The 46,337-nt window shown below is 72.3% G+C and carries 38 protein-coding genes; 25 read left to right on the top strand and 13 right to left on the bottom strand.

Annotated elements, in window-relative coordinates; all coding sequences use genetic code 11:
* Positions 1-59: 59 nt before the first annotated feature.
* Entirely contained in the window at positions 60-560 is a 501-nt protein-coding gene (locus ACW62_RS30275) for a cupin domain-containing protein (RefSeq protein WP_053207855.1), read from the bottom strand.
* 193 nt (positions 561-753) lie between these two features.
* Here ACW62_RS30275 and ACW62_RS30270 point away from each other — a divergent pair, with 193 nt between their 5' ends.
* The 8 genes from ACW62_RS30270 (at position 754) to ACW62_RS30235 (ending at position 10,565) form a co-directional block, all read left to right on the top strand.
* A complete protein-coding gene (locus ACW62_RS30270; RefSeq protein ID WP_240477457.1) occupies positions 754-2,394 on the top strand; it encodes a DEAD/DEAH box helicase in 1,641 nt (546 codons plus the stop codon).
* Positions 2,395-2,618: 224 nt separating this feature from the next.
* Positions 2,619-3,779, top strand: a complete 1,161-nt coding sequence (locus ACW62_RS30265) for an ROK family transcriptional regulator (RefSeq protein WP_053207854.1) — start codon at positions 2,619-2,621, stop codon at positions 3,777-3,779.
* Positions 3,780-3,847: 68 nt separating this feature from the next.
* Entirely contained in the window at positions 3,848-4,732 is an 885-nt protein-coding gene (locus ACW62_RS30260) for a carbohydrate ABC transporter permease (protein ID WP_420843629.1), read from the top strand.
* Positions 4,725-5,525, top strand: a complete 801-nt coding sequence (locus ACW62_RS30255) for a carbohydrate ABC transporter permease (protein WP_053207853.1) — start codon at positions 4,725-4,727, stop codon at positions 5,523-5,525. Before ACW62_RS30260 ends, ACW62_RS30255 begins: the two co-directional genes overlap by 8 nt.
* 11 nt (positions 5,526-5,536) lie before the next feature.
* Positions 5,537-6,784 (top strand): ABC transporter substrate-binding protein, encoded by a 1,248-nt coding sequence (locus ACW62_RS30250; protein WP_053207852.1) that lies wholly within the window; start codon positions 5,537-5,539, stop codon positions 6,782-6,784.
* The gene (locus tag ACW62_RS30245) at positions 6,781-7,896 is read left to right on the top strand and encodes a glycoside hydrolase family 15 protein (RefSeq protein WP_053207851.1); all 1,116 of its coding nucleotides are present in this window, start codon (positions 6,781-6,783) and stop codon (positions 7,894-7,896) included. Before ACW62_RS30250 ends, ACW62_RS30245 begins: the two co-directional genes overlap by 4 nt.
* Entirely contained in the window at positions 7,893-10,112 is a 2,220-nt protein-coding gene (locus tag ACW62_RS30240; RefSeq protein ID WP_053207850.1) for a glycoside hydrolase family 31 protein, read from the top strand. Before ACW62_RS30245 ends, ACW62_RS30240 begins: the two co-directional genes overlap by 4 nt.
* A 42-nt stretch (positions 10,113-10,154) precedes the next feature.
* Positions 10,155-10,565 carry a VOC family protein gene (locus tag ACW62_RS30235; protein WP_053207849.1) on the top strand — a complete coding sequence of 137 codons (411 nt, stop codon included), beginning with the start codon at positions 10,155-10,157 and terminating at the stop codon, positions 10,563-10,565.
* A gap of 49 nt (positions 10,566-10,614) precedes the next feature.
* Here ACW62_RS30235 and ACW62_RS30230 read toward each other — a convergent pair whose 3' ends face one another.
* On the bottom strand, positions 10,615-11,727 hold the full coding sequence (locus tag ACW62_RS30230; RefSeq protein ID WP_053207848.1) for a pectin acetylesterase-family hydrolase: 1,113 nt from the start codon (positions 11,725-11,727) through the stop codon (positions 10,615-10,617).
* Positions 11,728-11,842: 115 nt separating this feature from the next.
* Between ACW62_RS30230 and ACW62_RS30225 the strand changes: the two genes are divergently transcribed.
* From ACW62_RS30225 to ACW62_RS30210, 4 genes are all read left to right on the top strand, one after another.
* Positions 11,843-13,186, top strand: a complete 1,344-nt coding sequence (locus ACW62_RS30225; protein ID WP_053207858.1) for a sensor histidine kinase — start codon at positions 11,843-11,845, stop codon at positions 13,184-13,186.
* Positions 13,183-13,845 (top strand): response regulator, encoded by a 663-nt coding sequence (locus ACW62_RS30220; RefSeq protein ID WP_053207847.1) that lies wholly within the window; start codon positions 13,183-13,185, stop codon positions 13,843-13,845. The genes ACW62_RS30225 and ACW62_RS30220 overlap by 4 nt, the downstream gene beginning before the upstream one ends.
* 184 nt (positions 13,846-14,029) lie before the next feature.
* Complete coding sequence (locus ACW62_RS30215) at positions 14,030-14,740, top strand: hypothetical protein (protein WP_053207846.1); 711 nt, start codon at positions 14,030-14,032, stop codon at positions 14,738-14,740.
* On the top strand, positions 14,737-15,735 hold the full coding sequence (locus ACW62_RS30210) for a sulfite exporter TauE/SafE family protein (RefSeq protein WP_053207845.1): 999 nt from the start codon (positions 14,737-14,739) through the stop codon (positions 15,733-15,735). Before ACW62_RS30215 ends, ACW62_RS30210 begins: the two co-directional genes overlap by 4 nt.
* Before the next feature lie 4 nt (positions 15,736-15,739).
* Here ACW62_RS30210 and ACW62_RS30205 read toward each other — a convergent pair whose 3' ends face one another.
* Entirely contained in the window at positions 15,740-17,236 is a 1,497-nt protein-coding gene (locus ACW62_RS30205) for a DUF7059 domain-containing protein (protein ID WP_053207844.1), read from the bottom strand.
* A gap of 18 nt (positions 17,237-17,254) precedes the next feature.
* On the opposite strand from ACW62_RS30205, the gene ACW62_RS30200 reads away from it, so the two are divergent.
* From ACW62_RS30200 to ACW62_RS35475, 3 genes are all read left to right on the top strand, one after another.
* On the top strand, positions 17,255-18,181 hold the full coding sequence (locus ACW62_RS30200) for a phosphotransferase family protein (RefSeq protein ID WP_083460347.1): 927 nt from the start codon (positions 17,255-17,257) through the stop codon (positions 18,179-18,181).
* A gap of 36 nt (positions 18,182-18,217) precedes the next feature.
* The gene (locus ACW62_RS35480; RefSeq protein ID WP_205629701.1) at positions 18,218-18,430 is read left to right on the top strand and encodes a dihydrofolate reductase family protein; all 213 of its coding nucleotides are present in this window, start codon (positions 18,218-18,220) and stop codon (positions 18,428-18,430) included.
* A gap of 123 nt (positions 18,431-18,553) precedes the next feature.
* A complete protein-coding gene (locus ACW62_RS35475; RefSeq protein ID WP_205629700.1) occupies positions 18,554-18,823 on the top strand; it encodes a dihydrofolate reductase family protein in 270 nt (89 codons plus the stop codon).
* On the opposite strand, the gene ACW62_RS30190 is transcribed toward ACW62_RS35475, so the two are convergent.
* Complete coding sequence (locus ACW62_RS30190) at positions 18,820-19,470, bottom strand: LysE family translocator (RefSeq protein ID WP_053207842.1); 651 nt, start codon at positions 19,468-19,470, stop codon at positions 18,820-18,822. The genes ACW62_RS35475 and ACW62_RS30190 overlap by 4 nt on opposite strands.
* A 139-nt stretch (positions 19,471-19,609) precedes the next feature.
* On the opposite strand from ACW62_RS30190, the gene ACW62_RS30185 reads away from it, so the two are divergent.
* Positions 19,610-21,043 (top strand): MFS transporter, encoded by a 1,434-nt coding sequence (locus ACW62_RS30185; protein WP_053207857.1) that lies wholly within the window; start codon positions 19,610-19,612, stop codon positions 21,041-21,043.
* Positions 21,044-21,173: 130 nt separating this feature from the next.
* Here the strand turns inward: ACW62_RS30185 and ACW62_RS30180 are convergent, their stop codons facing one another.
* Together ACW62_RS30180 and ACW62_RS30175 are read right to left on the bottom strand one after the other, a co-directional pair.
* Positions 21,174-28,580 (bottom strand): HtaA domain-containing protein, encoded by a 7,407-nt coding sequence (locus tag ACW62_RS30180; protein ID WP_157575081.1) that lies wholly within the window; start codon positions 28,578-28,580, stop codon positions 21,174-21,176.
* On the bottom strand, positions 28,577-29,386 hold the full coding sequence (locus ACW62_RS30175) for a hypothetical protein (RefSeq protein ID WP_053207840.1): 810 nt from the start codon (positions 29,384-29,386) through the stop codon (positions 28,577-28,579). Before ACW62_RS30175 ends, ACW62_RS30180 begins: the two co-directional genes overlap by 4 nt.
* Before the next feature lie 183 nt (positions 29,387-29,569).
* Here ACW62_RS30175 and ACW62_RS30170 point away from each other — a divergent pair, with 183 nt between their 5' ends.
* The 5 genes from ACW62_RS30170 (at position 29,570) to ACW62_RS30150 (ending at position 34,566) form a co-directional block, all read left to right on the top strand.
* Positions 29,570-30,259 carry a biliverdin-producing heme oxygenase gene (locus ACW62_RS30170; protein ID WP_053207839.1) on the top strand — a complete coding sequence of 230 codons (690 nt, stop codon included), beginning with the start codon at positions 29,570-29,572 and terminating at the stop codon, positions 30,257-30,259.
* A gap of 190 nt (positions 30,260-30,449) precedes the next feature.
* Complete coding sequence (locus ACW62_RS30165; protein WP_205629698.1) at positions 30,450-31,445, top strand: heme/hemin ABC transporter substrate-binding protein; 996 nt, start codon at positions 30,450-30,452, stop codon at positions 31,443-31,445.
* Positions 31,442-32,602, top strand: coding sequence for a FecCD family ABC transporter permease (locus tag ACW62_RS30160; protein WP_083460345.1), 1,161 nt, complete (start codon positions 31,442-31,444; stop codon positions 32,600-32,602). The genes ACW62_RS30165 and ACW62_RS30160 overlap by 4 nt, the downstream gene beginning before the upstream one ends.
* Positions 32,599-33,444, top strand: coding sequence for a heme ABC transporter ATP-binding protein (locus ACW62_RS30155; RefSeq protein WP_053207837.1), 846 nt, complete (start codon positions 32,599-32,601; stop codon positions 33,442-33,444). The genes ACW62_RS30160 and ACW62_RS30155 overlap by 4 nt, the downstream gene beginning before the upstream one ends.
* 612 nt (positions 33,445-34,056) lie before the next feature.
* Positions 34,057-34,566: an RNA polymerase sigma factor gene (locus tag ACW62_RS30150; protein WP_169792158.1), complete on the top strand. Its 510-nt coding sequence runs from the start codon at positions 34,057-34,059 to the stop codon at positions 34,564-34,566.
* Between the two features lie 69 nt (positions 34,567-34,635).
* On the opposite strand, the gene ACW62_RS30145 is transcribed toward ACW62_RS30150, so the two are convergent.
* Entirely contained in the window at positions 34,636-35,046 is a 411-nt protein-coding gene (locus tag ACW62_RS30145) for a protein-tyrosine phosphatase family protein (protein WP_053207835.1), read from the bottom strand.
* Between the two features lie 69 nt (positions 35,047-35,115).
* Entirely contained in the window at positions 35,116-36,048 is a 933-nt protein-coding gene (locus ACW62_RS30140) for a DMT family transporter (RefSeq protein WP_053207834.1), read from the bottom strand.
* 68 nt (positions 36,049-36,116) lie between these two features.
* Here ACW62_RS30140 and ACW62_RS30135 point away from each other — a divergent pair, with 68 nt between their 5' ends.
* Positions 36,117-37,415: an aminotransferase-like domain-containing protein gene (locus tag ACW62_RS30135; RefSeq protein ID WP_053207833.1), complete on the top strand. Its 1,299-nt coding sequence runs from the start codon at positions 36,117-36,119 to the stop codon at positions 37,413-37,415.
* 152 nt (positions 37,416-37,567) lie between these two features.
* Here ACW62_RS30135 and ACW62_RS30130 read toward each other — a convergent pair whose 3' ends face one another.
* Complete coding sequence (locus ACW62_RS30130) at positions 37,568-39,826, bottom strand: sodium-translocating pyrophosphatase (protein WP_053207832.1); 2,259 nt, start codon at positions 39,824-39,826, stop codon at positions 37,568-37,570.
* A gap of 237 nt (positions 39,827-40,063) precedes the next feature.
* Positions 40,064-40,411, bottom strand: a complete 348-nt coding sequence (locus ACW62_RS30125) for an STAS domain-containing protein (protein WP_053207831.1) — start codon at positions 40,409-40,411, stop codon at positions 40,064-40,066.
* A gap of 89 nt (positions 40,412-40,500) precedes the next feature.
* Here ACW62_RS30125 and ACW62_RS30120 point away from each other — a divergent pair, with 89 nt between their 5' ends.
* From ACW62_RS30120 to ACW62_RS30110, 3 genes are all read left to right on the top strand, one after another.
* Entirely contained in the window at positions 40,501-42,918 is a 2,418-nt protein-coding gene (locus ACW62_RS30120) for a DEAD/DEAH box helicase (protein ID WP_053207830.1), read from the top strand.
* A gap of 68 nt (positions 42,919-42,986) precedes the next feature.
* On the top strand, positions 42,987-43,427 hold the full coding sequence (locus tag ACW62_RS30115) for a hypothetical protein (protein ID WP_053207829.1): 441 nt from the start codon (positions 42,987-42,989) through the stop codon (positions 43,425-43,427).
* 208 nt (positions 43,428-43,635) lie between these two features.
* Positions 43,636-44,505 (top strand): EamA family transporter, encoded by an 870-nt coding sequence (locus tag ACW62_RS30110; RefSeq protein WP_053207828.1) that lies wholly within the window; start codon positions 43,636-43,638, stop codon positions 44,503-44,505.
* Between the two features lie 231 nt (positions 44,506-44,736).
* On the opposite strand, the gene ACW62_RS30105 is transcribed toward ACW62_RS30110, so the two are convergent.
* From ACW62_RS30105 to ACW62_RS30095, 3 genes are read right to left on the bottom strand one after another with little or no spacing between them, the layout of a single operon-like run.
* Positions 44,737-45,102: an Rv3654c family TadE-like protein gene (locus ACW62_RS30105; protein WP_053207827.1), complete on the bottom strand. Its 366-nt coding sequence runs from the start codon at positions 45,100-45,102 to the stop codon at positions 44,737-44,739.
* The gene (locus ACW62_RS30100; RefSeq protein WP_276202983.1) at positions 45,102-45,434 is read right to left on the bottom strand and encodes a TadE family type IV pilus minor pilin; all 333 of its coding nucleotides are present in this window, start codon (positions 45,432-45,434) and stop codon (positions 45,102-45,104) included. Before ACW62_RS30100 ends, ACW62_RS30105 begins: the two co-directional genes overlap by 1 nt.
* A 41-nt stretch (positions 45,435-45,475) precedes the next feature.
* Positions 45,476-45,664, bottom strand: coding sequence for a DUF4244 domain-containing protein (locus ACW62_RS30095; RefSeq protein ID WP_053207825.1), 189 nt, complete (start codon positions 45,662-45,664; stop codon positions 45,476-45,478).
* Positions 45,665-46,337: the final 673 nt, after the last annotated feature.

Below are 46,337 nucleotides of genomic sequence, written 5' to 3'. Positions count from 1 at the left end.
ACAGGCACTTCCGTGCATCACACGCCACACACCACCCCGGCAGACGTGAAACCCCGAGGCTAGTCGACCCAGTGGTTGTCGTGGCGTAGGTAGAAGGCGGAGCGCTCCTCGTCGCTCAGCTCCAGCCCCTTCGACACCGCGGCCAGCGTCTCGAAGTAGTCCTCGCGCGGCGCGCCCGGCGTGAACATCAGCAGCATCGACGCCGGCTCGCCGAGGACGTTCTTGAAGCCGTGCACGCCACCCGGCGGGACGTGCAGGAAGTCGCCCGGGCCGGCCTCGGTCCAGCCGGTGCCGTCGTAGAGGCTGACCGCACCGGAGAGCACGTAGAACGACTCGGTGATGGTGCGGTGGAAGTGCGGGCCGGGGCCGGACTGGCCGGGGCCGAAGGTCCACCGGTAGAGCCCGAAGTCGCCGCCGGTGGTGGCGCCGGTGGCCAGGTAGTCGACCGTCACGCCGGACGCGTACGTCACCTCCGGCGGCTCGTCGGCGCGGCGCAACCGCACGTCGACCTCGCCGTTCGCACCGTCGTAGCGACTGGGCGGATAGGGCGCGAAACTCATCTCGTTCCTCCGATCGCAGCAGAACCCGGTTGGTGGCCGGGCACCCGATAAGGCACACTAGGCACCGACGGGACGACATGACACGTCCCCGAGGTCGAGTGCGTAGCGCCGATGCCGGCGCAGGTTCCCCCTTCCAATGAGCGGGCGCCCCCATCGTGACCGGCCACTCCCTCTACGTCCTGGAAGGACGTCTGTGCCCACCGACACCCGCACCTCGCGGGGCGACGGCGCTCGTCGCCGCCCCCGCAACCGGAACCGCCGCCCCGCTGTGGCGGCCACCACGCATCCCCAGGTCGCGTCCGACACCGCGGTCGCGCCGGCGCGACCCGCCGTCGCCGACGACCGGTCGTTCGCCGAGCTCGGCGTGCCCGCCGCCATCGTCGCGGCCCTCGCCGCCGAGGGCGTGACCAGCCCGTTCCCGATCCAGGCAGCCACCCTGCCCGACACCCTCGCCGGCAAGGACGTGCTCGGTCGCGGCCAGACGGGGTCGGGCAAGACCATCGCGTTCTCGGTCCCGACGGTCACCCGGCTGGTCGCCTCGCGCACCGGCCGCCAGGCCCGGCAGCCGCGCGCACTCGTCCTGGTGCCGACCCGCGAGCTCGCCAACCAGGTGGCCGCGACGATGGCTCCGCTGGCCGCGGCCACCGGCCTGCGCATCACCACCGTCTTCGGCGGCGTAGGGCAGGGCCCGCAGGTCAAGGCGCTCAGGAACGGCGTCGACGTCCTCATCGCCTGCCCCGGCCGGCTCGAGGATCTCATCGCGCAGCGCCATTGCGACCTCGGCGCCGTCGAGATCACCGTCCTGGACGAGGCCGACCACATGGCCGACCTCGGTTTCCTGCCCGCTGTGCGGCGGCTGCTCGACGCGACACCGCGCGGCGGCCAGCGGCTGCTGTTCTCGGCGACGCTCGACAACGGCGTCGACACCCTCGTGCGCCGCTACCTCACCAACCCGGTCCTGCACTCGACGGCACCGGCCGTCGCGCACGTCTCGACCATGGCCCACCACGTCCTGGCGGTCGAGGCGACCGACAAGGGCCAGGTGGTGCGCGAGCTCGCCTCGGGCCAGGGCCGCACGCTGCTGTTCGCCCGCACCAAGCACGGCGCCAAGAAGCTGGCGAAGGTGCTCACCGCGGCCGGCATCCCCGCCGTCGACCTGCACGGCAACCTCAGCCAGGGCGCACGGCAGCGCAACCTCGCCGCGTTCTCGGACGGGACGTCGCGCGTGCTGGTCGCCACCGACATCGCCGCCCGCGGCATCCACGTCGACGACATCGGCCTGGTCGTCCACGTCGACCCGCCGGCCGAGCACAAGGCGTACCTGCACCGGTCCGGCCGCACGGCCCGCGCCGGGGCCGGCGGCACCGTCGTCACGGTCATGACGCACGACCAGACCGGCGACGTACGGACGCTGACCCGCCAGGCCGGCATCACGCCGACGATCACCCGGGTCGGCCCGGGACACCCGGCGATCACCGAGCTCACCGGCCCGAAGGCGGACCTCGTCGCGCCGCCGCTGGCATCGCCCGCGGCTCCGGACCGGCGCCGCGCCGCCGCGGACGATTCCGCCGGAGACCGTGCGGGCGGCCGCCGACGCCGCAGCGGGCGCGGCGGGCGCGGCACTGCCGGTGGCTCGAACGGATCGAACGGCTCGGGCGCGGCGGGCGGTCGCACCGCCGGCCGCACCGGCCGCGAGCAGCAGGACCGCACCGCGAACACGTCCGGTGGACGCTCGCCGAACACCTCCGGCGGGCGGTCCCGAAACGGCAACCGCGGCGGCTCCAGCACCTCCGCGACGGCCGGTAGCTTCTCGGCGTCGCTGCGCCGCCGCTGACCCACCCCACCCCATGATCATCAACCTTTTTGGTCGTCCCAGCAGCACAAAAGGTTGATGATCATGGGAGCGGTTCCCCGCTGCTGCCGCTGAACGGCGCTCGTACACCGTCTCGGAACTCCTCCAGCCTTCCTTCCGACAAAAGTTTTTGTCAAGGATCACTTGACAGGGCGATGTCGCGGGTGTTTCTTTATGACTAACTTTAGTCCCGAAGGAAGTGCTGGATGCCCGTTCCCCGCGGTGACCTCACCCGCTCGGCCGTGCTGGCCGCGCTGGGCACGTCCGGCCCGCTGAGCAGGACCGACATCGCCCGCACGCTCGGTGTGAGCCCGGCCACCGTCACCCAGATCGTCAAGGACCTGGTGGCCCGCGGGTTGGTTGCGGAGGTCGAGCACCGGCCGTCCCGCGGCGGCCGCCCCGCCGTGCTGCTGGGGCTGGTCGGCTCGGCCGGGCGAGCGCTGGGCGCCAAGGTCGCCGCCGACCACGTCGCCGTCGTGGACGTCCAGCTGGACGGTCAGGTGCGGCAGTCGTGGGAGTGGCCGTTCGACGCGATGGCGGCCGACGCGCCGGACCGGCTGGTCGACCTGCTGCGGCCGCTGATCGAGGCGCCCGCGGGCGACGATGCGCCGATCCTCGGCATCGGCGTCGGCGTCCCCGGCTCGGTCGACGACCAGGAGGCGGGCGTCGTCGACGCGCCGACGCTGGGCTGGCGCCGGCTCGGGCTCGGCGCCCGGCTGCGCGCGGCGCTGCCCGTCCCCGTCCTGGTCGAGAACGACGTCAACGCGCTCGCCGTCGCCGAGCGGCTGTACGGCCGCGGCCGCGAGCACCGGAACTTCCTCGTCGTGACGATCGGGCGCGGCGTGGGTGCCGGGTTGGTCGTCGACGGGACCGTGTACCGCGGCGCGGGCGGCGGCGCCGGCGAGTTCGGCCACTTCCCCGTCCAGCCCGACGGCCCGCGCTGCTCGTGCGGCAACACCGGCTGCCTGGAGGCGTCGGTCGGCCAGGACGGCCTGCTGCGCGCCGCGCGGGCGGCCGGTCTCGACGCGCCGGACCCGACGATCTTCGCGGCCGCCGGCGAGCTGTTCGGCCGCGGCGTCGCCGGGCTGATCAACGTCATGGACCCCGAGGTCGTGATCGTGCTCGGCGAGGGCACCCGCGCGTGGGAGCACTGGCGGCCGGGGTTCGAGCCGAGCCTGCGCGCGCACCTGATGCCGTCGCGCCGCGGCGTGCCCGTCGTCGTCGAGTCCTGGGACGACACGTCGTGGGCACTGGGCGCGGCCGCGCTGGTGCTCGCGACGCCGTACGACGCGGCCGGCGCGACCGGCGGTCAGGGCGAGCTGGTCCGGGCCCGGCTCGGCGGGGCGCTCTCCGGGGAACTGCCGTGAGCACGACCACGAGCAGCCGGCCCACCGCCGTCACTCCCGCCCGGAAGCGGCCACGCCGCCGCAATGCCCTGCGCTACGGCGGCAACCGGCTGCGCTACGCCGGCATCGTCGCGCTGTTCCTGGCGCCGAGCCTGATCCCGCTGACGCTGTTCACGCTGGTCCCGATGGTCAGCTCGCTGTGGGTGGCGCTGCACGACTGGAACCTCATCACGCCGATGGAGTTCGTCGGGCTGGCCAACTTCCGCGAGCTGCTCGCCGACGGCGACACCTGGGCCGCGTTCGGGCACACGCTCGGCTACATCGCCGGCTACCTGCCGCTGGTCTACCTGCTCGGCCTGGCCGCGGCGCTGGCGCTGAACACCGCGCTGCGTGGCCGCAACGTGTTCCGGGCCGCGTACTTCCTGCCGGTCGTCACCAGCTGGGTGGTCGTCGCGCTGCTCTGGCGGTGGCTGCTGAGCCCGTCGAACGGGCTGGTCAACCATCTGCTCGGGCTGGTCGGCATCGACGGGCCCGGCTGGTGGACCGACCCCACCTGGGCGATGCCGTCGGTGATCCTCGCGTCGGCGTGGAAGGACCTCGGCTTCGTCATGATCATCCTGCTGGCCGGGCTGCAGGCGATTCCCGGTGAGCTGTACGACGCGGCCCGGGTCGACGGCACCAGCACGTGGCAGCGGTTCCGCCACGTGACGCTGCCGCTGCTGTCGCCGTCGACCTTCTTCGTGGTGGTCATCTCGCTGATCAACGGCTTCCAGGTGTTCGACCAGGTGTACGTGATGACCGGCGGCGGCCCGGCCGGCTCGACCGAGGTCGTCGTCCAGCAGATCTACGACCTCACCTTCCGGTACGGCCGGGCCGGCGACGCGTCCGCGCTGTCGTGGCTGTTGTTCGTGGTGGTGCTGGTGGTCACGGTCGTTCAGGTCCGCGGCCAGCGCAGGTGGGTGACGTATGCGTAGGGCGTTGCTGTACGCCGGCGTCGCCGTCGGCGCCCTCGTCATGCTGTTCCCGTTCGTGTGGACGGTGATCACGTCCATCACGCCGGGCGCCGGCCTGGGCACCCCGGACCTGATCCCGGACGAGCCGGGCCTGGACGCGTACCGGACGCTGCTGGACGCGATGCCGTTCTGGCGGATCCTGGCGAACAGCCTGTGGATCGCCGTCGCGTCGACGTTGCTGCAGCTCGTCACCAGCGCGATGGCCGCTTACGCGTTCGCCCGGCTGAACTTCCCCGGCCGCAACGGGCTGTTCCTCGTCTACCTCGCGACGCTGATGGTGCCGATGCAGGTGCTGGTCGTCCCGCTGTTCATCGAGATGCGCGAGCTGAACCTCGTCGACACCTACGCCGCCCTGCTGGCGCCGTCCATCGCGTCGGCGTTCGGCGTGTTCCTGCTGCGGCAGGCGGTCGCACAGGTCCCGATCGAGCTGGACGAGGCCGCGACCATCGACGGCGCCGGGCACCTGCGCATCTTCGTCTCCGTCGTCTGGCCGCTGATCCGCCCGGCGCTGGCCACGTTCGCCGTCCTGGCGTTCATGTCCAGCTGGAACAGCTTCCTCTGGCCGCTGGTCGTCATCCGCTCGCCGGAGCTGATGACGCTGCCGCTCGGCCTGTCCACCCTGCACGGCCAGTTCACCACCGAGTGGGACGTGGTGATGGCCGGCTCCGTGATCAGCATCATCCCGATCGCCGTGCTCTACCTCGCGGCGCAGAAGTACGTCATCCAAGGCGTGGCCCGCTCCGGGCTCAAGTGAATGGAGTTCCCATGACTCACCCGATCCGGCTCGGCGCGGTGGCCGCGGCGGCCGCGCTGCTGGCACTGTCGGCCTGCTCGCAGGGGTCCGCGACCCGTGAGGACAGCGGCGAGGACGGCCAAGTCGTCGTCCGGTACCAGGAGTTCTCGTCCAACGGCGGCAACGAGGCGAACCTCGACGCCATCGTGACGGCGTTCGAGGAGGAGAACCCCGGCATCGACGTCCAGGTCGAGACGACGCCGTACGCCGACTACTTCACCAAGCTGCAGACGGCGGTCGCCGGTGGCACCGAGGCCGACGCGTTCGAGCTGAACTACGAGAACTTCGTGACCTACGCCGACAGCGGCGCGCTCGCGGAGCTCTCCGTGGACGGTACGGCGTACACGCCGTCGCTGCTGGAGGCGTTCCAGCACGACGGCGCCCAGGTCGGCCTGCCCGAGTCGTTCAGCGACGTCGTCCTCTTCTACAACAAGGACCTGTTCGCGGCGGCCGGCGTGCCGGAGCCGACGGCGGACTGGACGTGGGAGGACGAGCGGGCCGCGGCCCAGGCGTTGACGGACACCGCGGCCGGCGTCTGGGGCGACTACCAGCCGGCCACGTTCCACGAGTTCTACAAGGCGCTGGCCCAGGCCGGCGGCCAGTTCCTCACCGACGACGGCAGCGCGACGGCGTTCAACTCCGCTGAGGGCGTCGCCGCGGCCACCTGGCTGGCCGAGAAGTCGGGCACCGTCATGCCGACCGAGGCTGAGGGCGCCGGCACGCCGGACTTCGACTCGACGCTGTTCCGCGACGGCAAGCTGGCCATGTGGCACAGCGGCATCTGGATGTTCGGCCCGCTGGCCGACGTCCCGTTCGAGTGGGACGTCGTCGTCGAGCCGGGCGACACCGACAAGGCGAGCGCCATGTTCACCAACGGCGTCGTGGTCAGCGCGAACAGCGATCACCCGGAGGAGGCGCAGGCCTGGCTGGAGTTCCTCACCGCGTCCGACACCACCGTCGACACCCGGCTGAACGCGGGCTGGGAGCTGCCGCCGATCGCCGACCAGGACAAGCTGGCGCCGTACCTCGAGCAGAGCCCGCCGGCGAACCGTCAGGCCGTGTTCGACGCGCTGGACGCGACCGTGCTGCCGCCGGTGATCGTCCGCCAGCAGGAGATGCAGGACGCCGTCACCGAGGAACTGGGCAACGCCGCGGCCGGCCGCAAGACCGTCGAGCAGGCCGTCGCCGACGCCGCCGCGAGGGTGGACGAGCTGCTGTGACGGACGACCTACTCGCGTTGGCCGAGGCCAGCCACCGGGTCATCGCGACCCACCAGGCGCCGTCCGGTGCCTACCCGGCCAGCCCGACGTTCAGTGCGTACCGCGGCTACAGCTGGTTCCGCGACGGCGCGTTCATCGCCGAGGGCGTCAGCCGCTACGGCGACGCCGACGGCCCGGCGGCGTTCCACCGCTGGTGCGCCGACGTGCTGAGCAAACGGACCGACCAGGTCGACGCGCTGGTCGCGCTGTCCGTGCGCGGCGAGCACATCCCGGTCGCGGACCTGCTGCCGACCCGGTACACGATCGACGGCGGCGTCGGGAACGACCCGTGGTGGGACTTCCAGCTGGACGGCTACGGCACCTGGCTGTGGGCGCTCGCGGCACACGCCGACCGGCACGGGCCGGTCGACGGCGTGGACGGCGGCGTGGCGACGGCGGTCCGGTACCTGACGACGTTCTGGGCCCGGCCCTGCTACGACTGGTGGGAGGAGCACGTCGACCACCGGCACGTGTCCACGCTGGGTGCGATCCGGGCCGGGCTGGCGGCGGCGGTGTCGCATCCGGCGCTGGCCGCGGCGCTGGCCCCGGCCGAGCGCGCGGCCGCGGCGGAGGCCGTCGGCGCCATCGACGCGCTGGTGCTGTCGTCCGGCGCCGTCGACGGGCACCTGACGAAGTGGCTGGGCGCGGCCGACGTCGACGCGAGCCTGCTGGCCTGCGTGGTGCCGTTCGGGCTGGCCGGCGTCGACAGTCCGATCGGGCGGGCGACGGTGTCCGCGGTCGAGGACGCGCTGTGCGTGGACGGCGGGGTGCACCGCTACGCCGCCGACACGTTCTATGGCGGCGGGCAGTGGCCGCTGCTCACGGCGTTCCTCGGCTGGAATCACGCGGCCGCCGGGCGTCGTGCGGAGGCGTTGGCGTCGCTGCGGTGGATCGCGGCGCAGGCGACCCCGTCGGGCGAGTTGCCGGAGCAGGTCGGGCACCACCTGCTGGCCCCGGACCGCGAGCAGGAGTGGATCGACCGCTGGGGCACCGTCGCGACGCCGCTGCTGTGGTCGCACGGCATGTACCTGGTGCTGGCGGCCGAGCTCGGCCTGGTGGGGAGGGCCCGATGATCCGGCACCGTCCGTTCGGCTCCGAGCACCCGTACGCCGTCACCGGCGATCAGCGGGTGCCGGCGCTGCCGGTCGACGGCGAGACGTGCGAGCTGCGGGTCCGGGCGTCGGCGTCGGTGACGTCCGTGGTGTGCGAGTGGTCCGGCCCGTCCGGTGTGGAGACGTGGCCGCTGCTGCCGCCGTCCTCCTCGTCCTCTGGTGCCGACTCCGCCGACGGCGGGCACCTGGCCGCCGCGCAGGCGCGGTCGCTGGCGGACCGGTCGTTCTGGTCGGTGACGACGCCGCCGCTGGCCGCCGGGACGACGTACCGGTACCGGTTCGTGGCGACGCTGTCGTCCGGCGCGGCGCGGCGGACGCGGTGGTTCCCGGTGGCGGCGGGCTCGTGGGCCGCTTCTGGTAGGTCGTTGACGGTGGAGGGCGACCGGCTGGTGCCCGGCAGCGTCGAGTGGCTGACCGGGCCGGAAGGTCCGCGGCGGGTCCGGTTCGCGCTGCGGCTGGCGCCGGACGAGCACGTGGTCGGGTTCGGCGAGCGGTACGACGCCGTCGACCAGCGCGGCCGCACGCTGGACGCCGTCGTGTTCGAGCAGTACAAGGCGCAGGGCGCGCACGGGCGGACGTACCTGCCGATGCCGTTCGCGCTGGTGGTCGGCGGTTCGTCGTCGTGGGGATTCCACGTCCGGACGGCCCGGCGCAGCTGGTACGACGTCGGCGCGACGACGCCGGACCGGCTGGTCGTCGAGGCCGATCTCGACGGCGACGACGCGCTCTCCGTCGGGCTCTTCTCCGGGACGCCCGCTTCCGTGGTCCGGCAGTTCCTCGACGAGGCCGGCCGGCCCGAGGAGCTGCCCGACTGGGTGTTCCGGCTCTGGGCCAGCGGCAACGAGTGGAACACGCAGGCCCGGGTGATGGCGGAGCTGGACGCGCACCGTCAGCACGACATCCCCGTCGGCGCGCTGGTCATCGAGGCGTGGAGCGACGAGTCGACGTTCACCGCGTTCCGCGACGCCGTCTATGACGTCAATGAGGACGGCGGGCCGCACCGGCTGGCCGACTTCACCTTCCCCGCCGACGGCGCCTGGCCGGACCCTCGCGGGATGGTCGAGGAGCTGCATGGGCGGGACGTGAAGGTGCTGCTGTGGCAGATCCCGTTGCTGAAGATGCGGCCGCACCCACGCGGCCAGCTCGCGGCGGACGCGCGCGCTCTGGTCTCGGGCGGCTTCGCCGTGACGGAGGCGGACGGGCGGCCGTACCGCAACCGCGGCTGGTGGTTCCCGCTCGCGCTGATGCCGGACCTCGCGTCGGAGAAGGCGCGCGAGTGGTGGACGTCGAAGCGGCGGTACCTCGTCGAGGAGCTCGGCATCGACGGTTTCAAGACCGACGGTGGTGAGCACGCGTGGGGCCATGACCTGTGGCATTCGGGTGGGGCCGCACGCGGGCTGGCCGGGAACAACCGGTTCCCGGTCGAATACGCGCGGGCCTACGGCGACCTGCTGCGCTCGGCCGGCAAGGCGCCGGTGACGTTCAGCCGGGCCGGGTTCACCGGGTCGCAGGCGCACGGCGCGTTCTGGGCCGGCGACGAGGACTCGACGTGGGCCGGGTTCCGCGCCGCCGTGGTCGCCGGCGTGACCGCGGGCGCGTGCGGGATCGTCTACTGGGGCTGGGACCTGGCCGGCTTCTCCGGCGACGTGCCGGACGCCGAGCTGTACCTGCGGGCCGCGGCGGCGTCGGCGTTCATGCCGATCATGCAGTACCACTCGGAGTTCAACCACCACCGGCTGCCGGCCCGCGACCGCACGCCGTGGAACGTCGCCGCGCAGACCGGGGACGAGCGGGTGCTGCCGGTGTTCCGCCGGTTCGCGCACCTGCGGGAGCAGCTGGTGCCGTACCTCACGTCGTCGGCTGCTTCTGCTGTTTCGGGCGGGGCGCCGCTGATGCGCGGGCTGTTCTTCGACTTCCCCGCTGATGCTTCTGTCTGGTCGGTTGTCGACCGGCAGTTCCTGCTGGGTGACGCGCTGCTGGTGGCGCCGGTGCTGTCTGCCGGCTCTGCCACCTGGGACGTGTACCTGCCGGCGGGCTCGTGGGTGGATGTCTGGACGGGCGCTGTGGTCGACGGCGGGCGGACGGTGACGCGGCCGGTGCCTCTCGACGAGATCCCGGTCTACTGCCGTGCGGCGGACTGGCCGTCCCTACGACCGGCGTTCGCCGATCTCCCGTAATTGCGTCGACGTGCCGAGGTGCGGGGCGGCAGGCTGTGCGCCATGACGTCCCGCATCTCGCACACGAGCATCGACTGCGCCAACGCCTACGAGCTGTCGGAGTGGTGGCGCCAGGTCCTCGGCTACGTCGACATCGCCGACGACCCCAACGAGCCCGGCCACGAGGAGTGCATGATCCAGACGCCCGACGGCAGCCATATGGTGCTGTTCATCGAGGTCCCCGAGGGCAAGACCGTCAAGAACCGGCTGCACTTCGACCTGCGGCCGACCGACCGCACCCAGGACGAGGAGATCGAGCGGCTGCGCTCCATCGGCGCGACCGAGGTGGCCGACCATCGCGGCAAGTACGGCCCCGGCACCGGCTGGCTGACGATGGCCGACCCCGAGGGCAACGAGTTCTGCGTCCTCCGCAGCGACGCTCAACTGGCCGCTGCCGCCGCGGCGCCGGCCTGAGCGGGCGCCGCCGAGCGGCTTGGGCGGCTGGTCCGGTCGGGCGCGTGGCCTACGGATCGCACTGGTCACAATGGACGTCGTCGGGCGATTCGTTGGTGATCAGCGCCTCGAGCCAGTCGACCAACCGGACGCCGTTCACCTCGATCTCATAGAACGTGTCGAACTCGAAGAGTCCGTGGTCGTCGCCGGGTGCGGTGTAGCTGTGCAGGCGCACCCCGTCGGCCTCGATAGCCGCCTCGTTGCCGTCGATGACGGTGAGGAGGTCCGGCGGATTCCCGTCCATCCACGGGGTCACCTCCACGGCCGCATTGGGATCGTAGGCGAAGTCGAAGCGGGCCAGGGCGAGGTCGGGATCATGCATGCCGGCCTGAGTCCAGAATCGTGGGACGCCCCAGTCGGGGACCGTGAGTCCGTCGACCGCCCAGCCCGGCATGGTGTCGTAGGCGCCCCACCGAGCGTCGAGGATGTCGGCATTGAAGTCGGGGTTGTCCGGCCAGGCGCCGGACTGGGCGCCGAATACCGTGACCTCGGCTTCGGGTAGCAGGTCCGCGACGAGGCCTCCGTAGAGCGGAGCTGCGACCGACCCCGCGGTCTTGCCGATGACGATGACCTCGGTGGCGTTGGGATAGTGCTCGGCGAGGTAGTCGAGCACCGCCGTGCCGTTGACGTAGCCGCGGTGTTCGACGGTCAACTCCGGCGAGTACACCTGTGAGACGTTGCCCAGATGCGCATCGCCCGTACAGGAACTCATATAGATGAACGAGTAGTCGGCGAACGGGTTGTCCCCCTCCGTGACGTCGAACATTCCGCTCCGGTTCTCCGGATTCACTCCCTGGAGGTTCCAGTCGTAGAAGTCGCTCTCGCCGCGCTCGCCCGTGAAAGCGCAGGTCTCCGCCTCCCAGCAGACGCCGCCGCCGTTGATGAACAACACGACCTTCGTCGGATCGGCCCGCTGTTCCCAGAATGAGAACTCGCTGCCATCAGCGCAGTGGCAATCACCGGCAGGCACGACCCGCTCCCATTCCAAGTCCCGGGCGGAGCCTTCCCCGGGGAGACTGCAACCGGCCAGCACGAAGGCCAGGGCGACCAGCAGAAGACGTGGCGCCTTCATCACACGATCGCGGCGAGAACGGCAGCGGCCACTGCGAGAGATGTTCGTCATGCGTCACAGGCTGCGCGGTTCCAGATCGGCCGCGCACCCGTCCTCGGTCATGTTCGGATCCCTGACTTTCGGCGGGTGCCACGCGGCGACGCCGAGGCCTATGGTGTCGCCAGACATGAAGACTTTCGTGGCGGCCCTCGGGGGTGCCTTGCGCCGATCGAGCATCCAGGATGCCGGCCTGGCTGCCGCGCTGCTGGCCGGCACCTGGGCGGTTGGCGGCTCCGCCGCGACTCCGGTGGTCAGCGCTTCGTTCGCCGAGGCCTTGTGGCCGCACGCGCGGTGGGTCTTGATCGTCATCTGCGTGGCCGCCGTGGCGGTGCGCCGCAGGTGGCCGATTCCAGCGCTCGCCGCGGCGGCGCTGGCCGGCATGGTGCAGATGGCGCTGGCAGCTGGACCGGTGCCCGCCGACCTGGCCGTTCCGATCATCCTCTATACGATCGCCTCTCAGCGGCCGCGCAAGGCCTCGCTGGCACTGCTCGGTGCCGCCCTGGCCGTGGTAACGGCATGGTCGGCGTACGTGAACCTCGACGGCAGGGTCAACGGCTGGGTCTACGAGGGTCCTTTCGGCGCGGGTGCAGGGGCACGCGCGCCGGAGGCTCCTGGCCCGCAGCCACAGGGGGCAGAACGCGACCTGCCACTGCGGGACGGCGGCGAGACACTCGAGACGTTCGGTCCCACGGACTGGGGCGGGACGCCCGTCCTCGGCTCCCTGCTGGTCGTCGCATGGGCGATCGGGTGGGGTGTGCAGAGCCGCCGCGCTTACCTCGGTCAGCTCGAGGCGAGGGCGCGTGACGTGCAGCGTGAGCGGGACCAGCAGGCCGCGCTGGCAGTGGCCGCCGAACGGGCCAGGATCAGCCGCGAGATGCATGATGTGGTGGCGCATGGGCTGGCCGTCATCGTGATGCAGGCGCAGGGCGGCGCCGCAGCCTTCGCCAAGCGACCCGCCGACACCCTCGCGGCGCTCGACGCCATCGTGGCGACCGGCCGCGCTTCTCTCGCCGATATACGTCACGTCCTGGCCGCGCCTTTCGTGGACGGGCAGATCGATGACTCCGCACGGCCAGTGCCGGGCCTGGCGCAGCTGCGCCGCCTCGTCGACCAGGTAGAGCAGGCGGGCACCACGGTCCAGCTGCACATCGACGGAGCACCGCGACCGCTACCCACCAGAGTGGACGTCTCGTCGTACCGGATCCTGCAGGAGTCGCTGACCAACACCTTGAAGCATGCCGGTCCCGAAGCCGCGGCCCAGGTGATCGTGTCCTACCGGAGCGACGAGCTGCGGCTCGAAGTCAGCGACAACGGCACCAACGAGTCGATCTCAGACGGGAACGGCAACGGACTGCGGGGCATGCGGGAACGTGCTGCACTGCTGGGCGGCGAGGTGGCCACCGGCCGGGGGCCGGACGGCGGCTATGTCGTGCGGGCTCGCATCCCCCTCGATCCGGGAGAGACCGCATGATCCGTGTGCTCGTGGTCGACGACCAGGCGCTGCTGCGCGCAGGCCTACGGATGATCCTCGAGAACACCGACGACATGGACGTCATCGGGGAGGCCGACGACGGCGCCGCGGCCACCGCCCTTGCGGTTGAAAAGGCGCCCGACGTCGTCCTGATGGACATCCGGATGCCCGGGGTCGACGGACTGGAGGCCACCCGCCGCATCCGCGCGTCCCTTCCGGACGGGCCACGCATCCTGGTCCTCACCACCTTCGATCTCGACGAGTACGTGTACTCCGCGCTGCGGACCGGAGCCAGTGGATTCCTGCTCAAGGACAGCCTCGCCGCCGATCTGCTTTCCGCGATCCGCGTGGTGGCCAGGGGCGACGCCATCGTGGCGCCATCGATCACCCGCCGCCTGATCGAACGCCACATCGGCACCTCCGGCGACCCACTGCCCCGCACGGAGGCCGAGCTTCGCGTCCTCACCGAGCGAGAACGCGAAGTGCTCGAACTGATCGCCCGAGGAATGTCCAACGCCGAGATCGCCAGCAGGCTCTTCCTCAGTGAGGGGACCGTGAAGGGCCACGTCAGCCGCATCTTGACAAAGCTTGATCTCCGGGACCGGGTGCAGGCCGTGATCTTCTCCTACGAGTGCGGCCTGGTCCGCGCCGGGGCGTGACGATCGCCTCACCGACCGCACGCAGGACCCTCGCCTGACGACACGCCGCGACCGACCGAACCGGACATGCCAGGACGAACGGGATGTTCATCCGGGGTTCACGCGGACGACGGCCACGGGGCGGATGCTGCGCGCCCGGCCGAGGTTGGCTGTGCGGAGTCTCGTCACGCCGTAGGAGGGGCCCGTGCCGATCGTCCACCGCCGTCGTGGTCCGCGCCGGCTGGCCGCCGTCGCGATCGCGGCCGTCATACCCGCCGTCGGGATGCTGGTCGCTGCGCCGCCGGCCGGTGCACATCCGTTCGGACCGCCGCTGTCGGCGCGGCTGGACGTCGACGGCGCTGAGGTGGCGGTCACATGGACCGCGGCCGAGGACGACTGGGTGAACCTGGGCGAGTTCCTCGGCGCCTTCACCGACCAGACCGGTGGCACAGGCGGGCAGCTGACCGGCGCCGAGCTGCTCGCCCGCTCCGACAACCTGCCCAGCTACCTGCTCTCACACTTCGTCGTCGAGCAGGACGGGCGGCCGTGCGAGGGGCAGGTGACGCAGCTGGAGGATCTGCTGACGCTGGGCGCCGGCATGGTCTACACGTGCCCGCGGCCGGTCGGCACGGTGCAGCTGACGGTCACCACGCTCACCGACATCAACGAGAACTACCGCACGGTCGTCACATCGGACGACGCGTCGGAGCCGGCGCAGGCGCTGTTCACGAACTCGACCGCCACGCAACGGTGGAGCTTCGACGCGCCGGCGGGCGGACCCGGCACGGCGCGCGCCGCGCTGATGGCGGCCGGCGCGCTCATCCTGGCCGCGCTCGCCGGAGTGCTGCTGCTCTGGTGGCGCCGCGGCTCCACCCAGCGCGCCGCGACCTCTGACCTGGTCGGGACCGCCCGGTGAACTGGCTCTACGAACTCGACAACCGGCTGATCGCGCTCTTCGACAACCCCGGCATCTGGTGGGCCGGGCTGGTCGTGGCGGTCGTGGTGGGCTGCGCGCACGCCGTCGCGCCCGGGCACGGCAAGACCATCGCGGCGGCGTACCTGATCGGCGCGCACGGACGCTACCGCGACGCGCTGCTGCTGGGCGCGATCGTCGCGGGCATGCACACGTTCTCAGTGCTCGTGCTGGCCCTCGGCTGGGTCGGCCTGACGGCGTCCGGCGGCACCGACACGCGGCTGCTGACCTCCTGGCTGCAGGTCATCTCCGCCCTCGTCGTCGTCGCCGTCGGGGTCGGGCTGCTGTGGCGGTACATGCGCAGCATGCGGTCCGTGCGGGCGCTGGCCGCGGCCGGCCATGGGCACGGGCACGGTCACGGTCACGGTCACGGTCACAAGGATGAGCACGGCCGCTGGGATGGGCACGGCCACGGTGATGAGCACGGGCACGGGCAGGGTCACGGTGATGAGCACGGCCGCTGGGGTGGGCGCAGCCACGGGGATACCCACGGCCATGGCCCTGGTCACCAGGACGGGCACAGCCGCTGGGATGGGCACGACCACGGTCATGGGCACAGCCACGGCCACGGTCATGGGCACGGGCCGCCGCCCGGCGTGGCGCCGTGGTCGCGACGGGGTCTGGTCGCGCTCGGCCTGTCCGGCGGCCTGCTGCCGTCGCCGTCGGCGTTCCTGATCCTGGTCAGCGGCATCCTCACCGGCCGGACGGCGTACGCGCTGATCCTGGTGGTCTGCTTCGCGGTCGGGCTGGCCGGGACGCTGACCGCGGTCGGCCTGCTGGTGATCAAGGGCAGCTCGCTCCTGACCGATTCGGCCCACCGCTCGTCCCGGCTCTCCCTCCTCATCCGCGGCGTACCACTGGTCGCCGCCCTCGGCGTGACGCTCGGCGGCTTGGTCTACCTCGTGGTCGGCGTGACGGCGGTCGCCGGCGCCTCATAGGACGTCACGATGACTTCGCGACCTCCAGGAAGCCGTCTTGCACGAACGTCCGCACCCGCGGCAGCAGGTCGGCCCGCAACGCCGCCGCGTCGACCGATAGCACCGTCGCCAGCGCGTCCACGATCGTCCCGGCCGGTAGCGTCCCATCGCAAGCGCCGACGAACCCGGCCTCGGCCGTCCCGGCGGTGACGGCGCGCAGCAGGCCACGCCGCTGCCGCAGGACGATGTGCTCGGGGTCCTCGTCGCCGGGGCGCCCGACCTGCTCCTGCACGACCCCGTCGACCTGGGTCAGCCGAGCGGCCAGCAGCGCTTCGTCGTCGACACGAAGGTCAGCTACGCGGTCGAACCACGCGGCGACCGTCGGGCCGAGCGGCTGCTCGACGGCGTGCGGCCACTCCTCGATGCGGACGGACGGGTCGACGGCACCGGACCGGCGCAGCGCGATCCAGCCGAACCCGATGCCCTCGACGGACTGCTCGTCGAACCAGCGCAGCCAGTCGGCGTAGCGCTGCGCGTACCCGGTGTCGCCGATCTCGCCGGAGTCGCGCAGCCACAACTCGACGTACTCGGCGGGGTCCTCGACCTCGCGCTGGATCACCCACGCGTCGCAGCCGGTCGCGGCGACCCACTCGCCGAGCCGGTCACGCCAGTCGACCCCGCGCACGTGCGTCCAGTTCGCCAGTGACTGCAACAGTCCGCCGTCGGCCAGATGGCGGGCGCCGTCAACCACGACGCGGCGGGAGATCTCGTCGCCGGGCAGGCCGCCGTCGCGGTAGACGTGCGTGCCGCCGGGCGAGACGACGAACGGCGGGTTGGTCGCGATCAGGTCGAACGTCTCGCCATCCACCGGCTCGAACAGGCTGCCGCGGCGCAGGTCGACGTCCAGACCGTTGAGCCGGACGGTGAGCGCGGCCAGCGCCAGCGCCCGCGGGTTCACGTCGGTCGCGACGATCTGCTGGCTGTGCCGCGCGAGGTGCAGCGACTGCACGCCGCAGCCGGTGCCGAGGTCGAGCGCACGCGAGACCGGCCGCCGGACGGCGAGTTGTGCAAGCGTGCTGGACGCGGCGTTGAGGCCGAGGACGTGGTCGTCGGGGATCGGCGCCCGCTGGCCGTCCATGCCGGGTGTGAGGTCGGCGACCACCCACCAGTCGCCGGCGTCGTCGGCGTACGGCCGGATGTCGACCACGGCCCGGACGGTGTCGCCGTCGGTGCTGGCTTCGAGGATGCCGCCGGCCAGCAGCGGCTCGACCGGCAGCACCCGCTCGAGCAGCCACCGCTCGACCGGCGCCTGCAGCGACCAGAGCCGTGCCAGCAGCGCCACGGGTTCGTCCGACCCGGCGACGGCGAGTCGGCCGGGGGTGGTCTCGTTGCGGTCCAGCGCCGCTGCCGCCCGCGGACCGAGCAGGTCGCGAACGCCGTCGACGGTGTACCCGGCCGCCGCCAACGCGTCGCGTACACGGGCGACGTCGTCGTCGGACAGGCCGGGAGTCAGAGTCGTCACGGCGAATATTCTGTCGCGATGACACGAGCCGTCGGCGTCCGAGTCCGGTATGAGGATGTTTCCGCAGCGGTGCGCGACTGGGTCGAGACGTCGCTCGGCTCCCCCGTCGTCACGACGAACGAGCAGGCCGGCGGCATGTCGTCGGGGTGCGCGACGCGGCTGGCGACCGCCGGCGGACGCACGGCGTTCGTCAAGGCGGTCGGCACCTCGCTGCAGCCAGACACGCCGGCGCTGTTCCGCCGCGAGATGGACGTGCTGCGCGCCCTCCCGCCGGCGCCGTACCGGCCGGCGCTGCTGGCGCACTACGACGACGGCGACTGGGTCGCGCTGCTGCTGGAGGACGTCGACGCCCGCCCGCCGGATCTCGCCGACCCATACGGCACCGACGCTGCCGCCGTCCGGGAGCTGGTCGGGCGGCAGGCCCGCGAGCTGACGCCCCCGCCGCCGGGAGTGAGCGGCAACCGGCTGCTGCCGGAGATGGCCGAGCGCTGGCGGGAGCGCTGGGCCGAGCTCGCCGGCGCACCGGACCACGTGCTACCACCGTGGATGGCCGGCCTGGTCGCTCAGCTCTACCGGCGGGTCGCGACGCTGCCGGAGCGGCTCACGACCGAGGCGCTGTGTCACTGGGACGTCCGCGAGGACAACCTGCTCGTGCGGCCGGACGGCGCCGCGGTGATCGTCGACTGGGGCATGTCGTGCCTCGGCCCATCCTGGGGCGACGCGTTCATGCTGGCGCTGACCTGGGTGGACACGCCCGCGTTCGACGAGTTGATGGCCACCCAGCCGGTCGGCCCCGACGTCGTGACGGATCTGCTGCTGGCCTTCGCCGGGGCGCAGGCCTGGCGTGGCGCGCAGCCGCCGCAGCCCGGGCTGCCGACGCTCGCCGAGTACTGCCGCGCGGAAGCGGCGCGCGGGTTCGCCGGTGTCCGCCGACGGCTCGGCTGACGCCACACCCACCGCCGGTCCCGCTTGCGTCGGCCCATGGGCGCGGTCGTCGACCCGGGGACCAAGTCGCTCGACGGCTACATCGAGGACCCGCACGGCCGGCTCGATTGGTCCGTACCCGACGCAGAGGTGCCCGCGGTCGTCAACGACCTCCTGCGCCCGATCGGCACACACCTGTCCGGGCGCCGTCTCGACGAGGTCATGGCGGTGGCTGAGGACGACGACACGGTGCGCGACCTGCCCGAATGAGCCCGCACGTACGCCCCGAACTGGCACGCCGCCGGGAAGGTCTCCTACTCGAGCGCGCTCGCCACGGCGTCGACGGCGCGGACGCACCTGGAGCGCGTCGTCGGCACCGAGCCGGTGTGCCGCATGGAAGCCGAGACGAACGCCGACCTCGTGGTCGGCGAACCCAATCTGGCCGCACCCGCAATCCGCGCCGGGCCGGTCGACGAGTACCGGCTGCTGATCTCGCCGATCGTCCTGGGCGGCAGGCGCTCCCTGCCCGACGACGTCCGGCTCGACCTGGAGCTGGTCGACGAGCACCACGGCGAACCTGGCCCGCTGCCAGTCCTCGGCGCGGTCGCCCAGCGTCACCACGTCCGCAACGGCGTCGTCCAGCTGCGTTGCCGGGACGGCTAGGTGGCGGCGGCCACCGGCCTCGACCGGTCGGTGAGCATCTTCACCGCGAGCCCGGCCAGCACCGATCCCATCACCCAGCGCTGCGCCCGCAGCCATACCGGCCGCGAGCCGAGGAACGACGCCAGCGAGCCGGCGGTCAGCACGATCAGCGCGTTGAGAGACAGCGCGACCACGATCTGCGTCAGCCCGAGCAGCACACTCTGCGTCGCCACGCTGCCGCGCGCGGGATCGACGAACTGCGGCAGCAGCGACACGTAGAGGATCGCGATCTTCGGGTTGAGCAGGTTGGTCACCAGGCCCATGGTGAACAGCCGACGGGTTGGGTCGGGCGGCAGCGGCTTCGGCGCGAACACCGAGTCGCCGCCCGGCCGGATGGCCTTCCACGCCAACCACAGCAGGTACGCCGCACCGGCGATCTTCAGCGCCGTGTACAGCGCCGGAACCAGTGTGAACACCGCAGCGATGCCGACCGCCGCAGCCAGCAGGTAGACGAGGAACCCCGCGGCGACGCCGGTCAGTGAGATGAGACCGGCGCGGCGTCCCTGGGTCACCGACCGCGACACCAGGTAGATCATGTTCGGCCCCGGCGTCAGCACGAGGCCCAGCGCGACGGCCGCGATTCCGAGCAGTGCTCCGGTGGTCACCATGCTCGATCCAACCGGCCGCCCGCCGGATCGATTCCGCGTTTGAACCGCCGGTTGAGGGCCGAACGGACGATCCATGCTGCTCACCGGACGACGGGCGACGAAAAGTCTCCGGGCCGACTTCAACGACACGATGGAAGTCATGAGTCTCGACACGGAGAAGACGCAGGTCACCGGCCGGCGATGGTGGACGCTGGCGGTGGTGAGCGCAGCCCAGCTGCTGGTCGTTCTGGACGGCACGATCGTGAACATCGCGCTGCCATCGGCGCAGGAGTCGTTGGGGATGGCCGACGGCGACCGGCACTGGGCGATCACCGCCTACGCGCTGACATTCGGCGGGCTGCTGCTGATCGGCGGGCGGGTCAGCGGCGTGCTGGGGCACCGGCGGGCGTTCCTCATCGGGCTGCTCGGTTTCGCCGCCGCGTCGGTGCTGGGCGGCGCCGCGGGCACACCGGAGCTGCTGTTCGGCGCGCGGGCACTGCAGGGCGCGTTCGCCGCACTGCTTGCACCGGCCGGGCTGTCGCTGCTGGCCATGACCTTCACCGGGGGCGACCGCGGCCGCGCGTTCGGCGTGTTCGCGGCGGTCGGTGCGGCTGGGTCGGCGGTCGGGCTGATCGCCGGCGGGCTGCTGACGGAGTATGCCGGCTGGCGCTGGTGCCTCTACGTCAACGTGCCGATCGCGCTGCTCGCGGCGCTCGGCGTGGCGCTGCTCCCGGCCAGCCGGGCGATCCGCGACCGCGGCCGGCTGGACGTCGGCGGCGCGCTGCTCAGCCTGGCCGGATGCGCCGCGCTGGTGTACGGCTTCGCCCGGGCCGAGTCGCTGGGCTGGGGTTCCGTCCAGGTGTGGACGCTGCTGGCCGGCGGGCTGGCGCTGCTGGCTGCGTTCGTCGTGGTGGAGTCGCGGGTGGCGCGCCCGCTGCTGCCGATGCACGTGCTGCGGCACCGCGCCCGGGCCGCCGCGTTCGTCGCGGTGACACTGCTGTTCGTCGCGATGTTCGGCTTCTACCTGTTCATGAGCTACTACACGCAGACGGTGCTCGGCTACTCCCCGGCGCAGGCCGGCCTGACGTTGATCGTCAACTCCGCGGCCGCCGTGGTCGGGTCGGTGCTGGTGGCCGGGCGGCTGTACGGGCGGGTCCGGCCGGCGGCGTTGATCGTGCCCGGACTGCTCGCGGCCGCCGCCGGGACACTGCTGCTCACGCAGCTGAGCGCGGACACGTCGCATGTGCTCGTGCTGTACCTGCTGCCGGCGATGGCTCTGACGGGGCTCGGTCTCGGCTGCGTGCTGTCGCCGACGGCGAGCCTGGCCACCGAGGGCATGCGTGGGCACGACGTCGGCGCCGCGTCGGCCGCGTACAACGCCGCCCAGCAGGTCGGCGCCGCACTGGGGACGGCGCTGCTGAACACGGTGGCCGCGGCCGCGACGGCCGCCTTCGCCGGGCGGGGGGCGGCCGCGGCCGTGGTGCACGGCTACACGGCCGCGCTGACCGTCGGCGGCGTGATCCTGTTGGCGGCCGCCGCCCTGACCGCCCTGCTGCTCGGCTCTCATCGTCACGCTCCCTCCGTTCCGAGTTGATCTTGAAACGAGAGTATGCCAACCTCTTCTCAAGATCAACTTCGAGTTCAAGGAGGGCGACATGCGTACGAAAGACAGACGTGCACCTGGCCGTCCTCTCGCGAGAGCGGCCAGGTGCACGAACCGCCAGTCAGGCCCAGCGGCGGCGGTCGTAGAGCACGACCGCGATGCCACCGGCCAGCAGCACCAGCCCGGCGAACAGCACGACCAGCGGGTCGGCGCCGGTGTCAGGCAGGTCGCCGTCACCGCCGCCGGCGCCGTCATCGTTGCCGTCATCGGTGCCGTCCGCCGCCCCACCGGTGTCGCCACCGTCATCGGCGCCGCTCTCGTCGGAGCCGCCGTCGTCGCCGCCCGGCTGGGCGGTGGTCACGGTGAACGGCGCCGACGCGGTCAGCGCGGAGTCCGCGCCGGCCAGCGTGACGGTGGCCGGCCCCACCGGCGAGTCGGCCGGGACGGTCCAGTCGATGCGCACCGAGCCGTCCTCCGACGTCGTACCCGTCACGGCGACGGGCTCTGCCTCGGCCGCGGCGGCCAGCTCGTCGGCGCTGACGAATTCCAGCGGCACCCGCAGGTCGAACGCGCGGTTGGCCGCCGACCGGTGGTCGGTGCGCAGGTAGAGCAAGCAGCCGGCGTCGCAGTCGGCGTACTCGTCGGCCGCCACCAGCGCGATCGACGTCTCGGCGACACCGCCGGCGATCGGCACCACGACGTCCTCGCTCCCCGCGTACGGGAAGTTGGTGATCCACCTCGAGGTGCCCGACTCGCCGCTGGTGTCGGCGCCGCCGATGGCCGGAGTCGCGACCTCACCGGGACCGTTGTCGACCGCCGTCAGCAGGTAGAACCCGGCCGGAGACTCCGGCGTGTTCTCCTCGCTGGTCGGCTCCAGCCCGGTGAGCGTCACGTCCAGCTCGCCGCCGTCGACGACCAGCAGCTTGCCGTCGCGCTGCACCAGCGGGGTGCCATCGGCAGACCTGACGGTGATCGCCTGGCCGTGGTCGTTCTGGAATGTGAGCTCCTCGGTTGCGGCGTCGATCAGGATCGTCGCCTCGACGGTCTCCTCGGCGCCGAAGTCGGTGCCGGTGAAGGTGACCGTCTCGCCCTGTGCCACCGTCTCCGGGTCGACGCTGACCGCGGGGTCCGGGTCGGGCTGCGGCTCCTCGCCGGCCTCTTCGACGGTGAACGCGGTGCTGGCAGGCGACTCGTCCGCGACCACGAGATCGACGGTGTGCCCGCCGGCCGAGAGGTCGCGCGGCACGGTCCAGCCGATCTCGACCGTGCCGTCCTCGCCCGCGGTGCCGACACCGGCATCGACGCCCGCGGTCCGGACGCCGGTCGCGGCGTCCGCCACGCCGGCCGGGACACTGAACGTGACCGGGTCCAGCTCGGTGCCCGCGGGGTAGAAGTCCGCGAACGCCGCCACGCCGGCTTCCGTCAGCGCCACTGGCACGTCCGACGCCGCCACGGCGCCACCGGTCTCCGTCACCGGATGGTCGGTGAAGTCCAGCGTCGCCAACTCGACGTCGTCGTAGGTGACCAGTTCGCCGGAGTCCAGCGACCTGCTCACCACGTCGGCCACCAGCACGCCGTCCGTCGCCGACGCCACCGTGACCCTCGGATCAGTCACCGTCAGCTCCAGCAGCGGACCGGAGCCCAGGTCGTGCCCGGCGAAGTACACCTCCCCAGCAAACGTCAAGGCGGTCGCGTCGCCGCTGCCCTCGCCGAACCGGAAGGTGCCGTCGTCGTTCTCCGTCGCAGGGTCGCGCACCTCGATGGCGCCGTGCGCGATCGGCCCGGTGATGTAGCTCCGGAACGACGCCTTGACGCCCCAGTCCAGCGTGCCGGTGTCACCCGGCGGCGGCGTGTCTCGGTCGACGACGGCCGTCACCGTGGCGCCGGGCTCGAACCCGATGCCGGTGAACGTCACCGCCTCGCCCTGCACGACCGGGTCAGGGTCGACGGTGACGGCCGGCGGCTCCGGCTCGGGGCCGGGGTCGGTCGCGAACGTCACCGGGACCACTACGTCCTGGCTGCGGTCGGCGCGGTAGTCGACCGGCGTCGCGTCGGACGCCTGCGCCGAGCTGAAGCTCGCCACGAAGCAGGCCGTCTCCGCGCAGTCCACTCCGTTGCCGGTCACGGTGCCGGCCAGCGTCAGTGTCCGCGAGAGTGCGCCGGACGCGTCAGCCTGCACGACCTCGTGCTGCAGCCAGCCGGTGGGCCAGCCGTAGTCGGGGTCCTGCTCGGCGTTCGCCGTGATCGCCAGCGAAATCCGACGGTTCGGCGCGAATCCGGTGCCCTCGATCCGCACCTCGGTGCCGACCGCCAGCTCCTCCGTCGGCGTGACGGTGAGCTGTGGGGTGCGGACGTCGGCGAACGCGATGGGCGTCCGCGTCGCGTACGCGGGGTTCGCCGCGGGGTCGACCGGCGACGTGTAGACCGCCAGCGTCGTGCCCGGCTCGACCGTGCCGGTCGTCAGCGTCACCTCGAACGCGCCGAGTGCCGCCCGGCCGAACGACAGCAGGCCGCCGGCCGGTTCGAACGTCACGGTCTCGACCGGGTCCAGCGCCGGCACGCTGCCGTCGCCGGTCACCACGCCAACACCGACCCGCAGGCCGCCAGCAAGGTCGGCGGGGGTGAACCCGGACCCGGTGACGGTGATCTGGTCGGCGTACGGGTCGAGATCCGCGACCTCCGACACGACGACCTTCGGCGTCGGAACCGGCGGCTCGTCCTCGAGCGTCACGCTGAACGTGACGGGGTCCAGCTCGGTGCCCGCGGTGTAGAACCCGGCGAACGCCTCGGCGCCCGCCTCGGTCAGCGCCGCTGGTACGTCCGACGCCGCAGCGACCCCGTCGGTCACCGTGACCGGGTGGTCGGTGAAGTCCAGCGTCGCGAACTCGACGTCGTCGTAGGTCACCAGTTCGCCGGAGTCCAGCGACTTGCTCACCACGTCGGCCACCAGCACGCCGTCCGTCGCCGACGCCACTGTGACCCTCGGATCAGTCACGGTCAGCTCCAGCAGCGGACCGGAGCCCAGGTCGTGCCCGGAGAAGTACACCTCCCCAGCGAAGGTCAGCTCGGCCGCCGCCGCGGACCCGGTGCCGGCGCCGCCGGCGAACCGGAAGGTGCCGTCCTCGTTCCGCGTGGCCGGCTCGCGTACCTCGATGGCGCCGTGCGCGATCGGTCCAGTGATGTAGTTCCGGAACGACGCCTTCAGACCCCAGTCGAGGTAGCCGTCGTCGGCCGGCGGTTCCTCGTCGGCGAATGTGATCGGGACGAACACGCTCTGGGACAGGTCGGCACGCCCACTCGGGAAGACCGCCACCGCGCACTCGACCTCACGGCAGTCCACGGTCTCTCCGTCGTCCGTCGTGAAGGACGGCGTGATGTCGCCCAGCGTCGTCGCCCACGACTGGTCGCCCGTGCCCGGCACGACGTAGCTCGTGCCGCCCGGGTTGCGGGGCAGTTCGCGTGCGTCGGTGGCGTCATCCAGCGCGGTGGTCTGGGCGACGAGCACGTTGTCGCCGGGCACGAAGCCGGTTCCGGTGACGTTCACCGCGCCGCCCTCGGCCGGCAGCTCGGTCCGGCTCAGCGTCACCGCGGGCACGGGCCGCTCGGCGTCGTCGAAGGAGATCGGCACCCAGACGTCCTGGGAGCGGTCGGTCTGGTCGCTGAAGTTGGAGGCCAGCACCACGCACTCGACCACCGCGCAGTCGTAGACGTCGCCGCTCCCGTCGGGCACGAAGCGCGAGGTCACCTCGCTCAACGTCGCCGGAACGATCAAGCCTCCGTCGGCGGTCGTCATCAGCCGCGCCGCGCCGTTCGCTCGGGGCCAGGTGGTCGGGTCCGTGCCGTCGATGCGCACGGCCTGGACGACCTCCACGGCGATCTGCGGCGCGAAACCGGCGCCGGTCACGCCGACGGTGTTGCCGCCGATATTGGACAGGCCCTCGGAATCCGACAGCTCGATGGACGGCCCGGCCGGCTCCTCGTCGTCGACGACGGCGAGCGGAACGGAGAGCTCCTGGCCGGCGTTGACGGCGCCGCCGGCGGCGTACGTGTACACGCCCGGCGTGGTGCCGGCGGGCCACTCGAGCGGCTCACCGGTGGTGCGGTCGGCCGGCTTGGCCAACGTCAGCTCCGCGGTGAACGTGCCGTCGGCCGCGATCCCCACCCACTGGGCCCTGATCGCGTCCTGGTACTGCGCCGGCACCTGGTCCAGCGCGGCCTGCGCAAGTGCCCACTGCTGCGAGCCGACGGTCCGGGCCGACGACGGTGCGCCCTCGGACGGCCGCCACTGGTCGGCGAACGAGCCGAACACGACGTACGCGCCGGCGGGTACGCCGGCCGGGATCGGCGGCCGGTTGCCTTCGGGTGCGACGTTGCCCTCGGGGTCGAACCCGCTGCCGCGCACCACGACGCTGTCGCCGTAGCTCAGCTCGGCCTCGGCCACCGGGGTCACACCGTCGGCCGCGAACACCTCGATCGACGGCTCCCAGGTGGGCTCCCCCGATCCGAACGGGACAACCACCTCGGCGTCGTGGCTTCGGTCGCCCGGCGTCGTGCTGAACGTGACGAGAACGTAGTCCTTGTCCGCGTCGATCTTCCCGGGCTCCACGTACACCCCGGCGTTGACGAAACCGTCGCGGTAGTTGATCGACTGCAGGTTCGACCATGCGACGGTGTCGGTCTCGTGGTCGAACGACTCGTCGCGCGCGGCCCAGACCTCGGCCTCGACGACGGCCACGATCGTGTCGCTCGTCGGCACCGGGTAACCGCCGCCGAGCGCCTCGATCACCAGGAAGTCCGCCGCGGGGTCGTAATCGGTGCCCGCGGGGAACACCAGCGTCGGCTCCGACGGCGCCGGCAACACGGTCAGCTCGGCGACCTCGGTCACGACGTCCGGCCCGCGGCCGTTGCTGCCGACCGCACGGACCTGCAGCCCGTCCTGGCCGGCGGTGACGCCGGTCAGTTCCAGCGACGGCAGCTGTCCGGGCTCGCCGCTGTCGATCCAGGTGGCGCCGCCATCGGCGCTCGTCTGCCACAGGTACGTCGGCCGCGGCCAGCCGGCGATGTCGGCGGCGAACTGCGCCTCGTACCCCACGAACGTGGTCTCGTCCTTCGGCGACGACCACAGCTCCAGAGCCGCCGCGTCCTGGACCTGAACCCCGGCCGCGCTCGACGTCACCGACGTCGTGCTGTTGGCGATCGTCACGCGGACGTAGGTGCCCGTGTCGACCGGTGTTACGCCCGGCAGTGTCAGCGTCGTGCCGGTCGCGCCGTCGACGTCCACCCAGTCGCTCGCCCCTGGCGCACGTCGCTGCCACTGGTAGGTCAGCGACTCGTCGCTCTCGGCGCCGACGGTGAACGTGGCGTCGTCGCCGGTGACAACCTGCGCCCACTGCGGCTGGCCGCTGATGGTGATCGGGTACACGTCGACGAACTCGGGCACGCCACCGTCGAGGTCGAGCAGGACGGGCAGCGGCGGCTTGTTCGGGTCGGCACTCAGGCCACTGCTGTGCCAGTACGACGACAGCCCGGTGCGGTAGTGGAAGTCGACGATCGGGGTTGGCCACGCGCCCCAGTCCGGGTTGGCCGCCTTCGCCTCGTCCGGGATCGCCGACGTCTCGCGCCGGCCAGACGCCGGGTCCGTCGGGTCGTTCAGCGGGAAGTAGTCGACGCCCCGATAGACCGGCGTGCCGGAGACGACGCCGTCCTCGATCACGACGCCCGACAGCTCCAGGATGGTCACGTCCTGCTCGGGGTCGAGCGGCTCCTTGACCGTCGGATCCTCCATCGACGACGCGAAGCCGCCGACCTCAGCGGTGATGGCGCCGTTGCCCGCGCCGTCGATCGTCAGCACCGGGTCCTTGACGTACCACGGCACCATGCCGCCGTAGGAGTAGATGGTGAACGCGCCGGTCCACGCGATGCCGCCGGCGCCGATCGCGTCCAGCTCACCCGTGCCGCCGGTGAACAGCGCGCGCTGGTTGATCTTGTCGTCGACGAGCGGGAGGCAGCGGTTTTCGGCGGTCACCTGCGTGGCACGGCCGTCGGCCAGCCGCTTGAGCAGATAGACAGCACCGTCCTGCGTCTTGTAGCTGGCCTCGGTGCCGTCGGCGATGCCGGCGACGAAGAAGCTGCAGCCACCGGCCGGCGAACCGTACTGCGAGACCAGGTTGATGCCCCACTCGAACGTCGCGTCGGTGACCACGACCGGCTCCGGGTCCGGGTCGGTCTGCTCGGCGACGGTGAGCGGCACGGCCAGTTCCTGGTCCACGTTGGTCGAGCCGCCGGCGGCATAGGTGTAGACGCCGAGCGTGCCGGCCTCCGGCCATTCGACCGGCTCGCCGGTCGTGCGGTCCGTCGGCTTGGCCAGCGTCAGCTCCGCGGTGAAGGTGCCGTCCGGCTGCACGTCGGCCCACTGGGCGCGGATCGCGCTCTGGTACTGCGCCGGCACCTGGTCGAGTGCGGCCTGCGCCAGCGCCCACTTCTGGGTGCCGACCACGCGGCCGGCCGGCGGCGCGCCGGTCGAGGGCCGCCAGTCGTCGGCGAACTTACCGAAGACGACGTACGTGCCCGCGGGGACGCCGGCGGGGATCGGCGGGCGGTTGCCTTCGGGCGCGACGTTGCCCAACGGGTCGAAGCCGCTGCCGCGCACCACGACGGTGTCCCCGTAGCTGAGGTCGGCATCCGCTGCTGGGGTGGTCCCGTCGGCCGCGAACACCTCGATCGACGGTTCCCAGACCGGCGCCGTCGCCTCCAGGGTGGCGGTGAAGGTGAGCGGGTCGAGGGCGGCGCCGGCGGTGTAGAAGTTCGCGAACGCCGGCACGCCAGCTGCGGTCAACGTTGCCGGAACGCCCGTCGCCGACACCGTGTCGCCGTCGAACGTCAGCGGGTGGTCGGCGAGGTCGAGGTCGGCCAGCTCGACGTCGTCGTAGGTGACCAACTCGCCGGAGTCCAGCGCCTTGCTGACGACGTCTGCCACCAGCACGCCCTCGGTCGCGGACGTCACGGCGACCCGCGGGTCGGTGACGGTCAGTTCGAGCAGCGGGCCGGCGCCCATGTCGTGACCGGCGAAGTAGACCTCACCGGCGAAGGCCAGGTCGGCCGTGCCGGCGTCGGGGTCGGCGCTGCCGGTCGCGTCGGCGAACCGCACCGTGCCGTCGGTGTTGCGCGTCGCCGGGTCGCGGACCTCGATCGAGCCGTGCGCGATCGGGCCGGTGATGTAGTTCCGGAACGACGCCTTGACGCCCCAGTCGAGGGTGCCGCCGGCGGCGTCGGCCGCGGCAGCTGTGTCCGGTGCACCGGCGGCGACGCCCGGCCCAGCCGACTCGGCAGGCCCAGCCGACTCGGCGGGCTCTGCCGCGAAGGCGGCGGCGGGTGTAAAGGCGGACGGTGCGGAGGCGGCGGGTGCAAAGGCGGATGGTGCAGAGGCGGCGGCGGTGGCGGCGGGTGCGGTACCCGCGACCAACGTGCCGGTGGCCAGCGCAGTGGCGATCAGCGCCGCCACGGTTCGTCTGAACGATGTGGTTCTCACGGTCGGTTCGTCTCCTCGCTGCGACGACGTGCGGCGACGGCCACGACTCCGCCGCCGAGCAGGGCCAGTCCGGCCAACGCGGCCGGGATGATCGGGGCGCCGGTCTCGGCGAGGTCAGACCCGCCGGCCGCCGACCCCGCGGCGCCGTTTTGGCCGCCGCTACCGCCGGACGCGGCGCCGCCATTCCCAGCGGTGCCGCCCGTACCGCCGGCTCCGCCCGTACCGCCGGCGCCGCCCGTGCCATCGGCGCCGTCGCCCCCGCCGGTACCGCTACTCCCGCCGTCCGCGCCGGTTCCGGCGGCGGCGAAGGTGATCGGGAGCAGCACGTCGGCGCTGCGGTCGGCCGTGCGGGTGTGGTCGGCGCGGGTGCCGACGACGCAGCCGTTGGGTGCCTGGGCGGGGTCGAGGCAGTCGGTGAACTCGTCGCGCGCGGCGACGCTCAACTGGACGTCGAACGAGCCCTTGCCGCCGACCTCCTCGAACGGTGTCGCCAGGCCCTCGCCGTAGGACGGCGGGTTCGACGAGATCCATGCCGAGGCACCGCCGCCGCCTTCCATGTCGGCGCCGCCGAGACACGGAGTGGGCTGCTGACCTGCGCCGTTGTCGACGCACACGACGACGTAGATGCCCTTGTTGAGTTCGTAGCCCTCGCCGTGGACGGTGATCGTCTCACCGGCCGGGTCGAGTCCGTCGACCTTGGAGACGGTGATGGTCTGGCCTTCCGGGCCGGTGGCGGATGCGGCCGCCGCGGTCCCGGCGAGGCTCAGCGAGCTCCCCGTCGCCAGGACCACCCCCAGCGCCGTCACGAGTCGACGGCGACGTGAGCGCCGTCGGGAAACGTTCGACATGTCCCACCCTTCAACCTGATGTCGGGTTCTGCGGATCGATGACGCACCATATCGGCATAGGTAAGGCATACCTACATTGGGGTAGGCAAACCTAAGATGCAATACTTGTCTCATCCGCAGCGCCGACCCGGAGGAGCATCCGTGCCGACCACCCGAACGCCGGCCGAGGCCGAGCCCCGAACGTTCTCCCAGGCCCTGCGCGAGCGCAGCTGGCCCCTGCACGACGTCGCCAACGGCGCGGAGTTCATCAACGCGCTGATGGAGGGCCGCATCAGCCGCGCGGGTTACGCGGCGCTGGTCACGCAGCACCTGTTCGTCTACGAAGCGCTGGAATCGGTCGCCGCCGGCATGCGCGACGACCCGATCGCCGGGCCGTTCGTCACCGACGAGCTCACCCGGGTGCCGTCGCTGCGGCGCGACCTCGCGTTCCTCCTCGGCAGCGCTGACGCCGTCGACGACCTCGAGCCGCTGCCGGCCACGCGCCGCTATGCCGACCGCATCCGCGAGACGGCGCAGTGGCCCGGCGGGTTCATCGCGCATCACTACACCCGCTACCTCGGCGACCTCTCCGGCGGGCTGGCCGTCGGGACGATCGTGTCGCGTACGTACGGCTTCCAGCTGGGCGGCGAGGGCGTGCTGTTCTACCACTTCGCGCAGATCCCGAAGCCGCGGCCGTTCAAGGACGCCTACCGCGCCCGGCTCGACGCGGCGCGGTGGAACCCGGACGAGCGGGAACGGGTCATCGACGAGGTGGTCCTCGCGTACGGGCTGAACACCGAGATCTTCCTCGCGCTGGGCGCGGTGCACCCGGCGACGCCCGCGGCCGGCTGACGTGTGGCGATGGGGGCGCAGGGTCGTCGTCGTGGCGGCCGGCCTGCTGTTGGGCGCGACGGCGTGCGTGGCGCCGGCGGACGACGCGGCAGATGGAGGGACGGACGCGCAGCCCTCGTCGCAGAGCACCCCGGCGGACCCCGCAGCCGATTCCGTCCATGCCTGTCAGGAACCGGTACCCGGGTTCGGGGTGAGCGTCGACGCGGACGGTGAGCCGCTGCCGCCCCGCCCATCGAGCACGGGCGCGAGCACGGACGAGGGCGGGGACCCGCGGACGATCCTCGGCCCGTCCACCGCCGTCGTCGACCAGACCGTCACCCCAGTGGCCGACGACCCCGCGCCCGCGCTCCCCGTCACCGTCGAGTCCTGCGACGGCGAGACCGTGGTGGTCGACGACGCCAGCCGCATCCTCGCCGTCGACCTCTACGGCACGCTCGCCGAGATCGTGTTCAGCCTCGGCCTCGGTGACCACGTCGTCGGCCGCGACGCGTCCACCGGGTTCCCGCAGGCCGCCGCCCTACCGCTGGTCACGCCCGGCGGCCACGACATGAACGCCGAGGCGATCCTCGAGCTCGACCCGACCGTCGTCCTCACCGACGCCAGCGTCGGCCCGCCCGAGGTGCAGCAGCAGCTGCGCGACGCCGGCATCCCGGTGATCTTCTTCGACGACGCCCGCGACCTCGACCGCATCCCCAGCCAGATCCGCGCCGTCGCCGGCGCCCTCGGCGTCCCCGACGAGGGGGAGCAGCTGGTCGAGCGGACGTCCGGCGAGATCGCCGACGCGCTCGGGCTCGCCCCGGCCGGCGCCGACCCGCTGCGCGTCGCGTTCCTCTACACCCGCGGCGGCATGGTGCAACTGCTGGCCGGGCCGGGGTCTGGCGCCGACGCGATGATCCGTGCCATCGGGGCGGTCGACGTCGGCACCGACATCGGGCTGGACCGGCCGTTCACGCAGATCACGTCCGAAGCGCTGATCGAGGCCGCCCCCGACGTCATCATCATGATGAGCAAGGGCCTCGAGTCCATCGGCGGCGTCGACGGCATGCTGAAGCTGCCCGGCGTCGCGCAGACGCCGGCGGGCGAGAAGCTGCGCGTCGTCGACATGGCCGACTCCGTGCTGCTCAGCTTCGGCCCACGCTCCGGGCGCACCATCGAGGCGCTCGCCCACGCCGTCTACCAGCCATGACGGCGACGGTGTCGGCTCCGCCGTCGGCGCCGGCCGGGCCCGACACCGGTGTCGCGCGCGTGAGCCGGTGGCGGCGCGGCCGGAGCGGCGTCCTGATCGCGGCGCTCTCGATCGCGCTGGTCGTCGTGACGATCGTGTCGGCCGGACGGGGCCAGCTGCAGATCCCGCCGGCCGAGGTCGTCGGGTCGATCCTGCACCGCCTGGACGCGAACCTGGAGTGGGTGCTGCGGCAGATCGGCGTGACGGCGGACCTGCCGCTGGACGTCGGGCCGCGGCCGGAGCACGTGCAGGGCGAGAACACGCTCTGGCTGGTCCGGTTCCCGCGGGTCGTGCTGGCGCTGCTGGTCGGCGCCGCGCTGGCGACGGCGGGCGCGCTGATGCAGGGCGTGTTCGGCAACCCGCTGGCCGAGCCCGCCATCGTGGGGGTCTCGCCGGGCGCGGCGGTCGGGGCCAGCCTGGTCTTCGTCACCGGCGCGAACTTCCTCGGCGAGTGGACGGTCGCTGTGGCGGCGTTCGCGACCGGGCTGGTCACGACGCTGCTCGTCTACGCGCTGTCGCGGTCGGGCGGCCGGACGGAGGTGGTCACGCTCGTGCTCACCGGCGTGGCCGTCACCGCGGTCGCGTTCGCCATCGTCGCGTTCGCGACGTTCGTCGCGACACCGGAGGCGCGGGAGCAGATCGTGTTCTGGCAGCTCGGCAGCCTCAACGGCGCCCGCTGGCAGGCCGTCGTCGCCGTCCTGCCGTTCATGGTCGTGGGACTGGCGCTGGCGATCGGGATGGCGCGGTCGCTGGACCTGCTCGCGCTCGGCGAGCGCTCCGCCCGCCACCTCGGCGTCCACGTCGAGCGGCTCCGTCTCGTCGCCATCGCCGCGGTCGCCATGCTGGTCGGCTCCGGAGTCGCCTTCGCCGGCGTCATCGGCTTCGTCGGGCTGGTCGTGCCGCACCTGATCCGGATGATCGCCGGGCCCGGGCACCGGGTGCTGCTGCCGGCGAGCGCGCTGGGCGGGGCGCTGCTGCTGGTGTCGGCCGACCTGGTCGCCCGGACCGCCATCCGGTATGCGGACCTCCCGCTCGGCATGCTGACGGCGCTGGTCGGCGGTCCGCTGTTCTTCTGGTTGCTGCGCCGGACCCGCACCAGCCAAGGCGGCTGGGCATGACCCGCACGGAGGTTCGCCGGGGCTGGGCCGCCGTCCGCCGCGGGCACCGGCTGCCCGCGACCCCCGTCGCCGGGTCGATCGCCAGCGAGGCCGCGGGCGTATCCGTCACGCTCGGCGGGGCACGGGTGCTGGACGACGTCAGCGTCGAGGCCCGCGCGGGCGAGGTGCTGGCGCTGGTCGGGCCGAATGGCGCCGGCAAGTCGACGCTGCTGTCCGCCCTCACCGGTGACGTCGCGGTGTCGGCAGGGACGGTCACGCTCGACGGCGCAACGCTGACGGCGTGGTCGGCGACCGAGGCCGCCATGCGCCGCGCCGTCCTCCTCCAGCAGGTCCGGCTGTCGTTCCCGTTCACCGTCGCCGAGGTGGTCGAGATGGGCCGGGCGCCCTGGGCCGGCACGCCGCTCGAGGACGGCGACGACGAGGCGGTCCGCTCCGCACTCGCCGAGGCCGACGTCGCGTCGTTCGCCGGTCGCCGGTTCACGTCGCTGTCCGGCGGCGAGCAGGCGCGGGTCGCGCTGGCCCGGGTCCTCGCGCAGCGGACCGGCGTCCTGTTGCTGGACGAGCCGACCGCCGCCCTCGACCTGCGGCACCAGGAGCTCGTCCTCGGGGTCGCCCGGACCCGGGCCGCCGCCGGGGTCGCCGTCGTGGTCGTGCTGCACGACCTCAACCTCGCCGCCGCGCACGCCGACCGCGTCGCCGTCCTCGCGGGCGGCCGCCTCGTCGCGACGGGATCGCCGCGCGAGGTACTCGGCGGCGCGCTGCTCACCGACGTCTACGAGCACGACGTCGAGGTGATCGCCCATCCACGCACCGGCGCGCCGGTCATCCTCCCGCGGCGCTGACCGCGGGCCGGCCTGGCCTCGGCCCGGCCAGGCCGGCGTCCGTCGGCCCGGCATCCCCCAACGCCGCCGGGTCGCCATGCGCGTACCGCGGCGCCTTCCCCGGCTTCGGGCGGACGGGCCGTCACCGGGAAAGGCGCCGAGCTCAATGGGCCGATCGGGTGCGGCGAGGCGTCACCAGGACCGGCCCACGAACCTGCTTCTGAACCGCTGGCGCAGCCCGGGCCGGTGCGCGCGGGCACGATGCGCTCCGGCGCTTCGGCTCAGCGCGGTCAGGTATCGCGGGCCCGCCCCGAACTGGACGTGCGTGGCCCTGTATCTACGCCTGCGTTCTGCCATGGATCGTTCGCCCCCTCCAACTGGCGGCCTCACCCCTGAAGAGCCACCACGTCGGCACCACAGCACGAATGATAAACGTGATCTGCCTCACAGTCATTGGTTTCGCTTGTCCATATTGGAGTGATTTCAACAGTTTTGAACCGTCTATTTCAGGTAATTTCCGGACCACGTACGTGTTTACCGAATACACGAATGCGGACATCCCCGACGCCGGGCCGGCCTGGTCACAGGGAATGTTTGCTCATGATCAAGGGGTGGGATCATGAGGAGTCGACCATGTTGCTCGACCGTGTGTATCAGGGGGACGATGCCGCGTTCGGCACTCTCTACCGCAGGGTGTCCCCGATGGCCCGGCGCGCCGCGCACAACATCGTGCGTGACTCACATGCCGCCGACGACCTCGTCCAGGAGACGTTCTATCTCGTGCTGCGGGCGGTCCGGTCCGGCCGCGGCCCGCGGGACTCCTTCGCCGGCTACGTCCTGGCGACGGTGAAGCACCTGGCGTACCGGTACTGCAAGACCGAGAGCCGCACCGTCGCCAACGACGATCCGGACATGTGGGAGCGCCACACCGACGTCGTGCTGCCGGCGGTGCAGACGGAGCGGGTCACGGCCGCGTGGGCGTCGCTGCCGCCGCGGTGGCGCAGCATCCTGTGGCTCGTCGAGGTCGACCGGTACTCGCCGGCCGAACTCGCGCCCGGCCTCTCGCTGACGCCGAACGCGGTCTCCAGCCTGGCGTCGCGGGCGCGGCAGGCGTTGCGGACGGCGTACCTGGCGACCGACTGACCGCGCCGCGGCCGGCCTCACCCACGACGTCAGGCCGGCCGGCCGGACGGCCGTCGCGCCAGCCGGACGTCAGCGCACGCCGCGCAGCCAGCGGCGCTGCCAGGGCGTCTCGACCGCCTTCGGGTGGTAGTGCGTACGGATCCAGCCGACCGCCTCGCCCTCCGGCACGCCGTCCAGGATCGCGAGCGCCGCCAGCGCCGTCCCCGTCCGCCCGCGACCGCCACGGCACGCGGCCTCCACCCGCTCGCCGTCGACCGCACGCCGGTAGGCATCGTGCAGCGCGTCGAGGGCGTCGGCGCGGTCGAGCGGGATCCAGAAGTCCGGCCAGCGGATCCGCCGGTGCGGCCACTCCGGCATCGTCCCGTCGGTCAGCACCAGCGTGAAGTCCGCCGGAGTGGCCGCCGCGCCGAGCGGTCGCCCGCGCACCGTCACGCCGCTGGGCAGGGTCACCACGCCGAGATCGTCCAGCCACTCCGTCATCCGTCGATTCTCGGACGCCGTAGGCCGCCCCGGCTGCGGCCGGCCCTACGCCCGTCGCGAACGGCGCGGTCAGACGGTCTCGGCCACGGCATCGCCGACGGTGTCCCCGGCGACGGGAGCCCGGCGAGGTGCGGATGGACGGCGCAGGCCCAGGGCGATGCCGGCGCCGCAGAGCAGCGAGCCGACCAGCCCGATCGGGGTCCAGACCGACGTCCCGGCGACGACGCCGACGACCATCCCGGCGATCGGCATGATGCCGGCGAACAGGCCGGCCCGGTCGGCGCCGAGGCGGATCACGCCGCCATACCAGAGCAGGAACGCGACCGCCGTCGTGCACACCGCCAGGAACGTGAGCGTCGCCGCCTCGGACACGGTCGGGACGACCAGGTCGGCTCCCGGCTCCAGCACCGCGAGCCCGGCCAGCAGCGGGACCGCGACCAGGCACACCGCGCTCGACACCTGTAGCGGGCTGAACTCCTTCAGCAGCGGGACGGCGAGCAGCGTGAACGCCGCCTCACAGAGCAGGAAGCCGACGGCGTACGGCAGGGCGCCCAGCGGGGCGGTCGTCGCGCCCTGCACGATCAGGATGCCGGCGACCACGACCGTGCTGCCCGCGACCGTCCGCGCGCGCACCCGGCCGCCGTCGAGCAGCGGCCCGGCCAGCGCGAGCACCAGCGGCGTCGCGCCGACCACCGCCGCCATGAACGCCGGGTCGGAGTGCCGCGTGCCCTCGATCAGCAGCCAGTTGAACGCCGCCAGACCGGTACCCGCCAGCAGCACGAGCCGACCGAGCTGGCCCGGACGCACCCGCGGCAGCCGTACCCGGCGCAGCCGCATGACGGCGAGCAGCACGAACCCGGCCAGCAGGTACCGCCATGCCTGCCCGGCCAGCACCGGATAGTCCGCGAGCAGCGGTCCGAACGCGATCGAGGCGCCGACGACGGTCATGCCGACGGTGCAGGCCAGCGCTCCTGTGGTGGTGGGCGACGCGAATCGGGTCATGAGACGATCGTCGCCAAGCAACTGGCCCATGGACAGGGCCAGAGGCGACATGGTCCACTAGGCCAGTGATGTCCGACATCGCCGCCGAGCTGGTCGCGCCCTGGGGTCCGCCTCCGCCGGTCGCGAAGGCCGCCTGGCTGCGCGGCCGGCTGATCGATGCGATCCTCGGCGGACGGTTGCCGCCCGGCACGGCGCTGCCCGGCGCACGCGACCTCGCCCAGGCCGTCGGCCTCGCCCGCGGCACCACCGACGCCGTCTACGCCCAACTGCAGGACGAGGGGTTCATCCGCTCCGCGCCGCGGCGGCGGCCGGTCGTGAGCGGCGGTCCGGGCGCCGGCGCACCGGCGCTGGCGCCGCCCAGCTCGGCCGCGCCGCCGCCGTCTCCGGGCGTGCCCGATCCGGCGCTGTTCCCGCACCGCGCCTGGGCCGCCGCGACGCGTGAGGCGCTGGCCCGGCTGTCCGAACGGGACCTCGGCTATCCGGATCCGGCCGGTCATCCACGGCTGCGGGCGGCGCTGGCCGACTGGCTGGCCCGGACCCGCGGCGTGTCCGCCGAACCCGACCAGATCCACGTCACCGGCGGCGTCTCGCACGCGATGTGGATGCTGACGACGGTGCTCGACGTCGCGACGTGGGCGGTCGAGCGGCCGTGCTCGCCCGGCACCATGCATCACCTGGTGCGCCGTCCGGTCGAGGTCGTCGAGATCCCGATCGACGCGGACGGCCTGGATCCGGCGCTGCTGGACGGGTCCGGCGCCGGTGGTGCGGGCGTCGGGGCCGTGATGATCACGCCGAGCCACCAGTACCCGACCGGCGTGCAGCTGTCCGCGTCCCGGCGACGGTCGCTGGTCGACGGGTGCCGCGTCGCCGGCCGCTGGCTGGTCGAGGACGACTACGACTCGCACCTCGCCGCCCCCGGCGTCGTGCCGGCGGCGGTGCAGGCGCTGGCGCCGGACCTGGTCGTGTTCACCGGGTCGCTGTCCAAGCTGCTGGCGCCGGGGCTGCGGCTCGGCTGGATCGTCGCACCACCGACCGTGGCCGACAGGTTGCGGGAGCAGCGCGAAGACTCCGACCTCGGCGTCTCGGTCGTGCTGCAGCTGACCGTCGCCGCGCTGATCGAGTCCGGCGGGCTGGACCGCCACCTCCGCCGCGCACGCCGCGTCTACGACGAACGCCGGTCCCTGCTGACGGCGCGGCTGGCGCCTCGGTACGAACTCGGCGGCGCGCCGGTCGGGGTGCACGCCTTCGCCCCGACGGTGGACGCGGCGGCGCTGGTCGGCGAGCTGCTGTCGTCCGGCGTACCGGCCGCCCCGGTGGACGACGCGGGTCACCCCGGCGCCGTGATCTCCGTGGCTGCCGTCCGCTGACCGGCCGCCGTCGCTGCTCGCGTCGGTTCCGGCGACGGGTTCCTCCGGGTGTGCGGCCGCAACCAGGCACCCAGCCGTAGCCGATTCCGTCACAACAAAAGGAACGGCGGCCGCCCCCAGGGGGAGCGGCCGCCGCGCCGTGGAGCAGTCGATCAGACCGCCGCGCCCTCCCGGGCCGGCTCGTCCTCACCGATGATGGCCGAGCGCCGCTTCGAGAACCAGACGGCGCCGACGATGATCGCGACCGCGACGATGGCGATCGTGTAGCGCAGACCGTCGTTGGCGTCCGCGCCCACCGACATCGAGACGATGGCCGGCGCGATCAGCACGGAGACCAGGTTCATCACCTTGATCAGCGGGTTGATGGCCGGACCGGCGGTGTCCTTGAACGGGTCGCCGACGGTGTCGCCGATGACGGTGGCGTCGTGGGCGCTGGAGCCCTTGCCGCCGTGGTTGCCGTCCTCGACCAGCTTCTTCGAGTTGTCCCAGGCGCCACCGGAGTTGGCCAGGAACACCGCCATCAGCACACCGGTCGCGATGGCACCGGCCAGGTAGCCGGCCAGCGGGCCGACACCGAGACCGAAGCCGACCGCGATCGGCGCCAGCGCCGCCATCAGGCCCGGCGTCGCCAGCTCGCGCAGCGAGTCCTTCGTGACGATGTCGACGACGCGGCCGTACGCCGGGGTCGACGTGCCGGCCATGATGCCCGGGTCGTCGCGGAACTGGCGGCGCACCTCGAACACGACCGCACCGGCTGCCCGGCCGACCGCGTTGATGGCCAGACCCGAGAACATGAACACGACCGCGGCACCGATGATCACGCCGACGAGGACGTTCGGCGACACGATCTCGAGGATGAACGACGACTCGCCGGCGATGTCGCCGCCGACGTTGACCAGCTCACGCGAGATGGCATCCATGTAGGAGCCGAACAGCGCCGTCGCCGCGAGGACCGCCGTCGCGATGGCGATGCCCTTGGTGATGGCCTTGGTGGTGTTGCCGACCGCGTCCAGCTCGGTGAGGATCTGCGCGCCCTCGCCGTCGACGTCGCCCGACATCTCGGCGATGCCCTGAGCGTTGTCGCTGACCGGGCCGAAGGTGTCCATCGCTACGATGACGCCCACGGTGGTAAGCAGGCCGGTGCCGGCCAGCGCGATGAGGAACAGCGACAGCTCGACCGAGCCGTCACCCAGCAGGAACGCGCCGTAGACCGCGCCGCCGATGACAAGTGCGGTGTAGACCGCCGACTCCAGTCCGAGCGCGATGCCGGACAGGATGACCGTCGCCGGGCCGGTGAGCGACGTCTTGGCGACGTCCTCGGTCGGCTTCTTGTCGGTGCCGGTGAAGTAGCCGGTCAGCCACAGGATGATGCCGGCCAGCACGATCCCGAGGAACACGGCGGCGGTCGCCAGGACGCGCGGGTCGCCGTCGTGGTCGCCGAGGCCGCCGTCGAGCTGGGCGAAGCTGTCGGGCAGGTAGGCGAACGCCGCGATGGCACACAACACCGCCGAGACGACCGCTGAGATGTAGAACGCCCGGTTGATGGTCGTGAGACCGTTCTCGCCGGGACGGGGGCGGGTCAGGTAGATGCCGAGGACCGCGGTCAGCGCACCGAGCGCCGGGACGATCAGCGGGAAGACCAGGCCCTCCTGGCCGAACGCGACCTGGCCCAGGATGAGCGCGGCCACCAGCGTGACGGCGTAGGACTCGAACAGGTCCGCCGCCATGCCGGCGCAGTCACCGACGTTGTCGCCGACGTTGTCCGCGATGGTCGCCGCGTTGCGCGGGTCGTCCTCGGGGATGCCCTGCTCGACCTTGCCGACGAGGTCCGCGCCGACGTCGGCGGCCTTGGTGAAGATGCCGCCGCCGACACGCATGAACATGGCGAGCAGCGCGGCGCCGAAGCCGAAGCCCTCGAGCACCGTCGGCGCGTCCTCCTGATAGACGAGGACGACGACGGCCGCGCCCAGGAGACCCAGACCGACGGTGGCCATACCGACGGTGCCACCGGTGCGGAACGCGACCTTCATCGCCGGGTCGCGGCCCTCGTCACGAGCGGCGGCGGCGACACGGACGTTCGCCCGCGTGGCCAGCCACATGCCCATGTAGCCGATGGCGGCGGAGAACGCCGCACCGACCAGGAAGAACAGCGACCGGCCGAAGCGAACGTCGGCGTCGCCGGGCAGCAGGAAGAGCAGGCCGAACACCAGCACCACGAAGATGGCCAGCGTCCGGAACTGCCGGTTGAGGTAGGCCGCGGCGCCCTCCTGCACGGCGCGCGCGATCGTCTTCATGTTCTCGGTGCCCTCAGGGGCAGCGAGAACCTCCCGGCGAAACAGCGCCGCCATAGCGAGGGCTGCCACCGCGATCAACGCGACGACAACCACATAGGAGAGGTTGAGCCCGGTCATTCGTCCTCCTTGACGTCGCCCTCGGGCAGGGCGTTGAAACAGCTGTCCGCGCCCGGTCCGCTGGACCGACCGCTGACAGGAATCGGCTCGTTCGTGTCGACGGCCCGCAAGATGGGCAGGATCCGACCGACCTGCGGAGTCTAGAGCGCCCCGGACCCAAAGTTCACGTCGGTCCACCTACCGACATCGTCACCACCGTGTGAAAGTACCCACACGATGCCGCCTGCGCGAGCCCTCTCAGGGCGTCTCCGTGGCGGCCACGGCCTCCTCGAGCGTCTCGTGAATCGGGAAGACCTTCGTGAGGCCGGTGATCCGGAAGATCTTCAGGATCCGCTCCTGGTTGCAGACGAGCCGGAGGGAACCGTCGTGCTGGCCGACCCGCTTGAGGCCGCCGACGAGGACGCCGAGCCCGGTCGAGTCGAGAAACTCGACCTCACGCATGTCAACGACGATGTGGTAGTGACCCGAGTCGACGAGCTCGACCAGCTGGTCGCGCAGTCTCGGCGCCGTGTAGACGTCGATCTCACCACCGACCGCGACCACGCTGCGGCCGCTCTCGGTACGGGTCGACAACGACAGGTCCACGCAGATCCTCCATGCCTCCATCGGTCAACACACAGCGCTCACCGCGTGCCGGGCTCATCCGCATTCAACCATGATGCGAGACTCACGAGGTGCCCCGCCCGAACGACCTGCTCGATGTCCTGCTGACCGGTCCGCACCGGACCGGACGTGTCACGCACATCGAATCGATACCCGCCCGGGCCGCCAAGCCCGGCGCGTGGCCGCTCTGGGTGGACCCCGTCGTGCGCGATCGCTTCATGACCGCAGGCATCGTAGCGCCCTGGGCCCATCAGGCACAGGCCGCTGCGCTGGCCTGGTCCCGGCGGCACGTCGTCATCGCCACCGGCACCGCGTCGGGCAAGTCGCTTGCCTACCAGCTCCCGGCGTTGACGGCGGCCCGCACCGGCCGGCGCCTCGGCGGCACGACGCTGTACATCTCGCCCACCAAGGCGCTGGCCGCCGACCAGCTGCGCTCGCTCGACGAGCTCGGCGTCCCCGGCGTCATGGCCACCACCTATGACGGCGACACCCCGATCGAGCTGCGCGACGTGGCTCGGACGCATGCGACGTACCTGCTGACGAACCCGGACATGCTGCACCACGCGATGCTGCCGGCGCACCACCGCTGGGCCGGCTTCCTCCGGTCGCTGCGGTTCGTCGTGGTCGACGAGTGCCACGGCTACCGCGGCGTCTTCGGCTCCCACGTGGCGCAGGTGTTACGGCGGCTGCGGCGCGTCTGCGCGATGTACGGCTCGACGCCGACGTTCGTGCTCGCCTCCGCGACGACGGCGAACCCGGCCCGCACCGCCGAGCTGCTCATCGGCATGCTGCCCATCGAGGCCGTGACCGAGGACGGCTCGCCCAGCGGCGCGAAGACGTTCCTCCTCTGGGAGCCGCCCCTGCTCGGCGACGGCACGAACCGGAACACCCGCAGCGTCGGCACCGGCCCTACAACCGTCAGTTCCTCGATTGCCGCCGTCACCAGTGACTCCGCCGGTCCAGGCGGTGACTCGGGTTCCTGGGGGGTCGACGGCGGGACGGCGCGGCGGCGGAGCGTGCTGGCCGAGTCCGCGGACCTGCTCACCGATCTCGTCATCGCCGACGCCCGGACCGTCGCGTTCGTCCGCTCCCGCCGTGCCGCCGAGACGGTCGCCGGGCTCGCGCGGTCGGCGTTGACCGAAGTGGACGCGTCGCTGCCGAGCCGGGTCGCGTCGTACCGAGCCGGTTATCTCCCCTACGAGCGCCGGTCCCTGGAGGCCGCCCTCAACGACGGATCGCTGGTCGGCCTCGCCGCGACGACGGCGCTCGAGCTGGGTGTCGACGTCAGCGGGCTGGATGCCGTCCTGATCGCCGGTTGGCCGGGGACGCGGGCGTCGCTGTGGCAGCAGGCTGGCCGGGCCGGCCGCGCGGGTCAGGCAAGCCTCGCCGTCCTGGTGGCCAGCGACAACCCGCTCGACTCGTACCTCGTCCAGCACCCGGAGGCGATCTTCGAGCAGCCCGTCGAGGAGACGGTGCTGGACCCGGACAATCCGTACGTGCTGGCGCCGCACTTGTGCGCCGCCGCGGCCGAACGTCCGCTGACCACCCAGGACGCGGCCATCTTCGGCCCGTCGACCGACGACGTCCTGGCGACGCTGGAGCACCGGCGGCTGCTGCGGCGAAGGGTCAAGGACGAGACCACCTGGCACTGGACCAAGCGCGAGCGCCCGACCGACCTGGCAGACTTGCGCGGCTCCGGTGGACTGGTCAGCCTGGTCGAAGCCGGCACCGGCCGCGTGCTCGGCACCGTCGATGGCGTCCGGGCGCACTCGACCGCCCACGAAGGCGCCGTCTACGTGCACCAGGGCGACACCTACGTCATCGAGAGCCTGGACCTCGACGACGGTGTCGCGATGGCATTGCCCGGTGCGCCCGACTACACGACGACGGCGCGCGAGGTCAGCACATTGCGGGTGCTGGAGGAGTCGGCGTCGGAGAAGTGGGGGTCGGCGCGCCTCGCCTTCGGCACCGTCGAGGTGGTCAGCCAGGTCGTCGGATACCTCAAACGGGCGCTGCGCAATGGTGCGGTGCTCGGCGAGGTGCCGCTCGACCTGCCCGAACGCCGCCTGCGCACCCGGTCCGTCTGGTGGACGCTGCCCGACGACGTGATCGCCGCCGCCGGGGTGTCGATGGCGGACGCGCCAGGCGCGGCGCACGCCGCGGAGCATGCGTCGATCGGGATCCTGCCGCTCGTGGCCAGTTGCGACCGCTGGGACATCGGCGGGCTGTCGACGCTGCTGCATCCGGACACCGGCATGCTCACGGTCTTCGTGCACGACGGTCATCCCGGCGGCGCGGGCTTCGCGGAACGCGGCTTCCACGCGGCGCGGTCCTGGCTGACGGCGACGCGTGACACGATCGCGTCCTGCCCCTGCCGCGACGGCTGCCCATCGTGTGTGCAGTCGCCGAAGTGCGGCAATGGTAACGAACCGCTCGACAAAGCCGGTGCGGTGCGGCTGCTGGACGTGCTGCTCTCCGGGGCCGACTGACCCGACCCGGATTCGCCCGCCGACGGGCCGGTGATCGCTACGGTGGACTCCGGGGGATCGATGAAGGGGTGGTCGCCGTGGTCGCTGTCGCACTGATCGTTCTCCTGCTCGCTCTGTTGCTCACCATCGGTGTGCTCACCGGCGCCGGCGAGTCGCTTTCCGTGGACCTGCTCGGTTCCGAGGTCACGACGTCGGGGTCCGGTCTGTACATCGCCGGTCTGATCACCGGCCTGGCGACGCTGGCCGCCCTGTGGTTGCTGCGGATCGGGCTGCGTAAGGAGCTGAAGCAGCGCAAGCGGATCCGCGACCTCGAACGACGTGCCGACCGCGCCGACGATCCGCACGGATCCCCCGTTGCCGACCATCCCTCTACCGACGGCGGCCGGCAGGCCACCGGCGCCGACGGTGACGCAGACGGAGACCGTCGCGGCAAAGACGCAGACGGCGATCGACAGGAGCCGGCCCGCGCCGATTCCGGATCGCCGGTCGCCGACCGCGACAACTCCTGACGCCCGGCCCACCGCGCACCTTCGCCCAGCCCAGCCCACCCGCGTCCCACAGCGCACCTCTGGACATCGCATCATCCGCCTCCGGGTGCCGCACCGCCCACCTCTACGCATCGCACCGCAGGCCTGCACGACCCACGGCGCCACGTCCCCGGCGCTCGGCCGAGATGAGTCAGCCGAGGTGGGTCAGCCCAACGCCTAGGCTGACCGCGTGACGTCGCCGCTCGGGTCGATTCCCGCTCCCGGGCTGGTGCTCGGTGGGATCTTCTCGCTGCAGATCGGCGCCGGTCTCGCGAAAGGCCTGTTCGACACGCTGCCGCCGACCGCCGTCGTGTTCCTGCGACTGGCGTTCTCGGCCGTGGCGTTGGCGGCCATCACTCAACATGCGGTCCGCGCGGCGCTGCGCCGGGCGTCGCGCGGTGACCTCGGGCTCGCGGTCACCTTCGGGCTCTCGCTGGCCGCGATGAACATCGCAATCTACGAGTCCTTCTCGCGCATCCCGCTCGGCATCGCAGTCACCATCGAGTTCATCGGGCCGCTCGGGGTGGCGGTCGCGCTGTCGCGACGCCGGCTCGACCTGCTCTGGGTGCTGCTGGCCGGCACCGGTGTCGTGCTGCTGGCTCGCGGCGGGTCAGGCGAGATCGATCCGGTGGGCGTGCTGTTCGCGCTGGTGGCGGCCGTCGGCTGGGCGTCGTACATCCTGCTCGGCAAGCAGCTCGGTCAGCGCTTCCCGGGCTCGTCCGGACTGACCGTGGCCAGCGTCGTGGGCGCGGTCGCGGTAGCGCCGATCGGCCTGACGACCGGCGGATCCGACCTCTGGCAGACCGAGGTGCTGCTTCTGGCTGCTGGAATCGCTCTGCTTTCATCGGTGATTCCGTACTCCTTCGAATTGGAAGCGTTGCGTCGCATGCCCGCGACGGTGTTCGGGATCCTGATGAGCCTCGAACCTGCGGCGGCCGCACTGGTCGGGCTCCTCGTGCTGGACGAGATCCTGCACGTTCAGGAGTGGCTCGCGATCGGCCTCGTCGTGGCGGCCTGCCTCGGCGCGACCCAGCAACGTCCGAGCCGCACCGAGCCCTGACCTGGACGCACAGGGAGGCTCGACGGTCCGGCGTGACGAGCGATCTGGGCGCGCTGATACCGACGCACGCCCAGATCGCACCGACGCACGACCACTACACCCGTCGACCGATGTGGGCGAAGCGGCCACAACCTCGTCCACGTCCGTCCGTACCTCGTACGAGCCCACCGTGCGGCGGCCGCGCCGAGCGGGACGAGCCGATCCGTGCGCAGCGACTGCGCCGTCCGGGCCTCAGCCGGGCCGCGGCGGACCGGCACGGGCACGTCGGTCCTGACCCGGCAGCCACGGCAACGCGGACGTCGTCGGCACCCGCACCTGGACCTCGACCTCCATGCCGTCGATGACGCAGTCGCGCAGGGTCGCGCCGTTGGCGTCGGCGATGCGGCCGGCGACGGCACAGGGATCGGCCGAGCCGAGCGCCAGCTGGTTCGCTCCCGCCAGCGCAGCAAGATCCGCCGCCGCGGCCGCCCGGTGACGGGCCGACTGACCCGCCGCCAAGACCGCGACGGCCTGCACAGCGACCATGATCGCCAGCACGATCGACAGGATCAGTACCGTCCCCGCACCGCGCTCGCCGGAGCGGCGTTGGACCGGCATCAGCCGGCCTCGGCCAGTGCGACCGAGTGCCCCGACACGGTGGGCGCCGGCAAGGTGTCGCCCAGCGGACCGGGCATGGCCATTCGCGTGCTGACCCGGACCTCGATCGTCCCGTCGACCTCGTCGATGACGACATCCGCACCCGATGGCGCCGACTCTGCCGCGACCTCGCGCACGACCGCCAGATCCTCGCCACGAGCCGCCGCCCGAGCCGCCTCGCGAGCGGCGTCGGAGCACCTCAGATGCCCAACGGCGATCGTGATCGCCCAGATCGCCATGAACAGCACCAGCACGAGGGCAGGGAACCCAGCCGCGATCTCGGCCGTCACCATGCCGCGCTGTGGATCGCCCCGCGCCACGGGTCGCCGGCGGCTCATCCGCCGATCACCCCGAACGCCTTCTCGATGACGTTGTTCAGCAGGGCCTGAACCGGCTCGCTCGTCAGCAACTTGTAGAGGACGCCGCCGAAGCCGCACGCCGCGACCGTCCCGACGGCGTATTCGGCGGTGGTCATGCCGCGCTCGCTGCGCAACCGACCGAGCCTGCTGGTGAACTTGGACATGGTGAACCTCCCTGGAATCCGGCGACCGGCCGGCGCGGAGCCCACGAGCTGTAGGCCTGCGACCAGGTTCTTCGGCCGGGCGAGCGGATCCCAGCGCCGAATCCGGTTTTGGGGACAACCAGCGGAATCGGATCGGCCTGTGGACAACGGGGCGCAAGGGCAGGCTCAGCGGCGATCTCATGGCGCGGCAGCGGTTCCGTCCAGCAGCGTGGTGTCCTAGCTGCGTGGCCGAGCAGGTCGCCGGTGGCGCGGAAGCCCGCCGGCCCAGCGGCCCCGCGGGGGTTCGGCGGCTTGACGCTCGGCGGCTCAGCGACCCGAACGGCTCGGCGGCTCGGCGGCTCGGCGGCTCAGCGACCCGAACGGCTCGGCGGCTCGGCGGCTCGGCGACCCAAGCGGGGTTCGGCGCCGTTGCGGCCGCGCCTTCACGCCGACACCGTGCCACGCTGGCCGTGCTCAACGTGCACGCCGTGCAGCTCGGCGACCCACGCGAGGTTCGGCGGCCCACCGACCAGAACGGCCCGACCAGCCCAGCGGCTCAACGGCCCGGCGCCTCAGCGACCCGAACGGCTCGGCGGCCCACGCGGCCTGACTGCCCACGCGGCTCGGCGGTCTAGCTGTACTGACCACGGACGTTAGGGACGGCGTGCCTGCTGGACGATGACGAAGACCTCCG

It is taken from the genome of Jiangella muralis, assembly GCF_001270745.1.
GTDB classification, from domain to species: Bacteria; Actinomycetota; Actinomycetes; order Jiangellales; family Jiangellaceae; genus Jiangella; species Jiangella muralis.
The sequence above is the reverse complement of the archived record's forward strand: the minus strand, read 5'-3'. Positions and strand labels throughout refer to the sequence as shown.

Bases quoted from the DNA above. Each gene is read 5' to 3' on its own strand.
- ACW62_RS30275 (WP_053207855.1), bottom strand. From the start codon at position 560: ATGAGTTTCGCGCCCTATCCGCCCAGTCGCTACGACGGTGCGAACGGC.
- ACW62_RS30265 (WP_053207854.1), top strand. From the start codon at position 2,619: ATGCCCGTTCCCCGCGGTGACCTCACCCGCTCGGCCGTGCTGGCCGCG.
- ACW62_RS30255 (WP_053207853.1), top strand. From the start codon at position 4,725: ATGCGTAGGGCGTTGCTGTACGCCGGCGTCGCCGTCGGCGCCCTCGTC.
- ACW62_RS30250 (WP_053207852.1), top strand. From the start codon at position 5,537: ATGACTCACCCGATCCGGCTCGGCGCGGTGGCCGCGGCGGCCGCGCTG.
- ACW62_RS30240 (WP_053207850.1), top strand. From the start codon at position 7,893: ATGATCCGGCACCGTCCGTTCGGCTCCGAGCACCCGTACGCCGTCACC.
- ACW62_RS30235 (WP_053207849.1), top strand. From the start codon at position 10,155: ATGACGTCCCGCATCTCGCACACGAGCATCGACTGCGCCAACGCCTAC.
- ACW62_RS30230 (WP_053207848.1), bottom strand. From the start codon at position 11,727: ATGACGAACATCTCTCGCAGTGGCCGCTGCCGTTCTCGCCGCGATCGT.
- ACW62_RS30225 (WP_053207858.1), top strand. From the start codon at position 11,843: ATGAAGACTTTCGTGGCGGCCCTCGGGGGTGCCTTGCGCCGATCGAGC.
- ACW62_RS30220 (WP_053207847.1), top strand. From the start codon at position 13,183: ATGATCCGTGTGCTCGTGGTCGACGACCAGGCGCTGCTGCGCGCAGGC.
- ACW62_RS30200 (WP_083460347.1), top strand. From the start codon at position 17,255: ATGACACGAGCCGTCGGCGTCCGAGTCCGGTATGAGGATGTTTCCGCA.
- ACW62_RS35480 (WP_205629701.1), top strand. From the start codon at position 18,218: ATGGGCGCGGTCGTCGACCCGGGGACCAAGTCGCTCGACGGCTACATC.
- ACW62_RS35475 (WP_205629700.1), top strand. From the start codon at position 18,554: ATGGAAGCCGAGACGAACGCCGACCTCGTGGTCGGCGAACCCAATCTG.
- ACW62_RS30190 (WP_053207842.1), bottom strand. From the start codon at position 19,470: ATGGTGACCACCGGAGCACTGCTCGGAATCGCGGCCGTCGCGCTGGGC.
- ACW62_RS30185 (WP_053207857.1), top strand. From the start codon at position 19,610: ATGAGTCTCGACACGGAGAAGACGCAGGTCACCGGCCGGCGATGGTGG.
- ACW62_RS30160 (WP_083460345.1), top strand. From the start codon at position 31,442: ATGACGGCGACGGTGTCGGCTCCGCCGTCGGCGCCGGCCGGGCCCGAC.
- ACW62_RS30155 (WP_053207837.1), top strand. From the start codon at position 32,599: ATGACCCGCACGGAGGTTCGCCGGGGCTGGGCCGCCGTCCGCCGCGGG.
- ACW62_RS30150 (WP_169792158.1), top strand. From the start codon at position 34,057: ATGTTGCTCGACCGTGTGTATCAGGGGGACGATGCCGCGTTCGGCACT.
- ACW62_RS30145 (WP_053207835.1), bottom strand. From the start codon at position 35,046: ATGACGGAGTGGCTGGACGATCTCGGCGTGGTGACCCTGCCCAGCGGC.
- ACW62_RS30140 (WP_053207834.1), bottom strand. From the start codon at position 36,048: ATGACCCGATTCGCGTCGCCCACCACCACAGGAGCGCTGGCCTGCACC.
- ACW62_RS30135 (WP_053207833.1), top strand. From the start codon at position 36,117: ATGTCCGACATCGCCGCCGAGCTGGTCGCGCCCTGGGGTCCGCCTCCG.
- ACW62_RS30130 (WP_053207832.1), bottom strand. From the start codon at position 39,826: ATGACCGGGCTCAACCTCTCCTATGTGGTTGTCGTCGCGTTGATCGCG.
- ACW62_RS30105 (WP_053207827.1), bottom strand. From the start codon at position 45,102: ATGCCGGTCCAACGCCGCTCCGGCGAGCGCGGTGCGGGGACGGTACTG.
- ACW62_RS30100 (WP_276202983.1), bottom strand. From the start codon at position 45,434: ATGGTGACGGCCGAGATCGCGGCTGGGTTCCCTGCCCTCGTGCTGGTG.
- ACW62_RS30095 (WP_053207825.1), bottom strand. From the start codon at position 45,664: ATGTCCAAGTTCACCAGCAGGCTCGGTCGGTTGCGCAGCGAGCGCGGC.